Source organism: Nitrospirota bacterium (genome assembly GCA_040757595.1).
GTDB lineage: Bacteria > Nitrospirota > Nitrospiria > Nitrospirales > Nitrospiraceae > JBFLWP01.
The window spans coordinates 1-53935 of sequence record JBFLWP010000022.1 but is presented as its reverse complement, the minus strand read 5'-3'; the positions used below and the strand labels follow the sequence as shown (position 1 = coordinate 53935).

Genomic DNA, 53935 nt, shown 5'->3' with positions numbered 1-53935 from the left:
CGGGTGATTCGCGTGCTGGAACAGGTCGTGGCCTGGCGCGGCCAGCCGCAGGCGATTCGGCTCGATAACGGGCCGGAACTGCTGGCCGAGCGGTTTGTGTCCTGGTGCACCGAGCGGGGCATCGCCCGTCGGTACATCCCGCCGGGCCAGCCGGGTCAGAATGCCTTCATCGAACGGTTCAATCGCACCTACCGGACCGACGTGCTCGATGCCTATGTGGTTGAGTCGCTCGACCAGGTCCGGGAGATCAGTGCGGAATGGTTGGACAGCTATAACGAGGAACGGCCCCATGAGACCTTGGCGGGGCTTCCGCCGACCTTGTATCGGGCCAAACTCACAGCCGGAACTTCTCCTTTGGGAGTGTCTCCTTGGCGGGGGAGCTTACAGGAGCACTCCAGTCAGGTCTGGATTGCTGCCCGGATTCGTCGCCGTGCTGATTGGAACGCCCTTCTTCATCGAATTGATCCAGGTGCATCGGGTTGGCGCGGTCAAGCAGCGGCTCTACGTTGACAATCTCCTCCAGTTCCCAATTCCTCATGTGCCAGCAGAGAAGCAACGAGAGGTGGCCAGTGAACGTGCGGACCTGCTGCGAAAACCTGCGGAAGCAACAAAGGCTGCTGAAATCGTGAACGGTGAGGTTGAAGCCATGATCCTTGGCGTGAGGGACGTGGGATGAAGACGGACAACAAAACAGTCCTGTACCGAAGCGGCCCCCCCGAAGCGATTCGGGCCGCTGGTGGGGTCTGAACGCCGTAGGAATCGCCGGCCTTCAGGCCGGGGAGGATGTCAAGGGTTGGCATGATCCAGCCCGTAACGGCTGTTTATTGCGGTTTGCTGTTGGACAGTCCCAAGGCTGCCGACAGCGGGATTGCCCAGATCCGGTCCGCGAGCGGCTCGCAACGCTGGCCTGTGTGCAGGAGCACGGCATGGGGCGCGGTTGTCCCGTATTCATCGAGGAAGAATCGAAGATGGTGAATGTCGGGAGTGCGGGGCCGACCGCCGGCTTTGACTTCGAGAGGCACCACCTTCCCGGCTCGCTCGATCACAAAATCGACCTCCGCCCCTGAGACCGTTCTCCAGTAGAGAATCTCCGGCCTGGGCGTCAGTGTCTCGCGCCACGCGAGCAGATCGCTGAAGACCAGGGTCTCCAAGAGAGCGCCTGTCAGTCCCGCCTTTTCGAGATCGGCCGTGGTCGCGATTCCAGCCAGATAGGCGGCCAGCCCGGTGTCACAGAAAAAGAGGCGCGGAGCCTTGATGACGCGCTTGGTCCGATTGACCGCATAGGCCGACAGGCGATGGAGGAGGGAGGAGACCTCCAGCAAGTTCAGATACCGGTGCGCCGTCGGCTGGGGAAGCCCGGCGTCACGGGCGATCTGACTCTGGTTGATGAGCGAGCCTGATCGGAGGGCCGCGACCCGCATGAGCCGTCGGAAATCCACCAGGTTCTCAATGGACGAGAGGGTCTGGAGGTCCCGTTCCAGATAGGTCCTGACATAGCCGTCCAGCCAGGTTCTCTGAAGCGCATGAGTCTTCATCAGTGCGGCAGGAGGAAATCCGCTCTGAAGGAGCCCTCCCTCTGCTCGTCCAAAGGCGGGATGAGCCCCTTCGAATTGCGACGGATCATGAAAGACTTTTTCCCACTGGCCGACAGTGCCTAGCCCGATTCGTTCGGCCGCGGTGAACGGGTACAGCGTCAGATAGACCGCGCGGCCGGCCAAGGTCTCCGACACCTTGCCGAACAGGGCGAGGTTGGCGGAGCCGGAGAGCAGGAACCGCCCCGGCTTTCGGTCTCGATCGACGGCCCGCTTGATGGCTAACAGCAGGTCCGGGCTCCGCTGGATTTCGTCAATGGTCACTGGTCCCTTGGAGCTGACGAGGGCTTCCGGCTCTCGCTGAGCCCGCTCCAGTACATCAAGATCATCCAGGGTGCGGTAATCCCGGCCTGATGCGGGGAGCAGCTCGCGGATCAGCGTGCTTTTCCCGGTCTGCCTGGCCCCGGTCAGGACGACAACCGGAAACTCGGCCAGCGCGTGGACGACTTCCTTGGTGAGAGAGCGCGGAAGGGGTGTCGGTAGACTATTCACGACGTGAATGATAATCATTCACGCCATGAATTGCAAGTGTATTCGAGCTCCCCATGGCCTAAGAGCCATCGAGACGGGGCCTCATCCCCGGCTCTTCGGACGTAATACCCCTCCGGGTCTCCTATTCCATTCGAGCTCGCGTGTCCGGATTTGGATACCTATCTGCAATGCCAGACCTGCCGGGAAGCGTTTCTGCTCCCGAGTACGTCCCGAGACCTGCTCTGGGCGGCCGGTCTGTACTGGCATCGGCCCTGTACGGCCCAACCGTTGGACCCGTCTCGTCCAGCCAACCAACCTGGGGTCATGCTGGTCATGCGAAAAAAATTTGAAGAGGCCGCAGGGAGTGGCTTCGTCAGGACGTAATACCTAAACGGAGCCCGATGAGGAATTGGGGCAAAAAGCCACAACCCGAGCAAAAAGGAAGAGATGACCGGGAAAGCATTGGTGGGGTTGGCGATGGTGTTGGGGGTCGGGCTGGGGGCCGTGGCCGCGTTCGCAGGGAATCACGAGCAGGACCTGAACTCGGTCATGGCTCACGAAGACGGCCACAAGGACCAAGACAAGGGGAAATCCAAGGACAAGAAGCCCGGGTTTCCGAAAGCGGACGAGGAGAAGTCAGACGAAAAGAGGGGCGGGAACTAAGAAGGCGTCGGCCATCACGGACTTCGGAGCCGTACGGAAATCGCTGACCGGCCCGGCCCTGAACTCCACCCACCCCTGCATTCGAGAGTTCGGCTGAGATGCGCGCCGAGAGCAAGAACAGGCTGAGAGGCCCACGAGGCATCTTCATGGGGAAACGTCGTGGGCGATCCTGGCGACAGCTGACTCGGTGGGGGGGAGTGGTCCTCGCCCTCGCGCTGCTCGCCTCTTTCGCGAGCTACTGGTTGGCGAAGGAGATCGGCGTCAGCGACCTCAGAGCGCAAGAACGATACGAACCGAAAGATGAGGAACGGCGTCTGTTTTTGATGGAACGGGAACTCCAGCGAGCCAAGGCGCGCTGGTATCGAGAGTCCGAACAGTGGCGGCGGTCGGCGTCGTAGCGGGGCAATCGAACGAAATGGGATATGAAACCTACTGGGGGCTCGCGCACCCTCCATTTGAAGAGGCGCCGGATCCGGACCGGTATGTCCCCGTGCCCGGTCATGAGGCCGCATTTCAGTCGATTCGGGAAGGCATTGACCATCGAAAGGGGCTCGTTGTGCTGACGGGCGAAGCCGGCAGCGGAAAAACACTCCTTGCCCGGCGATTGGTGCGGACGCTGGACCCGGCCCGTCACGAGGTCGGCCTGATCGTCAATCCCTACCTGCTCACACGTGACACGTGGCTCCGGGAAGTCTTGTCGCAGTTTGGCGTGCGGCCTGTCGGCGATCTCCACGACCAGTGGCTTCGTCTCATGGCCTTCCTGGTTGCGCAGGAGTCCCGGCGGAAGCGCGTGGTGCTCCTGGTGGATGAGGCGCAGGCATTGGGACACGTCTTGGATGGGTTCGATGCGCTACGGATGTGCCGGAATGTCCATGCCGGCGCCCAGTGGGGCCTGACGCTCGTCCTGATCGGTCGGCCTGAATTATCTCAACACGTGCAAGAGCTCGGTCTCGCTTGTCGAGTTGGGCAATGGGCGACCCTGTCCGCTTTGTCCCCCGATGACGCCAAGCGCTACGTGGAGGAGCGGCTCGGGATGGCCGGCCAGGGAGCGCGGCCCATAATCGTGCCGGACGCGCTCGACGCCATCGTCGATGCCGCAGCCGGTATCCCTCTGCGCCTCAACATGGTCGCCGATCGAGCGCTCCTACGCGCATACCAGGAGCGGCGACCGTGCGTGGACGCCTCGCTGGTCGCGAGCGGGGTCGCGGAAACGTGGCCGGGGATGTTGACCGAGAGCATCGAGCCGATCTTTCGCGCGCACAAAAAGCGCGGAGTCGGGGGAGTGTAGCCGTTCGGGCTGCGGCTCGTCCGTAATATAGGAGGCGAGGGGCTCGCGCCACGACGTCGATCAGGGACGATTGGCGACCGCGTGAGCGAAGGCGAAACGCCGGGCCGCTCCAAACCGGAGCGCCTGGATGGAAGCGGGTAAGGAGGGGACGATGGTCCGGTCGTGAACGAGGGGCGCGCATGTTGGTGGTGACACGGTCAAGACTCTGAACTCGGAATGGGACCGAGCAGAGGAACATCTCACAATCCGAGACGGCAGCCAGAGAGGGCTGCTGATCCGCAGCAAGGAGGGCATCGTATGATTCTGAAGCATCTCAAGGGGATCACGGGGAAGATGGTGGCGCTGGCCGTAGCCGGCGCGTTGATGACGACTCCGGCCTTCGCCGGGTCCGTCAGCGGGGATCCGGCCGGTGCCGGCATTTCCGCCTCGATCCCGACGTCTGCGACCGTGACGGACTATGCGGAGATCGTCTTCAACCAGTGTGCGTTCTCGGCCATGACTGGTCCGGGCGCCACGGCGACCTGCACGGACAGCGCGCAGGTGAAGAGCAATGCGAACATCAACGTGACGTTCACGCCGACCCGGATGACCCGGAGCGGCGGCACGGAGCACATCAACAGCTCCTACACGTTCGCGCAGGGCGCCAATCCGGCCAGCGCCGCCATCTCGGCGGATCCTGGCTCCACCAACACCAGCTACGTGGTGGCTCAGAACGCTGCGCCGTTGGATACCCCCACGACCTACGCCATCGCGGGGTCGGCCTCCGTCATCAACGGCGAGACGATTGCCGGTTCGTACAACGGCACCATCGTCGTGACGGTGGTCAAGCAGTAACCGGAACGGGAGGGGTGGAGAGGGGGCGAGTCTCAGTATCGTGGTTGGGGCCGCCCCCTTTCTTTTGCGCGCTCGTTGGAACGCTTGCTCCGGATTTGAGCCCGGGGTGATGAGACTCGGCAAGGAGGAGTGTTGATGAAGCCTGCACGTCCGCAAGTCAGTCTGGGATACGGCATCATCATCTTGACGCTGATGGGATGGATTGGGCCGGCCGACCCCGGGTGGGCGGGGTCAAAGCCGGTCGTCGCGGTCAAGTCCACCGGGGTGTCGGGCGGGAGTGGGCGCGGCGGCATGATTGTGGATCCGCTGGAGATCAACGCGCAAATCGGCGCGGGAGACCGGGCGAGTTATCCGATTCGGCTGCTCAATCGGCTGTCGCGCCCGGTGCAGATTACGGTGGCCGCCTACGATGCCGTCCAGCAAGGGAACGGCATCGCGAACTTCTTTGAAGCGGGCGAATATCCGAACTCATGCGGAAAATGGTTGTCCGTGGAGAATGCTCCGAGCGCGCTGGCGGCCGGTGAGGGCGTGACGCTACAGGCCGCCGTCGCCGTCCCCAAGCGGACCCGTGGGGATCGCGTGTGCGCGGTCCTGATCGAAGTCGTCCCTCAAGAAGAGGGAGGAGGGGCCGCCGCCAAGACGGGCATGATGCAGGCCGTGACCAAGATGATTATGCGGTACGCCGTCATGATGCGCGTGAGCATCGACGGAAGCAGCGTGCCGTTCAAAGTGGGCGTCCGGCAGGCTGAATGGTCGGTGCAGCCGTCTCCGATGCTCACGGCGGAGATCGCCAACCTGGCCGAAGCCACCACCCCCGTTCAGGCCGAAGCGGTGGTGTTGACGGAAGACGGCAGCCGGATCCTGGAACGGCTCCAACTGGAAAGTTTCAAGGCCGATCGGACAGTCACCACGCAGTCGGTGTATCCCGGGGGGTTTGTGACCTTCACCGGCGCCGTCAAGCGCTCGATGGGGACTGGCACGTATCAGACGCGGCTGGTGGTGCGCTACGGAAACAATCGCACGCTCGTCTCGACCGTTCCCCTGGTCCTCGACGCGGATGCGTCGGCGAAAGGCGGGAGGACGGGGGGCGCGCCGGTGCGGTTTGAGGGAGATCCGCTGGACGTGACGATGGCGCCGGGCGGACGGCGGACGCTGACGCTGGCCCTCCGAAACGAAACGGGCAGTCCGGTTCGGGTGGCGATTCAGCCGCGACCTCGCGGGGCCCTGTGTGAGGGCTGGACGCTGGACGCGCCGGGCGACGTGGAGGTGCCGTCGCAGATGCGCATGGGAGTCGCCCTGACGATCCTGGCCGGACCAGGCGTCAAGACGCAGTGTCAGGCGGAGATCGCGGGTGAACTCGCCGGGAAAGAGCCCGAACACACCATCATCCCAGGTCTGCCGCTCCGAGTCGCCGTCAGCACCATGAAACCGCAAGCGGAAGTTACACCGGTTGTGCTCCAAAATAAACAGTTGATGGTCACGGTAAAAAATACCGGTCCGATCACGCTGGAACCCACGGTGCAAGCCATCGTGGAGATCCCCGGCGTCTCGGAGCCGGCCCGCGTGTCGCTCCTGGCCGGCGAGCGCACCATCGGGCCGGGCGAAGAGCGGACCTTTGCCGCGGCATGGCCGTCCGATCTCGCCGCCGGACGGTATCGGATCGGCGCAGTGGTGGATAACGACGCCAAGCGCCCGCTGTCCGTAACGGGACCGGCCGCCGAGATCGCCGGCGCGCCGTGAGGGCGGGGAAAGACGACACCATGCAGAAACACTGGGGCAAGAGGAACCGAACCGGGCATGGGTGGCGATCCCGCGCGTGGATGACCGTGGGCCTGTCCGGCCTGCTGCTGGCGGTCGTCGGATGTCACGCCAAGCCGGCCACGGTCGAGCTCGCAGCAGAGGCCAGCCGGTCTGAACAAGCAGGGGCCAACGTCACCTCGGCGGAAATCGGACGATCGGCGCGGATCACGGAGCACCTCACGGAGATCAAGGGGCGGATTTCCGCTGCGGCGAAGCGGTTGATGGAGGCGTCGAAGCTTGAGAAGGAACAGGCGCAGGGTTCCCACCCGCGGATCACGAATACCTGGATGGATACGGATCTTAAGCAGGTCCTCTCGGACATCGCCGCGCAAGCCAAAGTGCCGATCGTCATGGATCCGCAGTTACAGGGCACGGTGACCTTGACGCTGGAGATGACCCCGCTCCCGGTGGCCCTCGAGCGCGTGACGCTGCCCCTCGGTCTGGTCGCAACCCCGTTTGGGGATGGGTGGCTGGTTGGCCCTGCGGACAGCAAATCCGCGGTCTATCCCCTGCTGGTGACGACATCCATCTACCGCCCGCGCCACCTCCGAGCCGATGATCTCCGCATGATGCTGCCGGATTGGGCGTCCTCGTATATCAAGGTGGACGGCAAACGCAACGCCCTCTTGGTGACGGCCCCCGGCATCGTCACCGCCCGCCTCTCCAAGTTGCTGGCGGAGTTGGATCAACGGTCGAAGCAGCTGGTCATTGAGGCCATCGTCGTGGATCTCTCCCGGCAGGCCTTGGATGAGCTCGGGATGTCCTGGTCCGGACGCATGCCTCGTCTGGACGGGCCGGCCATGGCCTCCGATGTCACCAAGGCCGCGCGCGCGACCGCCGATTCGGCTGGGGCAATGCTGACCTGGGCGGGACCGGTCGGCGCGGTGCAGTTGCTGGCAAAGCTGAAGGCCTTGGAGACCAACAGCCAGGCGCGCGTGATCGCGGCGCCGCGGATTCTGGCCCTTGAGGGGGAGCAGGCCTCGATCTTCATCGGCACGGAGCAATATTTCAGCTTTCAATCCGGCCCGCTGAACTTTCCGTTCATCACGGTGGAAAAGGTGCCGGCCGGGATCGAACTGGATATGACGGTCCGTCTGGCGACGGACGAGGCCCTGGTCGTGGACGTGAAGAAAGCTGAAGCGTCAACGGCGGTCCCGACCGCTGACAATCGCCCGTTGGTCAACCGGCGACGGGCCTCGACGCAGGTCAGAATCCCCAACGGGGGGACGATCGCGATTGGGGGATTGCGTCAGCGCAGCGAAGCCAATTCGTACGAGGGCATCCCGTTCCTGGCCCGCATCCCGATCCTCGGGGCGTTGGCGGGGAGCCGGCGGTGGAAAACGGACGAAAGCGAATTGGTGATGTTTCTGTCGGCGTCCACCGCAGCGACCGCAGAAGTCGGAACAGTGGACGCGGGATAGGTCGTTGCATACGACGGAGTACGGCACTCAAGGAGGAGGCGACCATGATGGGGAGACTCGGTCGATGGCGTGGGGCAGTCGATCAAGGGGTGGGATCTTTTCTTCTCATGAGGAGGCGGGAACAACAATGAGCAGGACTGTATACGCATGGATGCGTGTATTGGTGGGAATTCTGATCGTCCTCGGCGTGATGCGCGTCCGAGGAGAGGCGAGCGTCGTCACTGGGAATCCAAGCGGTGGCCTGACGGGTTCCATTCCGACCAGTGCCTCGGTGGTGCCTTTCGCCAATGCCACGTGGACCGATTGCCTGTTCGGACAAATGACTCCCGTCGCGAACGCGACGTGCTCGTCCACGCTCCAAATTTCAACCAACAGTGACATCTCGGTCCGGTTGCAGGCCTCCCCGCTGACCAATGGAAATGGCCGGCGGCTGATCTCGGCCTACGTGGTGCATCCCCCTGCCGGTGGGACCATCAATGTCAACCCGGACACGGGCCAGACGGCTCAGCTGTATCAGACGGCGGCGCCGTTCGCGACGGTCCAGGCCTATGCCATTACGGGAACGGCTCAGAATGACTCGACGAGTACCATCTCGGGCACGTACACCGGACAGATTCTGATGACGGTCGTGGCCGCCAGCACGGATCTCTCGGCCCCGACCGGCTTCACGGCCACGGCGGGCGAGAACCAGATTGCGGCATCGTGGAGCGCCGTCTCGGGCGCGTCAAACTATGAATTAGGCTGGCATCTTGGCGCCACATTCGATCCCAACCAGGCCGTGCTCGTGAGCGTCAGCGGGACCAGCTACACTCTCACCGGGCTGACGAACGGACAAACCTACAGCCTGGCCGTCCGTAGTGTGGTCGGCAGCACGAAGTCGGCCTGGTCGAATGCCGCCCAGGCCACGCCGACCATGCTGGTCGGTCGGGTGTATCGCGATGCGGCCAGTTTCACCCACTACCGACCGGACTGTGGTGTGAGAAACGAATTCTGTTGGTCGAAGGAAACGGATATCGGCACGTATCTGTCCCTGATGAGGACGAACTCGTCAACCGTGATGAATATTACGGTAGACGACGCCGCGAGGACCACGTTGACGCCGCTCCCCAGCAACGCCAGGTTCTACAAGGTCTGGCTGCTGGTCGCCCCGCGTAACACTGGTAATCAGGGAACCTATCGGGTCACCGTCGTGGGCGGGGGCCAGGTGGATGTGACGATGCCGCCGAGCAAGCCGGGTGGGGTGTTTTTCTGGCTCTACGCCGGGAATGTGACGTATCAGCCTTCACAAGAGATTCGGGTCTGGATGCCGCCAAACGTCGGGCTGAACCTCAATGGTCAGTCGTGGTACGACAATCACTGGAAGGGGATCTATTTCACGGAAGGCAATGAGACCCCAACCTGTTCACCGAGCGGAAGCGGTGGGGATCAACTGTCGTGCTGAAGGGACGCGGGCAAATCCGGTGAAGGGCGTTCAAGGACCCCTGGGTCCTTCTGCAAGACGGCAGCGGACAGATCGGTTGAAACGAGTCGTGTCTTGAGCCGGGCGAGACCCGACGAGCTTGGAAGCCTCTGGCATAAGTCTGGGACGAGCTGCGGCTTGTGCGAGAGGAGCGCGGCACGGTTTCTGCCAAGCATTCGTGTGAACGGACCGAGAATCAGTGTTCGTGCCCAGACTCGGGCGTCCTGAGGCGGTGACGAACGGATCGAAACACTTGACACCGCGGGTCGTCGAAGGAGGAAACCAGATCGAACGTAGTCAGGACGGTCTCGAGAAGAGCACTATCCGGCTCAACGACGCGAAGTCGTTGAGAAGCAGAGAGAAACGGTAGCGGATTGATGAGGAGGCGCCACCGCCCCTGTTCCCTGAGTGGGAGGACCGAGGCTGAAGTCAGGCGTGGCTTGGCCTCAGCGAAATGCAAGGGGACGATCTCGGTCGTCAGATCACAGTAGATCGGCCCTGAATCAGAGAGGCGGACGATGGAGGGGAAACCATCGCCACCGATCGACCTCTTCCCACAATTGCCGGCTTATCGGCGGATCCATCATGGTTCTTTAGGAGCAAGATGGGGGTGGCGGATTGTCGGAGCGATGATGGTGGTCCTCGCACTGAGTCCAATGCCGAGCCTGGCGGAACCGTGGAACACGTTCGGGGCGGCTCAGACGATCGTGCCCCACCTTGCCGTGGCACGTCCATGCGAGTTCGGCAGCCTCTCTCCATCGAGCAGCTCAAGCGTGTGCGAAACGACCATCAGCATTCGATCGATGATCCCGGTCTGGCTCGAGGCACGAACTGCGCCGCTCACCGTGGGATCCTGGCATTTGCCGTCTGAATATGAGGTGGTTCTGCCGGACGGCCGGCGTGTTCCCGTGGCCGAGCAGGGGACTCGGGTCTTGGTCGTTTCGAGGCCACCCACGTGGGTGACGGATGTCTATCTTGAGGGACGCGCACGATGGGGGGAATGGCTGGCCGGACTGTATCAAGGAGAGGTGTTGGTGTCCATTCAACCGGCTGTGCGAATTGGTCTGGGAGGGAAGTAGGATGAGCGCGAGCGGTCTGAGCACCCTGCGGTCCGTCACGAGCCTCATGGGCGTGACAGGAATGGTCGTCCTCATGGGATGCGCGAGTGGGCCATCCCCTGACATCTTGACGGAACGGTTATTGTCCGCCCAGGCGAGACTGCAGGACAGACTCGATGCGAGTCAAAAGGCCTATACGGAATCGATCGGCGAAGCCTTGGGGACCGCAAAGTCGGCCCATCAGAAAGCCACGGGAATCGAGGCTTCCGTGGCGGAATTCACCGGCGCGTTGAAAGATGTCAAATCGGCCATGGAAACGACACAGCGAGACCTCAAGACGCTCGGCGCCCAGTTGAAATCCGTGGAAGCGTCGGTCAGGGCCGTCGCCGATAAGACCGATCAGCCCAAATTGGGTGATCCCGATATGGTGACGCTTCAGCTACGGGTCCCCCCGGGCCCGTTGCGTCGGGGGCAGAAGGGAGCGGACATCCTGGCACTCCATCGGGCTTTGCACCTGGCCGGGATGCGCGTCGAAATGACTGAACAGTACACAAAGGAAACGGAGCAGGCGGTCAAAACTTTTCAGCGCATCGCGGAGTTGCCGGGTTCCGGTCTCTACGATCAGGAGACCGCCTCTCGACTCAAGCAGGCGCTGGAAGGCAAGGGACCGGATCTGATTGGAGACGCCAGGCCCGGGCCCGCCGTGGAGAAGATGCCGACGGAGGCGATCGTCCCGGCTCGGCCGATCCCGGTGGTGCCGACCGCCCAAAAAGACCAAGCCCCCCTTGTGAAACCGGTCGTTCGTCAGACGAGCGCCCCGTAAACTAGACCATGAAATCGACATGGCGAATCGTGGTTGGCGGACTCGTGCTTGCGGGGCTGGCGGGGGGATGTTCGAGCGCGCGACCCGGCTCCATCCCCTCCCTGCCGGCTCAGGAATCCCCCTTGGCGAGAGTCCAGCGCATCGCGATCGTGGTGCCGGACTCGGCCGATCTCCGCTGGCGAGTGGCCTACGCCAGGATCGAAGCCACCGCGCACGACGTGCTGGCCCAGCGGCCCGATATTCGGTTCGTTGAACGAACTGCGCTCGGCGCGGTCCTTGAGGAGCATGCGCTGCAGGTGAGCGGGCAAGTGGCGGACGAGTCGGCGATTCGGGTCGGCCGGCTGTCCGGGGCGGACGGGTTATTGCTGGTCAGGATTGACGGCCCCTCGATCCATGATCTGCTGCTCACGCACCACGTTGAAACCTTGCCCCCTGTCGTGCTGACCGCGAAGCTCCTGCTCACGGAGTCCGGTGAGGTGGCCTGGCAGAGAGCCGTCTCCGTATCACTGCAAGACGCTGCAGGCTGGTCCTTGGGCGAATCCCTGAAAATCACCTCACTCCGTCAAGCGGTAGACCAGGCCATCGAACGGTTCAAGGCTGAACTCGACGCGCTGGTGGTCCTGCCAATCCCCAGTTAAGCGCGGTTGCTTCACGGTATCTGCATAGTTATCAATGGGTTGGACTCCTCAGGCGAGAGGGCATCGCCGTCTTGGAGCCTTCTCGCACGACAGAGAAAGGCGGGATCGGATTCCTCGCTCGGCCGTAATATAGGGGTAGTCGTGTCTCTGCCGTAGGCCATGATGTGGCCGAATCTCATGACGACGTGCTGAATGTTGGTTTGACGCGCGTGACCCACTCGACCTGCTCCGTGCTCAGCGCCATCGTTCGATCACATTCTCGATGAGCGGTGGATTCTCTTTCTCGCTCTCCATTCTCGCGATCTGCCTGGGCATAACCCGGGCCTTCATACATTGAGTCATTTGTCGTGAGTTCTCAACCAGTTCTCAAGGAGGTGGCATGTCCATTCTCGACCACATCAAAGCGGCGCGCCGAGTCTCCGTTCCGTTGGTGGCACTGACCACGGCGGATCAGTATGGCGCCATCAATGCCCTGAGCGAGCTCCTGTCCAATGGCAAGGCCCTGCCGGTCATCCGGTGGGACCTGATCCATGGGCTCAGGGGGCTCAATCCACGCGGCGGCGAAGCCATCACCCAGATGATCGGGGACATGGACCCGCAGGCCACGACCGATCCGGTCATGGCGTTGGCTGTCCTCGAAAAGTTACCGCGCGGGGGGGCCTGTCTGGTGTTGAACGCGCACCGGATTCTGGACAACCCGGCGGTCGCCCAGGCGGTCGGCAATCTGCGGGACGTCTTCAAGTCCAATAACCGGATGCTGATCCTGTTGGCTCCATCCATCACGTTGCCGGCCGAGCTCCGGCATGACGTGCTGATCCTGGATGAGCCGTATCCCAACCCGCAAGAGCTTCAGGCCATGCTTGAGGAGCAATATCGGGCGGCCGAGGTGACCATCCCGGAGGATCAGCGGATCTCCCGGGAAGTGGACGCGGTTCGGGGGCTTCCCCTGTTCGCCGCGGAGCAAGCGATCGCGCTCTCCATGCGTCGGGATGGGATTTCGCTGGACCAGCTCTGGCAACGCAAAGTGAGCATGATCGAGCAGGTCCCGGGGCTCACCGTCTGGAAAGGGCAGGAATCCTTCGCCCAGATCGGCGGGTTGAGCGCCCTCAAGTCCTATCTGCTCAAGATCCTCACGGGCAAGATCCGGTACCGGGCCATTGTCTTCATGGACGAGATCGAGAAGATGTTGGCCGGCGCCATGGGTGCGGTCCAGGATTCCAGCGGGACCAGCCAGGCGATCCACGGCAAGCTGCTCTCCTACATGCAGGACAAGAAGGCCACCGGCCTCCTGCTGGTCGGCCATCCCGGAACCTGCAAGTCGCAGATCGCCAAAGCGGCCGGCCACGAAGTCGGCATCCCGGTCCTGGCCTGGGACACCGGTTCCACCAAGTCGTCCTTGGTCGGGGAATCCGAACGCAACACCGACATGGTGCTCAAGGTGATTAGCGCGGTTTCGGACGATGCCGCGTTGTTTATCGCGACGAGCAACAAGTGTCAGCAGTTGCCCCCGGAACTGCGGCGTCGGTTCAAGCTCGGGACGGTGATGTTCGATTTTCCGGATGACGCCGAAAAAGCGGCCATCTGGAAGATCTACCGGAAGCAGTACGAGATCCCGAGGGACTGCCCGCAGCCGGACGATACCAACTGGACGGGTGCGGAGATCGAACAGTGCTGTCAGCGGGCCTGGCAGCTCGAGATGCCCTTGACGGAAGCGGCCCGGTACCTCGTGCCGACCTGCAAGGCGGCCCCGGATGCGGTGGAGGAGTTGAGACGGCAGGCAGCCGGCCGGTATTTATCCGCCAGCTACCCAGGCGTGTACCAGCTTCCGACCGCCAAGGCCGAGATCCCTGCCAAACCCAAACGGGCCATGGCCCTGTGAGTCACTCGATCGGGAGGTTTCCACATGGAAGACGCTGAAGAGGACGTGACACGCCAGGAAGCAAGCGAGATCTTCTGCGAAAACGAATACTGTGAATCTCCTGCGACCATGAAGGTCCCCGTGTCAGAGGATCGCGCGAGCGATGGGTTCCGTCATTTCTGCGCGGCCTGCGAGAATGCTTACGCCATCGGCGTGCAGCACGGAACGTTCGTGACGAGGGAGGAATTACCCCGGTCCGCGCCGAAGTCAACCGCACGGAGAACGCGGAAGCCGCCAGGTGGACCTCCAGCGACGCCCGCGGCGCATGAGTGAATTACGCCACGGGAGGACACGATGCGCCGGGCCGCTTCCGGTGGTGATTGAGGAGGCCGAGTGCGAGTACGGGCGCCTGACGGATGACGAGCTTGCGGCGATCAAGTTCACCCACGGGCGTCAGGTGCTGAGCGAATGCGAGCTTTACAGACTTGGAGGACAATCGTATAATGCCGACAATGCGATGTGCATGCCACCTATCGAACGCTCCGTGACGAGGGCCGCTTCGACGAGCCGGTTGCGGAGGCGTTGGTGAAAGCCATGAGCGGTATGCTCGCCGCAAGCCTTGATGATCTCGCCACTCAGTCGCAGATTGGTCGGGTAGAGGCCGATCTGCGGGCGGAAATCCATGCGGTCAAGGCGGACCTCGAACAGCTGCGCCTGGCGACCAAGGCGGGCCTCGAGCAGCTGCGCCTGGCGACCAAGGCGGACCTGGCTGAAGTCAAGGCCGACCTCCGGTTGGACATCCAAGCCGTGAGAACGGAGCTGCGTGCCGAACGAGGCTGGTTGCTCGCATCGGTCATCACGATTATCAGCGCCATGGCCGTGATGCTTCAGTTTATGCGCTGAGCGCGCCTGGCGCTAGTTTCCCGTTCCCTTCCGCACTCACACCCCCCTAGCATGAGGCGGGAGCCGCGGCGCGTCATCCGCGCTGAGGCCGCCGCCTATCCATGGAGACCACATGGCCAACTATGTGCCATTGATGCGCTCGAACTACTTCGCGGTCAAAAGCCGGGCGGCGTTCGAGCGGTTCTGCAAAGAGTACGAGCTGCACGCGATCGCGATGGAGGAACGCGGCGCAGGCGCCGAGGAACTGGTCGGATTTCTGGGATCCGACGAACGCGGCATCCCGCGGAGCAAGTACGACGCCGCGAAAGAGGACTGGGTCGATGCGGATTTCTTTGGCGATCTCGCCAAACAGCTCAAGCCCGGCTGGGTGGCCGTCGTGCAAGAGATCGGCTACGAGAAGCTGCGCTATCTCGTCGGCGTCGCCGTCGCAGTGAACGCTGCGGGCGCCGTCGTCGCGGTGTCGCTCAACGACATCTACAAGAAAGCCAAGCGGCTGGGAAAACAGCCGATGACGCCCTGTGAGTATTGAGGAGCCCGCGTGATCCCGAGCGGTTTGCGCTGGTCTTTATCGCCCTGCACAACTGAGAGCGATACGCGCCAACTGGAGACGCGCTCCATGACAGGGCGTGATCAAGCACGCTCGTCATCTCCGACGAGGAGGGAATATGCAAGCCACAGCAACGCGCATCATCGCGGTGCCCTGGTATGCCGGCGGGGTCGGTGAGGTTGGACTCATCGACTGGCTCGAACAGCTGGCAGGCCAGGTGCTGGATCGGGTCGGAACGACCGAGTGCGGAACTCGCGAAGTGTGTTCCGATGTGGTGACGGTGATGACACTGGTCGATCGGGATTCGGCCACGCTGGCTCAGGAAGCCGAACTGGAGTCTGGGTCGGATGGTCGAATCTGTCAGGTCAGCTACAACGCCACAATCAGGACCGACTGGCAGAATTTTGCCATCCGGGAAGGCTGCTGGAGCGAAGAGACCGTGACGGTCGTCGCCAAACCTTCCCCGGACGGTCTGACACAAATCACGATTGAGGAGAGCTGATGCCGTACGTGTGGGAAGATAATGAGGTCTTCCTCCGCTTCAAGGGGGTCACGATCTACCGTGTCTACAAGGACGATATGGGGGATATCCAGCGAGAATACTGGTTTCACGTCTCGCCGGCGGGATCCGAGCACGACGAGGAATGCTTCGACGTCCGTGACATTCCCGTGCCGGAGTCGGTCAACCGGTCCGACCACAAGGCGGTGCTTCGGTACGCCATCAGGCAAGGGTGGCTGACCGCTGCGGGGTTGGAGATTCCCGGCGACATCACGGCACGCCGGCTCAAGGAGCAACGGGCATGAGCGAGATCAGTATGCGGTTCGAACCCTTGAGGTGTCCCGCATGCGGAAGATTCGCACGAGGGAACATCGATCGCATCCCGGCGTTGGCCGTGTTCACTGAGCCGGATGCCTCGGGCGGCGTGGTGTACGCAGGGGAATCCGATGTCTGGTGGGATGAAGCGGAGACCGTCAGAGATCGGCGGAATCGCGTCCGTCTCGTCTGTCCCCTGGACCACGAATGGTGGGCCACGTACCTCAACGAAAAGACGCTCGAGCAGGCCGTCAAAAAGGGGCGCTCGAAATGAAGGGAACTCGCGTTGTCCTGTCTCGGGCGTTGGCCGCGTTGCAAGCGGCGCGGCCGGACTTGGTTGCCTACTCGAACTGTGCAATGGCTTCGGCAAGGCCTTCCAGATGGAACGCGGACGGGTACTTGAAGTCGCTCCGCAAGGTCGATCGGGCGATCGCCACCCTGCGGAAGGCTTTACAGGTGAGGAGGGCGGACGTATAATGCCAACCATGGATACGCTCCATGCCTACGAAACGCTGCGATCGCAAGGCGGCTTCGAGGATAAAGCGGCCAAGGCCGTCGTCGAGGCCGTGACCAGCCTGCTCACCCCGTCGTTCGCCGATCTGGCGACCAAGACGGACCTGGAACAGCTGCGCATCACGACCAAGGCGGACCTCGAACAGCTGCGCCTGGCGACCAAGGCGGACCTCGAACAGCTAAGACAGGCGACCAAGGCGGACCTCGAACAGCTGCGCCTGGCGACCAAGGCGGACATCGAACAGCTAAGACAGGCGACCAAGGCGGACATCGAACAGCTAGGACAGGCGACCAAGGCGGACCTGGCTGAAGTCAAGGCCGACCTGCTATACCGTATGCAGGTGATGGCGCTCACGATGATCGGCGCGAACCTCACCGCGCTGGCCGTGGCCACCGGCATTCTGCTCAAGGTGCTGGGCACGTAAGCCAGTTCTCCGGGTTTTCCTTTCTTCCACTCCATCACACACCGCGCAGACCGGCTGGTCGTCGGTCGTCCGACCGGCGCAGGACCCATGCGTCCACAGGTTCGGCGCGGTAATCCGTTAATGGAGACACTTGTATGAGCCACGTCGCTATTATCGACATCGAGATCAAGGACCTGGAGGCCCTCAAGATGGCCTGCCGGGACCTGGGACTCGAATTCGTCGCCGACCAGCGGACCTATCGCTGGTACGGCCGGTCTGTGGGAGACTACCCCCCTCCGGAAGGCTTTACCGTTCAGGACCTCGGGAAGTGTGAGCACGCGATCCGGGTCCCGGGCAATGCCCAGGCCTACGAAATCGGCGTCGCCAAGCGTCGCGACGGCCGGCCGGGCTGGACCCTCCTGTGGGACTTCTGGAATGGAGGCTACGGTCTCCAAGAGAAGGTGGGCGAGAAGGCCGTCCGGCTCACGCAGGCCTATTCCGGACATGCCGCGATCCGAGCGGCCCAACGTCTTGGTTTTCACTGCTTGGGCCGGACCACTGCTGCTGACGGAACCGTCGAGATCCGCTTGCGGGCGGGAGGAGGCTTCGGATGGCAGAAGTGATTGTCAGGATCGCGCCCGACGGGTCGGTTTCCGTCGAAGTGAAAGGCGTCAAAGGCCAAGGCTGCCAGGCGCTTTCGAAGGTCTTGGAGGACGCCCTCGGGACCACCACCTCGGATCGCAAGACAGCTGACTTCTACCGACAAGCCGAGGGACGGCATGTCCAGCGGCAGTAGCCGGGTGCTTTCGTCTACAAGGCCACCCGGGTGTTCCGCAGCGGGACCATCTGCGAACCTGGGAGCTGATCGAGCAACACGCGGCCGAGCATCCGCCACGTGGGGAGGACCAATGGATGTTTTACTGAGAGTGTCGCCTCAGGGGACGGTTTCGGTCATCTACGATGACGAGCTGGCTCCTCTGATCGGGGAATTGGGGCGCGCGTCCATCCAGCGGGCGTCGTATGTCGAACCGACGTCCGATGGGTGGTGGCTGGTCGATCTGACGCCCTCCAACGGCCCGGTGCTGGGGCCGTTTCCCTTGCGGAACGAGGCCTTGGCGGCCGAACGCGCCTGGCTGGAACGTCGGACGACGCCTCCGCTCGCGGAGGTCGCGTGAGAATGGCGCGGGCGGGCGAGAAGATCTGCCGCGGAGAATCCCGCGGCTACCGGCGGTGGCTCAAACGCCGGGCTCGTCGCGCGATGCGGCGAAACGGCAAAGCGCTCCATGAGGAAACCCCGAAAAAACATTATGACCGGGGTTGGTCCGCGTGAGCGTGAGTTACCGGCGTGGCCGGAAATACGACAACGGTCGCGAGATCCTGCCGCTCCGCCGCGTGACGGTGGAATCCTCGGATGGGTACACCGTCTATACGGTGACCATCTGGGAAGACGGGGGGATCTCGTGCAACTGCCCGGGCTGGGCGTTTCGGAAGCGCTGCCGCCATCAGCAGCAGGCGCTGTCTCAGGCTGCCCTGGCGTCCACGTCCCCGGTTCTTCCATCTCCGCGCGCCGCATCCATTTCCAAGAAGCCGGCGCCCATCATGGCCGCTCCGCGGTCACGACGCGGTTATCAGTTGGAGGAGTAGCACCATCATGTCAACGACACGTAAAACCGGCGAGGCGGTCCTGCAGGTGTACGGGCAGTATGCCCACCACGATGACGTGTACGTGGTCGGGACGCATGCCGCCCTCGCCAGACTCCGGAGCGCGATCGACCAAGCGTTGCTGGCCGGCATCGGCCGGACGGAGGCCATGGTGTCGGACGGCGAAGGGTACGGCATCGTCGTCGTGCGCCACCAGGGCGAGGCGCACGCCTCAGCCTGGCAGCAGCTTCGACTGCCGTATACGGCCGACTGGATCGCGGTCGGGGAAACCGAGCGGGGCAAGCAGGATCCCCGAACGCTCCTGTCCCGTCAAGGACCCGCCGCGTCATGACCAGAAAGAGGTCCCGGACGAGGCGGGGCGTCGCGACACGAGCGCAGCAACAGAATGGGCTCCTCCGAGAACTTCGTGGCGGGCACATTCATCACGTCTTGGGAAGAATGCTCGTGGATGTCCCGATCGCGGATTGTCTCGCGCATCGGTTGACGATCACGGCGATCGTTGGTGGGTATGCGGGCGAGTGCTCCTGCGGACGATGGCGGACGATCTGTCTGCTTGGCGATGCGATCGCCAAGTCCCGCATCGCGCGTGAGTACGCCCGCCACGCGCAGGGCCGGCCCAGGAAGAACAGGAGGCGGCGGTGAACTACCGCGTACAGATCCTGGCCGTTGTCCGCGTCCCGGTAGACGTGGACGCCGAGACTCCGGTCCAGGCTGCCGATCTGGCGGATACGTTCGCACGGGATCGACGACTGCTGGAGCATCTGTTCAACGGGGTGAAAACCGGCCAGACGCCCATCCGACCGAGCGATCTCGTCTGTCAATATCGGGGTGAGATCATCGATTACTACGTCGAGGGTCCAGAGGGGGGCGGCGCCGGTCGGCGGACCTTCGTGACACCGGAGGAGCTTCGGGCGTGCCGCGCGCACGCCTACACGCTCTCAGCTCATCGTCAATGAGGAGGCTGGTGAACAGTCGCCCCCGGGCCCGGGACCGATGGGTGCCGTGCTACCGGGTCATGCTGAAGCGAGCGGGGCGCGTCCCGGCGCCGCCCGGAAAGTACGTCAACTCGCCGGCCAAAGCGGCGGCGGTGCTGACGCCGCTGTTTCGAGGGGCTGATCGGGAATACGGCATCGCGCTGGGGCTGGATCGCCAATGCCGGCCGCTTGGCGTGCATGTGATCAGTATGGGGCAACTCGCCAGCCACAGCATTCATCCGCGTGAGGTCTTCAAGGCCCTGATCTTGATGAATGCGCACGCCTGGGTGTTCGCCCATAACCATCCCTCCGGGGGAGATCTCCGGCATAGCAAGGAGGATCACGCCGTCACCCGCGAGCTCGTGGCGGCCTCGGCCTTGATGGCAATCCCTCTCGTGGATCATCTGATCTTCACGTCGGATGGCCGATACCGCAGTCTCGGCGACGCCGGACTGCTGGATCCGCCTCAACGCACGCGAGGTCGTAAAGGAGGACAATCCCAACCATGACCACGGAAACCTTGGAAACGGAAACAACGGCCGCCGCGGCGATGCGGGGAACGGTCAGCTATGCGGACCTCTGGAAGCATGCCGTGGCCCTCGTGATCGAGTACCGCCGGATGGGCGTGACCCGTGTGGTTGCCGGACACGCCCCGGAAGGGTCTGATCCCGACCTTTTCCGGGCCTACAAAGTCATCCTGGACGGCCAAGAATATCGGCGGATCGCCAAACTGGATCGCCGGATCAGAGCGAGACTGCTCAAGCTGGGCCTGCCGATCACGTCCTACATGAAGGGGGCGACGGTCATCCCGACCGAGTTGATCGAGCATGCGGAAGATCTCCTCGATCAGTACCTGGCGGAACGGAAGGGGGCGGTCCAGGCGTTCATTCAGGCGTACCCCGCCCTCATCCAACGGGCGCAGGCCAGACTGGGCCCCCTGTACGATCCGACGAATTACCCGTCGGTCGAAACGCTGCCGGAGCTGTTCAGCGTGTCGATCCGGTATCTCACCTTTGACATGCCCGGGGTGCTGCAACACTGTTCGGAGCGGGCCCGAAAGCGGGCCCTTGAAGAAGGGCAGGTGCAGCTCACCGAGGCGGTCGAGGAAATGCAGGGGTATCTCCGGGAGACGATGGCTGGGCTGATCGGGCATCTCAGGGAGAAGCTCACCCCGGATCCGGTGACCGGGGAAGCCAAGGTCTTCAAAGCCGCCAGCATGAACAATCTGCTGGAGTTTTTGGACACGTTCTCGGCCAAGAATCTGGTCGCGCAGGATCAGACGCTGACGACCCTTGTCCAGCAGGCCAGACAGTTGCTGAATGGGGTCGAATTGCCGATCCTGCGCAAGGACGAGGCGATGCGGAACGTCATCCGGGCCGGGCTCGATGACTTGGCGGCCCAGATGGACACGCTCCTCGTCAAAAGGCCCCCCCGGCAGTATGTCTGGGGCGATGAGGAGGGATAAGTGGCGGATCGGAAACGCGAGAGCGTGTCGGATGAGATGATCCGACAGGCCCGCAGCCGCAACCTGATCGACTACCTCATCAGCCTCGGCCATGCTCCAGCGACGCAGGTCAAGGGGTCGAAGGCCATGTTCCGTTCGCCGTTGCGAGTGGACAGGAATCCGTCGTTCTCCGTCTGCGAGCGACATGGCGCCTGGGTCTGGTACGACTTCGGGACCAAGGAGCATGGGGACGTCATTGCATTTGCCATGCAGTATCACGGGTGGACGTTTGCGGAAGCCGTCGCGCATTTGGCTGGGGCCTGCCCAGTCCGATCCCGCCGGCCTCCGTCGCCGCCTCAGCCGGTCGAACCCGATCAATCGGTCACAGGGAAGATCGAAGAAGTGCGCGCGCTCTACCGGCAGACGAAACTCGCGCAGACGGCCGAAGATCAGGCGGCGATCGTCGCCTACTTCACGGAGCGCTACCGTCTGCCGGTTTATCCCGAGCTCAATGCCGTGGTCTTGAGATGGAAGGAGACGCGCTACTTGGCGATCCCCATTCCCAATCTCAAGCATCTCCGGGGGCTCGAGTGTCGGGCCTTACAGCCGGACCAGACCCCGGAGACCTGGAGACGGATCACCCTGGGGCGGAAAACGCTGTGGGTGCTCCAGCGTGGCTCGCCCGCCGTCCTGGTCACGGAATCGGTGGTGGACACCCTGGCCGGCGATCGGCTCTACCCGGACTGGCGGTTCACCCTCGTCGCCCTCAATGGCATCGCCAATTGGGACAAGCTCGAGGGGCTGATGGAGCAGATCAAGCCCAAGGCGGTCTGGCTGGCCCTCGACAATGACGCCGACGTCTCGAAGGGGCCGGCCACGGAACGGCTCATTGCCGACCGCCTGACTTCCAAGGGCATCGACGTGCGGTACGTCCGTCAGCACTACGCCTACGGGGTCAAGGATCTTGGGGCGCTCTGGCGCCGCCTCGCGGAGGCGAAAGAGCCATGCGCCCGAGCCGCGTCGTGACGTAGACTGCAGAGCGGAAAAACGGAACGGGGAGAGGCGCCGCCGCGCTTCTCCCCGTTTTTTTTTCGCCGGAACTGCGCCCGTGCGGCGCCGGGGCGGATTAGTCGTCGCCCTGCTTGACGTCCGGATAGTCGGCGATCGTGAGTTTCACTCCGCGACGCTTCAGTTCGCGAAGATGTTGCGTGATCAGCGTCAGCACGTACTCGGCCATGTACATCCCATGCAACGCCGCCGCCACCCGCAACTCCGCGTAGATCGTATTGTCGATGTGACGGATGAGCAGGTCGGTCGAGGTTTTCTTCGCGCGTTTCGCGGGCTTCGTCGTCGCCATCGTCCACCCCCTGTCAGATGCGTGAGTGCGCAACAATATATCTATCATGGTTTGCACCACTTGACAAGATAGGTATCGATGATATGTTAGGAAACATGATGACGACGCCCGCGAGCCACGCTCCAACACCCCCCGCCATGGAATCGGCCGAGTTGCTGCGGACCATGGCTGATCAAATCCGGACCAATCCGATCCCATCCCTGCAACAGACGGCAACCCGTCTCAACGGTCTCATGGCCGGCGGGGCGTATGAGATCCGGGATCTCAGCCGAGCCGTGTTGCAGGATCAGGGATTCACGGCTCTCGTCCTCCACACCGCCAATTCGACCCATTATCGCCGATCGCATGAGCAAATCACGACGGTCACGAGGGCGGTGCTCCTCTTGGGGGAGGAGAAATTGCGAACGTTGGCCGTCAAAGCCGCCTGCGCGGATCTGGTTTCTATGCCCGATCAGGTCCGTCGAGTCGCCTGGCGGGCGCTCCTGGCTGCCTCCCAGGCCGAAGCGTTGTGCGGGGCCTTGAGGATAGCGGACGGCGAGCGCGTCGTCATACGTGCGTTGCTGGACAACTTCGGGGAACTGGCGATGGCCTGGTATTTCCCCGAGCAGTTCGCGGCCATCGAGGAACGCATTCACGCGAAGGCGTGTGCTCGGCACGAGGCCTACCCGGAAGTGCTCGGCGTGCCGATCGACCTGATCTCCCAAACGGTCGGCGAAGCGTGCGGGTTGCCGGAAGGCGCGGTCACCGGCCACCTCGATGACGAGCTGACCGCGGTGAAGCAACTGGCTGTCGCGTTAGCCGAACGGATCGAACACGCTCCCGAAAGTGTCCTTTCGGACGGCGACGTGCAACGCATGCTGGAATCGGCCGGCCGACGATGGCCGATTTCGGCGTCCGCGATCAAGGACGCGATGATCTGCGGCCTGGATGCGGCCTCCGTATGCGCCAAGGCCCTTGGCCTTGATCGTCAGCCGGCGGCGACGAGTTCCGGCACGCAGGACGAGGCGGAGGGAGCCGTCATCCGGCCTCCATCCACGGACACGCTCCTGGGCTGCATTCAGGATTTGGCCGCGTACCTGACTGAACCCGAAAAGGACTTCAATACCCTGGTCAGCTACGTGCTCGAGGGGCTTTATCGTGGAGCCGGATTCGATCATGTGGCGGTCGCCTTCCGTGTGGCCGGGACCAATCAATTCATGGGCCGTGCCTCGTTCGGCAAACCGGAACTCCACCGCGTGTTGAGCGTGTCCCTGGACGAGCCGGATCTCATCACGGAGTGCCTCAAGAACGGTCGTCCTGCCCGGTTCACCGATTTGAGCCTGTTCCGGACGCGATTGCCCAAAGGGATGTGGCAAGCCGTCAAACCTGCCTGGATAGCGATCGGGCCCTTGATTGTGCACCGGCGCACGATCGGCGTGGTGGTCGCCAGCTGTCGCCGGGTCAATGCCGAACAGGACGAGTTGCGGTGGAACGGATTCTCCTGCCTCCTGGCCCAAGCCCAGGCCGCCTTCGGAATGTATACCGGCGCGAATAGTCAATGAGACCGTCCATGCACTCCAAGGAGAACATGGCGCATTCACTCTGGACGAGACGCGCGAAGCCACGGTGGGCCTCACGCATGCAATCCCTGACGAAGCCGATGGCGATGATGCGACACTGGTGGCTGCCGATCATCATCCTCGCGACGACGGCCGTCATCGTCACGCCGATGGCCATGGCGATCAACGTGATGAAGACCCGGCTGACAACCGGTGTGGGAGAAAGCCTGGCGCTGGCGGCCGCCGACATCGCCGGCAAACTCGATTTACTCCTCGCCGAGCGGTATGGGGACATCCAGGTGATGGCGAAGACCCCCGTCTTCCGCGGTCAGGATCGGGCCGCCATGCGCGAAACGCTGGCCATGATCCAGGAAGCCTACCCGGTCTATCTCTGGCTGGGCGTGACCGATGCCCAAGGCCGACTCATAGCCGCCACGGATCACATGAGCCCACGCCGGAACATGAGCGAACGGCCATGGTTCAAGGCTGTGAAGGACCGAGGCACGATTGCCGTCCTGGATGCGGCGGAGACGGAGGAATCCGGCGGGATGTTGGCCGTCTCCATCGCCGCCCCGGTGCAAGGTCCTCACGGAAAGCTCCAAGGGGTCGTGGCCGCACTCGTGGGCGTCCCCGTCCTCGAAGATGTGATCGTCCGGACTGTGGTTGCGTTGCAAGCCCAACATGGAACGGAAGCCCGGATCGAATATCAGTTTATGCGGAAAGACGGAACGCTGATCGCTGACTCGCTGTTGCGTGAGGAGGGGCGGGTCAATCTCAAAGCCATGGGTTTGCGATCCGCCCATTTGATTGATGCGGCTCCCGCCGGCTTCATCGAGGAAACCCATGCACGACGGCGCGAGCCGGTCATTACGGGATACGCGAGAACCCAGCGATCCGGATACGACTTTGGCCTGGAGTGGGGCATCCTGCTTCGGATGGACGCGCGTGAGGTCCTTGCGCCGGTCACCTTCTTGCTCTGGAAGCTGGCTGCCGCCGGCGGCATCCTTTGCCTCCCGTTGCTCGGCTATCTGGTCTGGAGCACGGTCCGCCTGAATCGAGAATGGACCAGGAGCGAATCCTTAATCGGGGATCTGCGCATGGCGGAAGCCAAACTCAGCGATCTGGCCTACTACGACCAGCTCACCGGCCTGCCCAATCGCCGATTGTTTATGGAGCTCCTGCCTCGAGCCATCGCTCGTGTCAGTCGAACCGACCGACTCGGTGCGTTGCTGTTCCTGGACATGGATCGCTTCAAGCTGATCAACGACACCTTCGGGCATGTCTGCGCCGATCTGCTCTTGTCCGCCTTCGCAAGCCGGCTGAAGGGGTGTATCAGGGGAGCCGATACGGTCGCCCGTCTCGGCGGCGATGAATTCACCGTCCTTCTCGAAGGGTTGTCCTGGCCGGAAGAGGCCGCCGGCATCGCCCAGCGCATCCTGAACGCCACCGCGAAACCGTTCGAGATACAAGGACGCGAGATCTTCGTCTCAACGAGTATCGGCATCGCCACGTTTGCCTCGGAGCACATGTCCCCCGACACGCTCATCGCCAACGCCGACATGGCGATGTACGAAGCCAAGACACGACGGGGGGTCTATCGCTTCTTTTCGCCGAGCATGAAGTCCATCACGGCCGAGCGGGTCGATCTCGAAGCGAGCCTACGTCAGGCGGTTGAACGCAATGAGCTGGTCCTGCACTACCAGCCTCAGATCGATCTCCGACGCGGCGCAGTCGTCGGCGTCGAGGCCCTGGTTCGGTGGCAACACGCCACTCATGGGTTGCTCCACCCCGGCGCGTTTATCGGACTGGCTGAGGAAACCGGACTGATCGTCCAGGTTGGGGAGTGGGTCTTGCGGACCGCATGCCGGCAGGTCAAGGCCTGGCACGAACAAGGGGCCACCCATCTGCGGCTGGCCGTCAATCTCTCCCGGGCTCAGATGCAGTGTCCCAACCTCGTGGACCTGGTCAGACAGGTCCTCGAGGAGACGGGGTTGGCCCCGGCGTGTCTCGAACTGGAGATCACGGAAACTCTGCTCATTCGGAATGGGGATGTGGCCCTTGAGACGCTGCATGCCTTGCACGGTTTGGGGGTCAGGCTGTCCGTCGATGATTTCGGCACGGGCTATTCGTCGTTGAATTACATCAAAAATTTGCCCGTCCATGCGCTCAAGATCGACCAATCGTTTGTCAGAGATATGGTGGCCAGCGCGAAGGATGCCATGATCGTCAAGACCATTGTCAGCCTGGCCCGGGCGCTCGACCTGGACATCATGGCGGAAGGGGTGGAAACGGCAGAGCAGCGGGATCTCTTGCTGGCTGAACAGTGCTTCGCCATGCAGGGCTACTACTTCGGCCGGCCCGCGCCGGCCGAGGACATGAGCGTCACGATCTTCGACTGTACAGCAGGCGAGCTGGTGGGATGACTCATGCCGTCGCAAGGAATACTCGCTTCCGGGCCGAGGACCGAAGGGCGACGACTCGTGGGGAGGGTGAGCCGAGACGCGCGCATAGTCCTGTGCCTGGTCGGCGTCCTCGTCCTCGCCTGGCTGACATGGCGGTAGAGACAACGACCGGAGCACGCACGGGACCTTTCGCAGTGAGGACCAAAATCCACTCCAGGAGTTTGGCCTCGACCGTGCCCACTGTCGCGCCGCCATTTCGAAGGAAGGGCTTCCAGTCCCCGTAAAGTCCTGTTGTTTCTTCTGCCCAGCCCACAAGCCCGCAGAGGTCATCGAACTGAAGCACTCCCATCCCGATCTCTTCGAACGGGCCATCCGGATCGAGGACAATGCGCGGATGGGCAAGCACATCTTGCGGACAACGAAAGGGTTGGGCCGGCGCTTTGCTTGGCGTGAGCTGCTTGGGGGGACTGAAGGGACGTGCACGGTTCCGCAATGCGCATAATCTCTTCGTCTGAGGCTGGTCATCGACCCCCCCCACTCCCGGCGCACGGATAACCGGGCCATCATAAGGAGGAGAGATGAGCAAGAGGTATCAGATCGTCGCGAAATTCAATCAAGCCTTAGTCAAGCATCGCGTCCAAACGGTCTCCGTCGAGGCCTCAAACATTCCCACGGCCCTGGCGCGCGGGCTTCGTGAGATCATGCGCCGACCTGGGATCAAGAAAGTCCGCCATCGCGCCCTCACGATCAGCGTGGTCCTCAGCCATGCCGCGGACGCCTCAACCGATCCACTCGGCTCAGACGCCTAAGCGGCTCGAAAACGCGCGAACGATGGCGCCGAAGTCACGGTAAACGCGGAAGAATCAACTCGTGTCCTTCGTACGATCAGCAGGCTGATCGTGGCCCCTCATCGTATCCTCAGACGGGAGAACAAGCCACGGGTGGCGGTAATACAAGGCTCGAGGAGGGGTGACGATGATGAGAGGGAATGGACGGCCTGGGCATGGAGGATCGGACCCGCTCGCCACTCTTAAAGAGCTCGGCGCCCAGCTGCCATTGACCCTTGGCAAAACGGATCGGACAGCGCTGGGCTTTGGCGTCAATCTCGACGATCCGGACCAAGAGGGGTTTATCTCGATTCGGGACGCAGAACGGAGCGGCCATTTCGGGTGCTTTGGAACCACTCGCGTCGGGAAGACCCGGCTCGTGGAAAACATCATCGAACAGGACATCGCCAAAGGGTACTCCGTGATCGTCTTCGATCCGAAAGGCGACGCGGAGTTGTTCAGCCGCATGGTCCAGGTCGCGGCGCAAACCGGCCGTCTCGACGATCTGATGATGCTGACCCCTGTGTTTCCGGACTATTCGGTGCAAATCAATCCCCTGGCGTCCTATTACATGCAGGACGAGCTCGTCAATCACATCGTCAGCGGGATCAAGGCCAAGGAAGACTACTTTATCGCGATCGCAACGGAGGTGTCGCAGGTCGTCGTGGCCGGCCTGATCCTGATCGCCCGGAAAAATGGGAGACCGCCCAACCTCTCGTTCGAATCGATCAAGGAACGGATCAGCTATGAAGACTTGAAGAAGCTCCGGGACGAATTAGCGATGTACCGTCCGGAGTCCGACCGGATCTGCGCCTCCATCGACGCCATTACCGGGACGATCAGCACGGCGGACTTCTTCGGCAAGGTCTCCTCATCGCTCCGCACCATGCTCTCGGCCTTGACGTTTGGGGCGACCGGGCAAGTCATCGGCTATGCCCAGGAGAACGAACTGATTGCCCGGCTGGAATCCGGCCGGCCGGCCATCGTCTTCGTGAACACCGGCTCCATGCTCACCCGCCGGACCTCCCATATTATCGGCAAGGTCCTCCTCTCGATGATCCAGAGCTTGGTCGGCCGAGTGTTCGCCTCTGGCCGCAAACTCACCCCGCCGCTCTGCTTGCATCTGGACGAGGGACACAATCTACTCTATCAGGACATTCAAGAACTGTTCTCTAAGGGCGGTGGGGCGAACTGCTGGGTACATTTCTATTCTCAGTCGATGGCGCAGATCGAGGAGGCGATCGGGCCGGCCGCGGCCCAATCCGTGATGGACAACATCAATACCTGGGTGTACATGCTCGTCAACCATCCCGATACGGCAAAATACGTCGAACAATCATCCCCTCAGGTCAAGAGACGGAAAGGGGTGGTGGCGTTGGGGGGTGGGGTGACCAGTCAATCCACAGAGGTTCCCCAGATCCAGGCGTTTCAGGTCCTGCAGCTGCCGAAACGCTGGTTCTATCTTCGGTCCTATGGGCGTCTCTTCAAGGGGAGGACGCTCGATACCAATCCGCTTTGGGTGCGGGTGCGGTTTCCGAGGTTGGACGCCCAGGAACGAGCGGAGCCGACCGAGGACCAGGCCGGCACCGAACAAGGTGATGGGCGAGGATAGAACGGAAAGTCCGCGATCAACGGCTTTCCGGTACAGTGGCACCCCTTGTATTTATGCCATAATTGGCATATCCTTGGTAATAGATGAAGTCGGTTCACTTTGTGGGCGCCTCCCAACAGGACCTTCGAGAGTTCCCGGACGAGGAGCGAGAGGATGCCGGCTATCAACTCTACAAAGTCCAGCAAGGGAAAGAACCGGATGATCGGAAGCCGATGCCCGCTGTGGGGCCAGGCGCGCAAGAAATCCGGGTCCACGGTGAAAGGGGGCCTATCGGGTCATCTATGTGGCGAAGTTCGAGGAAGCGGTCTATGTGCTGCATGCGTTTGAAAAGAGAACACAGAAGACGGCCAGGCCGGACTTGCAACGGGCCAAAGCACGTTACAGTGAGATGCTGAAGTGGAGAAAGGAGCAAAGTCCATGACACGTGCCTCCGTCACGAAAGGCAGCGGCAATGTATTCCGTGACCTGGGCTTTTCGGAAGAGAAGTCGGCTGAATTGATCTTGAAAAGCAGCTTGCTCCAGGCCCTACAAGACGCGATCAGAGGATGCGGAGGGACGCAGGCGGAGATCGCAACGAGGCTCGGCGTTGACCAGGCAAAGGTGTCTAAATTGCTGGCGGGGCAGATGTCCGGCTTCTCGGTTGAACGGTTCGTTCATTTTCTCTCATTGCTGGGCCAGGATGTCGAGATTGCGATCCGCCAGGCTCCGCGTGGGCGGCGGTACGGCACGGTCCGGGCTCGAACCAGCAAGCGGCGCGGCAAGTCCCCGGTTACCGTAGGTCATTGAGGAAGTCAGGGCAGCGGTTAAAACGTGGCCCCGACGATTCGCCCTGGTATATGGAACTGGCCTGATTATTCAATGGGGTCAAGACTAGTTTAGCGGGTCTTGTCTGAGCATCTCCAGGAGTTTGTTATACAGGTTGCCATGGCGATAATTGAACCGGAATTCACACTCCTTCAGATGCAGGTAAAAGAGGTGGGGCCGGATACCCCGTCGTTTGGCCAACCGCGTCTTTGCGGTTCCCCAAAAACTCTCAATGCCGTTAATGTGAATGCCGGACCCGAGCGCGAACACATTGTCGGCGTGATGAACACGATGGTGTTTGCGGTACCCGACATCCACCAGCCCATCATAGCCCCGCCAGCCGTCCGAATGGATGATGCTACGGCGTGCGACCTTGCCGCGCAGAATGGCTTGCAGGGTGCGCTTTTTCGCATCGGGGACGATCTCCGTGTAGACCTTGCCGTTGCGTTTGAAGATGCCGAACACGATCGTTTTGCAGCCCGCCCCCCGGCCCCGGTTCCCCTTCACGCGGCGTGGCCCGAAGTACGATTCATCGACCTCCACGGTCCCGCGCAACGGAGCTTCCTGTTCACAGGCTCGGGCGATCCGCTGCCGGAGGGCCATGAAGTACCGATTGACCGTGTTCCGGTTGAGGCCGGTCAGCACCGCCACTTTCGTAGCCTCCAGATCCAGGGCGAAGAGGCGGACGAGGGCCCGAAATTGGCGCGCAGAAACATGGGCACGATGCACGTATCGATTTTGCCGCGTCATGACTGCGTAGTTTAACGTTTTTCATGCGCTAAACTAGTCATGACCCTTCAATGAATTCGCGGAGACCCTGGTCCGTTCCCCAGTCAGAACTTCCTGGCTGGAGAGGGGTGGAAATCGGAGGAAACCAGCGGGTGCGGTTAGGTGATAAGGACGGTTAGAGGATTCTGAGCGCGTGCTCGGTCGGTCCCGATGAAGATTCCTTGCCTTCTGCCGGTAGCGGCAAGGAATGAGTACTTTTAGCCACGTAGCGACAGCAGACTCAGGTCCTCGCCCACCTCGAAGTGCCGATTATTGGTACATGGGGTCAGTTGATTCTGAAGAGCGGTACAAGCAATAAACAGATCGCAATCTCCGACCGTTCGTCCTAGCTTCCTCAGGCGGCCCCGCTCCTTTCCGAATAGTTTGATAGTTTGCAGACTTCTTCATCGAGGGGCAACACCGCGACGCCCGAAGTGAATTACCCCGCCCAAAGGGCGGGGCATCTTGAAACCAAAACTGAAACGGGCCTCCGCTTCGCTACGGGCTGTCATTCCTCCCCGCGAAAAGCACGGGGTTTCCTGGCAGGACTAGTGAACCCGAAAATCTCTGGCGGCAAACCCAATCCCGATGAAGTTCCTGTCCGTTGCCTTCGTCCGTTCTCGCTCGCTGCACCGACTTCAGGGTCTTTGGATCTGTGAGTGTGGAATGTAGAACGGCCCGCTCTCTGTGACCCTCCCGAGTATGGTGGTTTAGTAACCGCATAGGTGGGTCTTCACAAACAGGGAATTGGAGGCCTTGTCCTTTGGGCGGGGTTCTTTACTCACCTCCGGTTGCTCCAGAGAATTGACTCGAATGCGCAACGAACTTGAGGATGCTCGGTGGAGAGGTCGGAGGATTCAGATCCATGCGGGTTTCGTTTCCCCCTTCCTATACAGAGGGGTGTTTGGACGGCGATGGGGTTGTCAGTACCCTGCTTTTCGCCCGAAAGGTGGCTAATGCATCGCAGTTGAGACAATGCGTGCGAAAGAATTGCAGATAGCTGAGGAAGAGCAGATCGAAATCGGCTGGCTGGGCGGGCGGGGGAGGTTCCACTCTCGCCGCGACAATTCCTTCCGGCTCACCTGAGAGGAATGCTCCCAGCGGCATGTCGAAAGCCTTCGCGATCTTCTCCAGGTTGACCAGGGAAAGATTGCGCTCGCCGCGTTCAATCCCGCCGATATAGGTAGGATGCATCCCCGCTTTCTCCCCGAGGCCCTCCTGTGTCCAGCCACGACGACGCCGTAATTCAGCGACCCGCATCCCGACCCTCACACAAATCTCCCGATGCGGGGAGTTGGCTTGGGGCTTGGAAACCAGGCGTCTTCGCGATTTGTGACCCATAGGTCTGGCCTCATGCCACGGGCTGCCTGTGCTGGCGAACCGGTATGCCTCGTTTCATCTCTTCACACCCGGTGAGGAGGCAGGGAGTAAAGATCCACAGAGGCAAGATTTAGGCCGTTTGTACGAGCTGTTTTTCTTCCCAAAAGAGGTGGTAAACATGGCAAGACTTCTTGGCTTTTTCAATAGACTAAAGATATTGCTTCATGATACTTATGAGGAGTTATTCAACACCAATGAGTATTGTATCTGTTGCATCCTGCTACAGCCCAGATGGACATAAACCCTGGCCTTCCCCGGATCGAACTGTAAGTCGTTGACAGTGCGTGAACTTTCATGAAGCCGCGACGGATTCGTGTGCGGGTATTTGTCTTGCTAGTTAACGTTCCATCGCGATGCCCCCGACTTCGAACGTCCATGTGGCACTATGCCTGAATTGCCTCTACTCGAATGGGCTGGGGAAGGGATCATTGGCTTTGACGGCCACGGGTCCTTTACATTCCTCAATCAAGCGGCAATGGAGCTGCTGGGATATCGGCTGGAGGAAGTTCTCGGAGCTGACCATCATTCCCTTATCCACTGTCACTTGCCCGATGGGACGGAGTATCCGCTCGATGCCTGTCCGTTGCTCCGGATCCTCCGGGACGGCACGCCCTGCTCTGTCGATGACGAAGTCTTCTGGCGGCGTGACGGATCTGCGTTTCCCGTTGAATACAGCGGGCATCCTGTTCGCGACCACGAGGGGCGAGTCACCGGCGCCGTGGTCATCTTCCGGGACATTACCGCTCGCAAGAACGCAGAGGCCGAGCTCATTCGCTTCTTGCGGCGGTACGAAACCCTTCTGTCCTCTCTGGACGCCATCGTCTGGGAGGCTGACCCCACATCCTTCGCGATGACCTACGCGAGTGCGGCATATGAACGGCTTCTTGGATATCCGAGGGAGCCGTGGCTGCATCACCGGTTGTCGTGGGAGGACCTGATCCATCCGGACGATCTTGGCGACACGTTGCGAATACGGAGACAGGTGGTGACGACGAGGCGAAGCCGCGTTGCGGAGTATCGCATGCGGGCGGCCAACGGTCGGGTGCTCCGGGTCCGCGACTACATCAGCGCCGTCAAAGAGGGCGGCCGTACAGTGAAGATGACGGGCGTCATCGTGGAGGTGACTGAACCGACGCGATGGCGACGAGGGATCAAGGTCCGAGGGTAGGCACACGATGGCTCATGCAAGCCGACACGGCGGCCGACGCCGCTGGATCGTGGAACATTCCAGCGGCTGGCTGCGGCACGCGGCACGGGAAGAATTCCCCCCCCCCCCCTAATTATTCGCGCAGTTACGCCGGCGCTCCTCCGACCGTGTCTCGCGGACGGAGATGCTCCCATACAGTTGATGGCATTCTCGCCACGGAACCCCGGTTGAGTACGGCGCTGTTCCTGTGGGCCGGAGAAAGAGGGTGGGTCCCTACTCCAAGGTGTTAGAGGGGAGAGCTCCCCCTTACTCAAGACATCCTCACCCTCATCTTCAAGCGTTGGTGACGTTGATGGGTGCAGAGGAGGACTCGATGGATGCCATCCGGGTGGAGCGAATGATGAAGGAGGTTCTTGCCCGACTCCCTGGGATGCAGTTCTGTCTTGACTGTCTCCTCAGCCAAGCGGGCCTCTGCACGGTGGATGACCAGGCTACCGGGCGACATCTCTTGTGTTGCACCGCGGCGTGGGATAGGCGGAGGACGCTCGGCCGATGTGACCGCTGTGGAGCAATCAGAGACCTCTGGAAATAGGAGCGGCCGGTCATGCACGAGTCGTCATGGCCCAACGGTGAAGCGGGGGGCCGCAGGCCTCCAAGGGATGTGGCATCGGTGTGGCGCAGGGACCGTGTCCGTCACCGTGGCGCCCCGCATGGTGACCGGTCAGTGGAACACGAGCCTGGCGATGGCGAACGAGCGTATTCTGATCACGGACGATGATCCGGAGATTCGAGACATGCTGGCCGAATATCTCCGGGCGGAAGGCTATGGCCCCGTCACGGCGGGGTGTGCCAAGGAGGCGCTGGCCCACCTCGCAAACCATCCCCCTGACGTCGTGCTCCTGGACGTCCGGCTCCCCGATGCAAACGGGATGGAGCTGCTCAAGGAGTCCTTCATTCCGGAACTCGGCTACCACCGAGTGATCATGCTCTCGGCCTACGGCACCCGACAGGAAGTCGAGGACGCCATCGTGGCCGGGGCCTACGACTACTTGAGCAAACCCCTGTCCTTGCCGCGGGTCAAGATGGCCGTCCGGAACTGTGTGCATCTCCAGGAGCTGGAACAGAAGCTGGACGAGGCCAGCGGCGGAGTTCCGCCGGTCCCCGTCCGCAAGTTGGTGGGCACGAGCCCGGCTCTCCTGGCTGTGCTGGAGCAGATCCGGCAGGTGGCGCCCTTCGACGTGCCCGTGATGCTCTTGGGAGAAAACGGCACGGGCAAGGAGTTGGCCGCCCGTGCAATCCACGCCCTCAGTCCCCGCGGACGCGGCCCCTTCATCCTGATGGACTGTGGGGCCTTGCCCGAGACCCTGGTGGAAGCGGAGATCTTCGGCCACGAGCGCGGGGCCTTTTCAGGTGCCGTGCAGGCCAGGCCGGGCCGATTCGAGCGCGCCGACAAGGGCACCCTGTTCCTCGACGAGATCGGCAACGTCCCGCTTGCCGTCCAGCCCAAATTGCTCCGCGTCCTGGAGTCCGACGAAGTGGAACGGCTGGGAGGGGCGCAGTCGGTCCGCACGGACGTGCGGGTCATCTCCGCGACCAATGCGGATGTGGACCGGATGGTGGCGGAGGAGTCCTTTCGGCGCGACCTCTACCATTGTCTCAACACCGTCACGATCCGGATGCCGACCCTGCGAGAGCGAAAGGAGGACATCCCGCTCCTGGTGCACTATGCGCTGATGACGGCCAGCCGCACCTATAAGAAGGACGTGCGCACCGTGAGCCCCGCCGCCATGAGTCTGTTGGAGACCTACCCGTGGCCGGGCAATGTGCGGGAACTGCAGAATTGCGTGCGGGCGGCGGTCATCATGGCGGACCGGGTCGTCGAGCCGGAGCATCTGCCGCCGCCCGTCAGGAACCCAGCCGCGCAACCGGGCCGCGGACCGGTGCTCGGACTCCGGCTAGGCGAGACGCTGGCCGAAATCGGGCGGCAGGCGGCGGAGACGGCGCAACGGGCGGCCATCCTCCAGACCCTGGAGGAGACCAGATGGAACAAGACGGAAACCGCGAAGCGTCTGCGCGTGGACTATAAGACCCTGTATGTGAAAATGCGCCTCTATGGCCTACAGAAGAGGGGTCCACGGCTCGTGGAGAAGCCTGTTCGGTAGGACAGAACGCCCGGCGAGGCTGACGCGCTCGCCCTGGCGAATGGGCCATTCCGCCAGAGTCTCGCCCGGGCTGGCTCCGGAACACCGCCCGCACGTGCGATGTGGTTCAGGCCTGAACATTCCAGAGTTTCGCCGTCTTTCGCTCATTCCCGACTCGGGAACGGCCCGGGCGCTCCCCGGGCACGGAGCTTGTTCATGGAATCGGGCATGACCCTGATCGCTTCGCCTCCGCATGCGATTCTGGCCTGGTCCGAGCCGACCACCGTGGCCAGCGATCAGGACCTCCTCGGCACGAGTCCGCCGATGCGGACGCTCCGGCGCCTCCTCCGCCAAGTGGCTCCCTACGATGTGCCCGTGCTCCTGGAGGGGGAGGAGGGGACGGGGAAGCGCCTGGTGGCTGAAGTGATCCACGGGCGCAGTTCCTACCGGGGCGGCCCATTCGTCCTGCTGGATTGCACGGCGGTCGCGACGATGAGGCTCCCCTTTGAACTCTTCGGCTGTGCGGCCGGAATCTGTGGCTGCCTGCCGCAGGGCTGTCCGGGCCTCTTGGAGTTGGCGCAGGGCGGGACCCTGTTCCTGCGGCATGTCGAAGCCTTGCCGTCCTGGGCGCAGGCCCGGCTGCTGCAGGTGCTGGAGACCGGCACGGTGGAGCGGCTTGGCGCGACCGACGGGGTTACCGCCCACGTCCGGATCATTGCGGCCATCACGACGGGTGTCGGCACGCAAGACAAGCCGGCCGCCGCAGAGCGCTTACGGGCCGACCTGGGCGAGCGCTTGAGTGGGGGAGTCGTCTTGAACGTACCGCCGTTGCGGGAGCGCGGGCGGGATGTGCTCCTGCTGAGCCAACATTTTCTGAGGCAGGCCAATCGGGAGACGGATCGAGACGTCCGGGGTTTCAGCAAGGAGGCGAGGATCGTGCTGGCGCGGTACTCCTGGCCAGGCAATCTCCGCGAGTTGCAACGATGCGTCCAGTGGGCCGTCACGAAGGCAGGCCGACAGGTGACCGCCGATCATCTCCCGCGCCGTGTCTGTGCTGGCGGGTGGCCGGCGCGTGCGCGTCCGCCTTTCGGAACGGCTCGGCACGATGGGTTCCTGGCTCAGAGGGGACACTGACGATGCGGAGAGAAAGGCGGCACCATTCCTATCGGTGGCTCCCGGGTGCGCTCCTCCTAGTGATAGGGAGCATCTTGTCCGTTGGGATGGTTATGCTCCGCCAGATAGAGGCGCATCTGATATCAGAGACGGGTAACGGACTGGCGCTGCTGGCTGCCGACGTGGCGGACAAGCTCGATCAGATCCTCTTTGAACGATACGGGGATATCCAACTCATCTCCAGATCAATCAGGGTCAAGGACTCCAATCATGCAGCCATAACCCAGTATGTGAACGAGGTGAAGGAAACCTATCTCTACTATCGGTGGATCGGGGTGACGGACGCGCAGGGGCGGATCGTGGCGGCCACGGATCCCGGCGACGTGGGGCAAGACCAAAGTGGGACCGAGTGGTTCCGGGCGGCGCGCGAGGGCCGGAGCGTCCACCTGCGGGATGTCTCGGTCTCCCAAGAGGCGAACGGAAACAGGACCGTGGGGTTCGCCGCGCCGATCCTGGGGGCGCGGGGCGAGGTGCTCGGGGTGGTGGCGACACAAGTCGGGCTCGCCGAGTTGGAAGATGTGGTCGCGCGGACCGTCGCGAATTTTCGGACTCAGCAGCGCGAGGACTCTCGCGTGGAGTGGCAGATCATGGACCACACGGGCGAGCTGCTGGCGGATTCGCTCTTGCGCGAGGAAGGCGCGGTCAACCTTCTGCGCCTCGGCCTCGTGTCAGCGCAGCGGAGCCGTTCGGACGAGCCGGGATTCGTGGAGGAACTCCATGACCGCCGCGGCGTCCTTGTTCTGACGGGCTATGCGCGCCTCCAAGGGTATGCCGAGTTCCCGGGCTTTCCGTGGAGCATCCTTGTGCGGGTGGATCGGGACGACACGTTGGCCCCAGTCACGAGGGTGCAGCGCTCCTTCGGCCTGGCGGGGAGCGTGGTGCTGGTGCCGCTGGTCGGGCTCCTGGTGTGGTCCATCGCCCGCCTGCGGACCCGGTGGGAGCGCACCCAGGAGAGACACCGGAGCCTGTTGCACTCGCTGGACGCGATCGTGTGGGAGAGCGAGCCTTGTCCCCCGTTTCGAGTCACCTACGTAAATCCGCAGGTGCAGCACCTGCTGGGCTACGCCCCGGAGCAGTGGGTGAGCCAGCAGGTGACCTGGCGAGACATCATTCACCCGGAGGATTTCGACCGCGTGGTCGCCTCCTACCAAGCGAGTGTGCAGACAGGCGTCTCGTGCGACCTCATATGCCGGATGCGTCGAGCTGACGGTCAGGTCATCTGGGTCAAGGCTCTGACAACTGTGGTGCAAGGCTACAGACAGCCGGTCCAGTTCCACGGGGTGATCGTGGACGTGACCGAGCAGAAGCTGAGCGAACTGAGAGAGGCGGCAAACCGGGCCCAACTGGCCGCGATCATCGGCTCGGCGATGGACGCGATCGTCGCCGTGGACGCGGATCGGCGGATCGTGCTCTTCAATGCTGCCGCGGAGACGATCTTCCGCTGTGCGGCGGCCGACGCCATCGGGCAGTCGTTGGATCGCTTCATCCCGGAGCGCTTCCGCGCCCTCCATCACGCACAGTTCGCCGCGCTGGTCCGCGCCGGCTCGGCCATACCGTTCCAGCGCGTGGGCCGGCTGGTCACGGGCCTTCGGGCGGACGGGGAGGAGTTTTCCGCGGACATCGCGTTGTCGGCCGTTGAGACCCCGGAGGGGCGGCGCTACACCGCGGTGGTGCGCGACGTGACGGAGCAGGTGCGCGCGGATCGTCGGCAGCGCATGCAATTTGCCGTGACGCAAATCCTGGCCGAGGCCGCGAGCGTGGAGGATGCGATGCCATCCATCCTGAAGGCCATCGGCGATGGTTGTGGGTGGGCTGCCGGCGCGTATTGGCGCGTGGAGGCCGGAACCCGGATGCTGTCGTGCATGACGTGCTGGCACCGGCCAGGGTCTCCCACGGGAGACTTCGAGTCGATGACCAGGCAGTGCACCTGGGCGCCGGGGATCGGGCTGCCCGGCCGGGTCTGGGCCACGGGTGCGCCGGTCTGGGTGCCTGACGTCGGCCAGGATGACAACCTGCCTCGCGCCACGGTGGCCGAGACGGCCAATTTGCGTGCCTGCGTGGGAATCCCGATTCTCCAGAAAGGAGCGGTGGTCGGGGTCCTGGAGTTCTTCAGCGAGCAGATCGCGGCGTCCGACGATCTGTTGCTGGGCGCGCTGGCCGCGATCGGCACCCAAATCGGACTTTTCATCGAGCGCAAGCAGGCTGACGCCAAGGCTTGGGTGCTCTTGCAAGCAATCGAGGCGGCGGACGACGCCGTCATCCTCACCGATGCGCAGGGTCTCATCACTTACCTCAACCTTGCCGCCGTGCGCATGTTCGGCTATTCGCCGCAAGAGCTGATCGGGCAACCGGCGAGCCTCCTTTATCCGGAGGCCGCACGCACCGAACCGTATGCGGCGATCCTGACCGCGGCCCAGGACACCGGCTGGTCCGGCGAAGTGACGGGGTTGCGCAAGGACGAGTCTCGCTTTCCCCGGTGGCTATCGGTTTCCCCGATTCGCGACTGCGAGGGACGCACGACGGGCCTGGTGTCCGTGTCGCGGGATCTCACGTCCGCCAAGTTGATGGAAGCCCAGGCGTGGCGCCTGGAGCGGCTGGCGACGCTGGGCCAACTGTTAGGCGGGATCGCCCATGAGCTGAAGAATCCCCTATTCGTCCTGACCGGCCGGCTCCAGTTGCTCGAGGAAAAAATGACCCTGCACGACGAGGACGGCGCACGGGAGGACCTGAAGAAGATCGAGGCGGCGGCGCACCGGATGACGGCCGTGGCAGAACGGTTTCTGTCGCTGGCCAAGCCCATTCCGCCGCATCAGGAGTGGTGTTCGGTGGAGATCATCCTGGGAGAGGTGTTGGAGTTCCTGGCCAACGAGTTCATGAAGAACCAAATCCGGGTGGAGCGAGTGTGGGCGGAGGACTTACCCCGGATCCTGTCGGACCCAAGCCAGCTCCACGAAGTGTTTTTGAACCTGATGCTTAATGCCGTCCATGCGATGGTGGGGGCGCACGGGCGGGGCACGTTGACGGTCACGACGGCGCGGGTGACCGACACGGAGGGCGCCGCGTCGGGGGAAGAACGACACGGCGAGGGGGACCGATGGATTGAGGTGCGCATCGCCGACGACGGACCGGGTGTCCTGCCGGAACATCGGGCCAAGCTTTTCGAGCCGTTCTTCAGCACGAAACCGCCGGGCAAGGGGACCGGCCTCGGACTCTGGGCCGTGAGGTCCATCATGCTGACGCTCAAGGGGACGGTCTCGTATGACACGGAGGTTGGCCGTGGCACGACGTTTGTCGTCCGGCTGCCGGTCACATCAGACGAATCACCGCAGGACGCGGGCACCTGATCCGTGCCTGATATGGGGGAACAGGCGAACATGGCAGGCATTGCAGTTGCGGTTGCACCAGAGAAGTTTCGAGAGACGCTCTGCGGGGCGCTGCGAGCCTATGGGCATGAGGTGGTGACAGCCGACACCGCGGACCAGGCCGTCCGGCTTCTCGACGGACCGGCGCCGGCCCTCCTGTTGGTTGATCTGAGTCTGCCGGGCAGGCCGGGTCTGGAGACGCTGGCGACCCTCCGGGCTCGGGCTCCGCAGGTCCCCCTGCTCGTGGTCGCGGAGCGTCTGGCGCCCGACATGGACAGTCGTATCCGCCGGCTCGGCATCACCGAGGTGCTCCGCAAGGGGCTCAAGCTGGACGACCTGATGCACCTGATCACTCGGGCCTTGCAGCAGGTCGGCAAACAGGCTGGGAGGCCTAGCTTGGGCTCGCGTCACCTCGGTCCGGAAGGGGGATCGGCCCCCAAGGCCGCAACGATCCTGATCGTGGACGACGAGCCGGAGATTGCCGCCTTGATGGGGGAATTCCTGGCCAGCCGGGGCTACCGAATCCGGACGGCCTCCAATGGACCCGACGCCCTGGCTCTGATTCGCCGAGACCCGCCGGACCTGGTTCTGCTGGATCTCTACATGCCGGGGATGAACGGCGTGGAGGTGCTGCGGCGGCTCAAGGCCCCGACGGCGCCGGCCGATTCGCTGAACGCCATCGTGGTGACCGCCAGCCAGGACGAACCGCTCCTGCAGGAGGCGTTGGACCTGGGGGCCTTCGATGTCCTGCATAAACCGGTGGATCTGCATCAGGTGGAGCTTGCGGTCATGGTCAAGCTGCTCCTGGGCGCCGAGCCCTGACAAGAGCGGAACGTCCCCCGCGTCCTCGTGCCAGGCGCGTGACTGGCCGGGGAACGGGCGCCACCAGGGAGAGAGGACGGAGCCATGAAGGAATGGATCGAGCAGCAGGTCGCCCTCCGACACGTCGTCGAAGCATTTCCGGACGCCACGGTCGTGGCCCATCGTGACGGCCGCATTGTGCTCGCCAACGCCCGGGCGGAGCAGATCTTCGGCTATCCCAGCGGAACGCTGGTCGGGCAGTCGGTTGAGACTTTGCTCCCGCTCCAATTCCGGGAGCGGCACCACGACCATCGCCGCACCTACTTCTCCGCGCCCACTCCGGGGTGGATCGGAGCGGGACGACGCCTCTGCGGCCTGCGAGCCGATGGCACGGAGTTTCCCGTCACCGTCTGGCTGTCCCCCATCGAGGCGGATAGAGGGCTCTTGGTGGCCGCGACGGTGCGGCCGATTCATGAAGACCCGCCGCCCGGCGCGGGGCCATCACGGGCCGACCCGCGCCCCGGCTTCGAGGGGGAGCGGCAACTCGATCGAGTGATCGGAGGCCTGGCGCATCACTTGAACAATCTCCTGACCGTCATCCTCGGGTACAGCGAGCTGGCCCTCGGCAAAGTGCCGCCCCGGGACGCGGTGAGCGCCAGCCTCGGCGAGGTCCGTCAAGCCGCGCAGCGGGCCGCGGCGCTGGTCCAACAGGTGCTGGCCTGGAGCCGGCAACAGGTCCTGTACCCGACGGTGCTGGATCTGAACAGACTCGTTGCCGATCCTGCACGGTTCAAGCGGCTGACGGGGGACAAGCTCGAAGTGGTCTACCGCCTCGCGCCGGATCTCGACCCGGTCAAGGCCGATCCCGGTCAGCTCGATCAGGTCGTCCAAGCGCTCGTTCGCAATGCGGGCGAAGCCATGCCGGAGGGCGGACGGCTGACCGTCGAGACGGCCAATGTCGAGCTCGCTGACGCGCGTCCAAGCCAACCGGCCGACGTCCCGGCAGGCCGATACGCCGCGCTCGCCATCACGGACACGGGCCACGGGATCGCCCCAGAAAACCTGCCCAGGATCTTTGAACCCTTCTTCACGACGAAGCCCATCGGGCACGGAGTCGGACTCGCGCTCTCGGCGGCCCACGGCATCGTCGCCCAGAGCGGGGGATACCTGACTGTGGAAAGCGAGCCGGGCAAAGGCTCAACCTTCACGATCTATCTTCCGGGCCTCGACGAGACCCTTCGCACGGTCGGACCTGACCAGGCTCGCCCGCTGCAAGAGACTGAGACCACGACGATCCTGCTGGTGGAGGACGAACACGAAGTCCGCGGGATGTTTCGCATGATGCTGGAGAGCCTCGGCTATGGGGTGCTTGAGGCCGCAAGCGGTCTGGAGGCCCTCCGCCTCAGTCGGGCACATCCTGGGCCGATTCCCCTGCTGCTCACCGACGTCACGATGCCCGGCATGACCGGCCCGGCGGTGGCCGAGATCTTATTACGTGAGCGGTCGGACCTGAAGGTGCTCTTCATGTCCGGCTACGGTGGTGGGGAGGCCATTGGGGAGGCGGGGCGGAGCCCCCGCACCGCTTTTCTTCAGAAACCGTTCTCCAGAGAGGCCCTGCTGCGGATGGTCCAGAAGCTGCTGGATGGGCCGACGGCTCCGTGAGCCCCGGGTGCGACAGGGAGAGCATGACCGATCTTTCCGCCGTCGTCGAGGCGAGCCTCCACGAGGTCTATGCGGTGGACGCGGAGACGCTCGGGTACCGGTACGTCAGCGCCGGGGCGGTGCGCAATCTTGGCTATTCGCGCGCGGCAATGCTGACGATGACGCCGCTTCAGGTGCTGTCTGGCTTCGACCCGGGGTCTTTCCGATCCCTGGTAGCGCCGGTGCTGGGAGGCAAGCGGGACAGGCTGACGTTTCGCGGCACGCACCGCCGTGCCGATGGCAGCTTGTACCCCGTTGACGTCTCCGTTCAGCTGGTTGTCTCCGATGAAGCCCGGAGCTTCCTCCTGCTCCGCGCGGTCCTGGTGGAGGTGGCCGAGCGCACGCGCACGGCGCAGCTCCTGCTCCGCCTCACCTCCTACGACTCCCTCACGGACCTGCCGAACCGCGTCCTGTTCCGAGACCGGCTGGAGCAAGCGCTCGCGCAGGCGAAGCGCCATCGGCAGTTCGTCGGCCTGTTGATCCTCGACCTGGATCGCTTCCGGCTGATGAACGACACGCTGGGCCATCGAGCGGGGGATGTGCTGCTGCGGGAGGTGGCCAAGCGGCTGCTCCGTTGCGCGCGGGACGGGGACACCGTCGCGCGATTCGACGGCGATGAGTTCGCCATCATTCTGACCGGGCTCCATTCTCCACAAGAGGCCTCCTCGGTCGCCCAGCACCTGCTGGAGACGGTCTCGGAGCCGGCACCAATTGAAGGGTCTGACGTGTACGTCACGGCCAGCATCGGCATCGCTCTGTACCCGTCCGATACGACGGACCCGGATGGCCTGATCCAACTGGCCGACACGGCCATGTGCCAGGCTAAAGCGTTGGGCGGCCACGTCGCGCGGTTCTACACGGCCGACATGAATGCCAAGGCGCTAGAGCGACTCAACCTGGAAACAGGTCTCCGCAAGGCGCTGGATCGCCATGAGTTCCTCGTGCATTATCAACCGCAGATCGATCTCACATCCGGTCGGGTAATCGGCCTTGAAGCCCTCGCGCGCTGGCGACATCCGGTCTTGGGTCTGATCCCTCCCACCCAATTCATCCCCATCGCCGAGGAGACCGGCCTCATTGTCCCGATTGGCCATTGGGTGCTGTGGACGGCCTGCCTGCAAACCCAGGCCTGGCGTGCGATGGGAGTGCCCCCGCTGCGCATCGCGGTCAACCTCTCGGCCCGACAGTTCCAACACCAGGATGTCGCGGCGCTGGTCAGCCAGGTGCTCCAGGAAACCGGTCTGGACCCACACTGCCTGGAACTGGAACTGACCGAAAGCATGGTCATGCAGAACGTGGAGGAATCCATCGCCACGCTGCGTGCCCTTAAGGCGCTGGGGGTCCACCTCTCGATAGACGATTTTGGAACCGGCTATTCGTCCCTGAACTATCTGGCCCAGCTCCCCGTGGATACCCTGAAGATTGACCAATCCTTCGTGCGGGACCTGCCTGCTGATCCCCAGGCCGCCATGATTGCCAGCACCATCATTGCCCTGGCTCACAGCCTCAACCTGAAGGTGATTGCCGAGGGCGTGGAAACCGAACAACAGGAAGCGGCGCTCCGCGCCGGGCAGTGCTTCGTCATGCAGGGATACCGATTCGGCCGTCCGGTACCCGCTTGCGATATGGGCTCGCGGTTGGTCGAGATCGGACGCGACGCGCGTGTGCCGTGAGCCGTGTCCGGCGACGCCCTCACGGTCGCAGCTCCGTGTGGTCGCGTCGAACGCTGGACTCCCCCCGAGGGTCGGGAGGATCCAGGCAGGTTCGTTCTGACTCCACTCTGGATTTCCGGATCGGGCTCTTGATCCTGTTCAGCGTGTTTGTAGTTCCGATCATCCTGAGGTGCTGTCGCTCCCACCCGCCTGGTAACCAGGCGGAGGGGTGTCACCGTCCCGAACACGGCAAGACAAAACTGGACCGTCAATGACGCGGTGCCTCCTCCTCACGGAAGGGTGAAGGCTGTGCCCACATGGCCAACATAGCCGCCGAGCGGCACATGGTCTCGGCTGAGCGGTGCTCCGAGCGAGAGAGGCATAAAGCAGAGACGGCTGCTTCGCCGAGGTGCCGCTGTGAGCAGACAGGGGCAGGAGCCCTCCGATCATGGGAGGAACCGTGACCATGGACTCGAAGGGAGGGCGAGGGACGCGCGTGGGCGACGAGAACCCGTCGGAGTGGGAGCCTTCGCCGTACCGGTGCGTCTACTGATTGTGGACGATCATGCGGTCCTCCGAGCCGGGCTCCGGCTGCTGATCGGCGTCCAACCGGATATGACGGTCGTCGCGGAGGCGGCCGACGGCGAGGAGGCCGTCCAGATGTCGGACAAGGCCCAGCCGGACCTGGTCTTGCTCGATCTCTCGATGCCAAAGGTCGGGGGACTCCACCTGATCCCATTGATCCGGCAGCGCTGTCCTCGGATGCGGATTCTGGTGCTCTCGACGCACCAAGACCCGGCCTGTGTGCGCGCCGCCTTCGACGTCGGTGCGACCGGCTACGTGGTCAAGATGGCTGATCATACCGAGTTGTTGACGGCAATCAGGGCCGTGGCCAGCGGCAAGCGGCATCTCTGTTCGATCTGCCGGGAGGCCTTGGCCCACGCGGTCCTTGGTGACGCTCCGCCCGTCGACGATTCCACCGGCCACCGTCGCGCCAGTGTGTTGAGCAAGCGGAGCGAGAAGTCCTGCCCATGGTCGCGCAGGGGCATACGAACCGTCAGGTGGCCGAACGTCTCGCGATCAGCATCAAGTCAGTCGAGAGCTATCGGGCCCGTCTACAGGACAAGTTAGGGCTCCAGACCCGTGTCGAGCTGCACCGCGATGCCCTGGCCTGTGGCCTTCTCCGACCAGACGGCCTCAACGAGCCAGAATCCCCGGTTTGCGGCTAGCCCCGCTTCTCTCCGGTTTCTTGCCGTAGAAACGTCAATCTCCACTGGATCAACCTTACCTTACTCCGGCGAACTCGTGAGCACTGCCTTTTCTCCTGCCGGCTCCGTCCGTTTACGCCTACCTCGACTGGTACCATCAGCCGGTCAAGTTTGCGAGTTTCATTTCGCCTGGCCGCTATTCCGTCGCCCACCCCCGCGAGATCAAGCTGCACTACCTGGTCGAGTTCACCGGCGCCCTGCTCCGCAAGGTCCGCACGCCAGCCAACTCCGACCCATTGTTGAAGTGGAGCTGACCTTTCGGAGCAGTAAAGAACCCCGCCCTTCCGGGCGGGGCTTTCTAGCAGGCTGCGGAAAAACGTTTTTTAGCCTCTTCTGAAGCGTGAACTTCAGTGCCTGGAACGACCTCTGACTTGCTCGAAAACCGCGTTTGTTTCGATCAGGACAGGCGAACAGCCCGCGCCAAGGCATTTCACTTATCGAGATGAAAATCGTGCTTCCTGCGGGTTTCACCCAATGAACGAGCGAGTTTTTCTGCAGCCTGCTAGAAGAGGTCTAATTGTTCAGCGCCAATCTTCTTCGCCTCATGAAACCGAATGTATTTCTTGATCACATCGGCCGTCACCTTGTCTCCCACCGTCCGCACAAAATACCCTTCTTCCCAAAACTCCCCGCCCCACAGCTGCTTGCGTACTCCGGGAAATTCCTCCCGAATCTCTCGTGCACTGACCGCCTTGAACAGCCCCACTCCCTGCCCGATCGAGTATTTCGGAGGAAAGCTCAGAAACCCATGCACATGGCCTTTACGACTTCCAACTCTTCCATCTCAAACCCCTGATGCCAGGCAATCTCCAGAAACAGCTCCCGCACCCGTTCTCGCACCTCTCCCTGAAGAACCCACTTGCGGTACTTGGGCGCCCAGACCAGGTGGTAGCGCGTGTCATAGACGCAGTGGCTGGCTCGCCGGGTCGCCATGCCACCACTTTCCATGATCCGTGCTGCCTCCGGCAGCCGCCTTTTTCCTCCCCGCCCTGCCGGGCGGGGCATCCAAAGGCGATTTTTCGTGAAAAGTCTCCGTGGGGCCAAGACCGACCTCATCGCACAGGCCATCATGGCGTTTCCCGGCGAATTTACGCTTGCCGATGTCGAGCGTGCCTGTCCGGGCGTGAGCCGGGACATGGTGCGCAAGGTCCTCCGTGATCTGCGCAAGGCAGGCGTGTGAAATGCCTGGGCCGTGGTCCCGGAGCGGCTTGGAAGAAGAAAGGGTAATACCCTGAAGAGAGGGCAACAGAGAGGGTAACAACTGCTGATCGATGATTTCATCATGACAAGAACCAGCCCGAGCCCCACGCGCTCACCTCGCATCGGTTTCGCCCGGTCGTCCAGGCGACGAGGCTGATCGCGCGCCACACGCCCCGACGCAGCCCGGAGTCGAATGGCATCGCCGAAGCGTTCTTCGGGAGCTTCAAGCGGGATTACGTGCTACCCTCTTGATTCGGTCGGCCGATGTTACGATAATCCGCCTATCAGGTTAGCTTCTCGCCGAACGCGCACCAAGCTTCGGGCCTCAAGGTCATGCATGGGGTCGGCTCCTATCGAGGAACGACGCCGGGACGATCGCAGACAAGCTGATCGCCGGGGAGGCGACCGGCGGTCCCATGATCGGCGGTCGAGGGAATCTTCCGCCACAAGCTGGGCAGGCCTTGAGCGCCGCATCTGCGAGCGGCGCAGAGGGGACCATCGGCTCGGGGATCGTCGGACGAGAGAGCGCCGTTGTCTTGCCCGCACGCTTGTAGCTTCGGGATCACACCGCTCAGAAGCCAAAACGATTCTGGTTCTCGACCCTGAGCCACAGGTGCAGAAAGTCATCGAAGCGATCCTCCAGCGCTCCGGCTATACCGTCTTGACCGCCGGGGACGCGACCCAGGCGCTGGCGCTCGCGCTGAGTCATGCAGACCCGATCCACCTCCTCCTGACGGTGCCAGAGCCTGAGGGATTCCTGGCCTCCGACCTGGCTGCAGAGCTTGCCCGGATTCACGGAGACATAAGAATACTCTATTGGTCAGGCTATCCCCGCGAGCTGCTGATCGCCTTAGATCGTCTGCCCCCAGACGCGCCCTTCGTTCAGAAGGGCGTAAGTTTTCACAAGCTGCTTCAGATCATCCGGGAGACGCTGGCACGCGGTGGAGGATAGTCGTCAGGACCTTCTCCGTCGCTTGATGGGTGGGAGGAGATCCTTGATCGTCACCAGCCTCCGTTTGAGCGCTGCCCGTAGCAACTGAGCCACATTCCGAGTTCGGAGCTTTCTCATAATATTGAACCGGTGCACCTCAGCAGTCCGTACGCTTATTCCCAACCGCTCCCCCACTTCCCGATTGCTCAGGCCCCGGGCCACTCTTTGGAGTACTTGGCGCTCACGCGGCGTGAGCGGCTTTATTTTGGGCATATCCTGCCTCCTGGTATCAAGCCGGCCATGATACACAACCGCACGATCTGGGTCACGCGGATCGATTTTCGTGGCAACTGAAGCGCGTGGCCCCTCGTACCCTCCATCCTTAAGCATCCGATGGCGTTCGAGCAGATTGCGCTCCACCATCGTATTGGGATATATTCCCCTACATTTCCTCACCTACATACCTGCGCATGAAGGACAGGCGCATGGCTTTCCGCAAGACAGGCCGGTCTTGTCGCCAGGAGCCGGAACGAGCGGTGACCCCGTGACCTCCTCACCGCGTCGGACGCATCCGGCCTCCTTCCTCCTCAGCAGACTCTCCCGCATCAATCTCTGGCACTTCCTCTGGATTGCCGTCGCCCTGTCCGTGCTCATGAGCCTTCCCATGAGCTACCTCATCCATGGGCGGCTCGCCTGGGACTACCCCTTGACCGCCGCTTGCATCTCCGCGGTGGTGGCGTCGCTGGTTCTCTTCCTCATCAAGCAGATTCGTTCGGAGCAGCAGCGGACGGAAGAGGCGCTCCGGGAGAGTGAGGCACGGCTCCGCGCAATCATCGGAAGCGAACCCGAATGCGTGAAGGTGGTCGCACCGGACGGTACGCTCCTGGAGATGAACCCGGCGGGCCTTTCCATGGTGGAAGCCGACTCCCCCGAGGCGGTGATCGGACGCCCGGTCATCCGCCTGGTGCATCCTGAAGACCGCCCGGCGTTCCAAGCCCTGCATGACTCCGTGATGCAGGGCCGGCCGGGAACTCTCCAATTTCGGATCATTGGGCTCCGCGGAACCCTGCGATCGCTGGAGACCCAGGCGGCCCCCCTTAGAGATGGCGCTGGCCGGATTGCGTCGGTCCTGAGCATCACGCGCGACGTGACCGAGCGCAAGCGCGCAGAGGATGCGCTCAAGGAAAGCGAGCGGAAGTTGGGCGAAGCCCAGCGCATCGCGCACCTGGGCTACTGGGAGCGCGACCTCGCGAGCGATCTTCTCACCTGGTCGGACGAAACCTACCGCATCTTCGGACTCCGGCCGCACGAACGCCTCCTCCATTTCGCCCAGTTCCAGGAATTCATCCATCCCGAAGATCGGGGCATCATTATCCGCGCTGTGACGGAAGCGCTTCGGGGCGGGCCGGGTCCCGACGTGGAATACCGCGTGGTGCGGCCCGACGGCGAGATTCGGGTTGTCCATAGCCGGGGACATGTCATGCGGGATGAGTCCGGCCAGCCCCGCCGCATCTTCGGCACCATCCAAGACATCACGGAGCGCAAGCGCGCCGAAGCCTCGCTCCACGCCAAAACCAGCCAGTTGCAGCTCATCAGCGAGACCATGACCGCGTTTTATGAGAACGGTGATTGGCGGGAGGCGAGCACGAGACTCCTCCGTGGCGCGTTGCGTCTGACGGAGAGCGAGTACGGATTCATCGGCGTGGTTATGGAGGGGCCGGTGCTGCGGGTTCTCGCGCACGAGGGCATCGTCTGGAACGCTGCTGTCAACCGCGAGTTCTATGAACGCGCGATGCGCACGTACGAGGAGAAAGGGTACCTGGAGTTCACCAACCTGGAGAATCTCTTTGGACGCATCATCACGACTGGTACGGTGGTCATTGCCAATGAGCCAGGGACCGATCCCCGCTCAGGGGGACTCCCCCCAGGCCACCCGCCGCTGCGTCACTTCCTGGGGGTCCCCATCCTCCGAGGGTCAGAGGTTGTGGGCATGATCGGAGTCGCGAATCGGCCGGGCGGATACACCGGGGCGGAACAGGCCGCAATTGAGATCCTCACCCAGGCCATCGGCGTGCTCTATGACAGCTACCTTCGCCGTGAGCGGCAAGCTGAACTGGAGGAGGAGCTGCGCCAGTCGCAGAAAATGGAGGCGATCGGGAGGCTCGCCGGAGGCCTGGCTCACGACTTCAACAACCTCCTGATGGTGATCCAGGGGTATGGCGAGCTCTTGCGGGAGCAATTCGGACAGGACCGCACGGTGGCGACAAACCTCGGGCAGATCAGACAGGCGGCGGAGAGCGCGGGTCTCCTCGTGCGCCAGCTTCTGGCCTTCAGCCGCAAGCAGGTCCTTGACCCAAGGGTCCTTGATCTGAATGCCGTCATCGGCGGCATCGGCGGGATGATCCGCCGGCTCCTGGGCGAGGACATTGATTTAGCGGTTTCCCTGGCCCCGAATCTTGGTGCAGTCAAGGCCGACCAGGGGCAGGTAGAGCAGGTTCTCATGAACCTGGCTGCCAATGCGCGCGATGCCATGCCGCAGGGCGGACGAGTCACGATTGAGACTACAAATATCGAGATGACCGAACCGCAGCGGCGGGGGCAAGTCGTTGTTCCAGGGCCGTATGTGATGCTGGCCGTGAGCGATACCGGGGTGGGAATGGATGCCGCGACCCAAGCGCGCATCTTTGAGCCCTTCTTCACGACCAAAACCCAGGGCAAGGGTACGGGCCTGGGGCTCTCATCGGTCTATGGGATCGTGAAGCAGAGCGGTGGGTATATCTTTGTGTACAGCGAGCCAGGACGGGGCACGACATTCAAAATCTATCTCCCGCGGGTCAATGAGGAGGTCTCCCCGATCCACGAGAAGCCTTCCGTCCGAGTCATACCCCGCGGCACGGAGACGATCCTTCTCGTAGAAGACGAGCCGGCTATCCGCGAGCTCGTCTCAACGGAGCTGGCCGCGCTCGGCTACACGGTGCTTGCGGCCCGGCACGGATTTGAAGCCCTCCTCGTGAGCAACTCCCATGAAGGGCCGATCCACCTTTTGCTGGCCGACGTGGTCATGCCTCAGATGAGCGGCCCCGAGCTTGCCGAGCGCCTCACGTCCAGCCGCCCCGATCTCCGCGTCCTCTACATGTCCGGGTACGGGAGCGAATCCATCGTGCACCACGGCATCATTGATCCGGGCACGGCGTTTCTCCAGAAGCCCTTTACCCAGGAGACGCTCGCCTCCAAGGTCCGCGCCGTCCTTGACCAGCCGGGATCCTGAGAAGCCTTGCTTCCCGATCCGTTCATCATTCCGACAGAGGAGGGTGGAGCAGGGAAGGGCGGTTCATACCACGTCTTCTTCAGGCACCGTCCAGAGAAGTGCTCGCACGGTCTCAAGCAGAGTTTCAGTGGAAACGGGTTTCTGGAGGAATCGTATGGTGCGATCTGTCTCTGGACGAAAAACGGCTGACCGATCCACGACCCCGGAGATGTAGAGGATCTTGATTTCGGGGTGCCGCATCCGCATGCCGACGGCCAGTTCCACCCCGGAGATATCGGGCATGAAGATGTCAGTCAGTAGAAGATCAATGGGACCTTGGTACTCCTGCGCAATGTGAACGGCTTGGGTTGCATGATACGCAGAAAGCACCCGATACCCTGCGTTGGTCAGCACGATCCGCAGGAACCGCTGGAGGCCCGGCTGGTCCTCGGCCAGCAGGATGGTTTTCTTGCCACGGTCCGACCCCGCACACTGATACGGTGCCGCCCCCAGGGACGATGGAGGAGACATCGGCGCGGCAGGAACAGAAGGTTGCAGCGCCGGCTCGGACTCAAAGAGAGCCGGGACTCCAGGAACCCGACTGGCACCCTGTCCATTGACCAGTACTGCGACCATGCGAAGCCTCCTTCCCCATCTTCCTGCCTTAAAGCGGTATCGGCTGGAAGGCCTTCCGACCAAAGCCGATTGAAGAACAGACGGGGTGCCATGAGAGGTTCTCCGGGATCGCGGTATGTCTCCGGTGGCTTGCCAGGGCCGTAATGTGTCAAGCTTTAAAAGAAGAGGCCATGTCTGTTGCTCTCCATTCCTTTCTGTTCGGCATGGCATGCAACTTGATAGTCTGAAGCGAGCTGCAGCCCTCTTATGGCCAAAGGAGACCTCACCATCTCCCGCTCCCTGGGAGCGCCTCAGGCGGGCGTTCCGACCTATTGGGTCGCCTTTGTGGGCCAGGATGCTGGCGAGCACCTCAAGGGCGCTCAGCCATGCAGGGGAGAAGTGGAGCTCGGGAACTTCTTGCGGGAACTTGGCATGATGGACGAAGAGATCACCCGTATCCTTGAAGAGGTCCGGGTGTTTGCGCGAGCGACAACCGGCGAAATCGAGATTTCAGAGAAGATGCTCGGTCGGTACTGGCCAAAGGCCTAGGTTGCACGATAGACGAGTCTCGACGGAGCGGCGCGAAGCCGCGGTTGCGGTCCATTTCCCGGTAACGCGTTCGAGCGACAGGGACTTCCCGATCGTTATCGGGGCAGTGCCGGCCACACTCAACGATGGCCCTTTCCAGACTCCCATTGAAGGAGCTGCAATCCTGCACCAGGGCGCGGTGCCGCTACTGATTCGCGGTGACCGGCCGCACGACCTTCAGCCCGTACTCCTTGGCCAGCCGCTCTGTCTCCTTCCTGGATAGGGGAACGATCGGGCGGCCCCGGCGTTCCGCTTGGCGTTCACGCCGCACCCGATGAATCCATTCCAAGGAAGGCGTCTCCCACGGTTCTGCTTCCGCCTCACGCTTCTTCATCGCTGACCTCCCAGGGTGACACAATATCAATGAGCGGGAACCCTTCGCGCAGATTGACGCTGTTGATCCGCCGCTTCCGTTCGACATTGACCATGTGACGAAAATTCCACGAGACGATCACGCTGATGTCATTGAGCGTCGCAATGGCGATATGTCTGGCATCGTCTTCATAATCAGACGGGATCGCGGTTGCTTCAATGTAGGCCTGGGCAAGCGCCACGCTTTCTTCCGATTCCTCCAGCACCGTCAAAGGGCTCTTCTCCAGCTCTGCCGCAATCTTCCGTCGTAAAGACACATGGGCTCTCGATACCTCTTCGAGGACGAGCGCTGAAATATATCCCTCCCAGGAGCCCGCCTTGAGTCCGTCCAGGATGCGGCGAGTAGCCGTCAGCCGTTCTTCCGGGCCAGGATCACAGATGGCCCCAAGGACCGATGTATCAAGATACAACTTGAGCCGCACAGTGACTACTTCCGATAGACAGCCAACAGCGTTGCCTCCAGCAGGCCCTTCCCCCCGTTGCCCTTAGGATAGAAGGCTGGGAGGGCGTTGGCAACTCGAAAAGAAGGCATGCTCGAGTCTGCCGACGCACCGCCAAGACAGAGCGTAAGGGCGGAGCTAGTCCTTGATGGACCGGACAAGCCTGAGAATGATCTGCAGCTCCCTCTCATCACATTCGCGAAGCACCTGGGCGATGCGTCTCTGCAACAACCTCTTCCCCGTGACCTCGTGCTCACAGTCAAGAATTTGATGCATCTTCACGGAAAGGGTATTGGCAAGCTTCTCAAGAGTCCCAATCGTCGGATTTTCCCGCCCGCGCTCGATGCTTCCAAGATACTTCACATCCACACTGGCGGCTTCGGCTAATCGCTCCTGAGTGAGCCCTCGCTTCTTCCTCAGGTCCCTGATCCGCCTGCCGAGCTGCTCCCTGGTACCCATAGACCCTCCAGACATGCCGGAGAGTATGGCAACAACCAGCAGGCGGAAAAACCGTATATATGCCTTTATTTAGTTTGTATAGTAGTATATATTGCCTTTCGTATCCAACCTCCTGCGAACCAGTCGCCTCCCAGACCGGGACGCACGGGAGGAGGAATCCGATGCCAGAGTCCACTCCCTCAGAGGCTGAGACTATCCTCGTCATCGATGATGAGCCCCTCGTCCGGCGGTTGCTCTCAAGCATCCTCACAAAGGCTGGGTACACGGTGCTGGAAGGAAACGACGCCGGCCGTGCCCTGGACCTGTGCCAGCAACACCTAGGCCCCATCCACCTCCTCCTCACGGACATCCACATGCCCGACATGAACGGCCGAGAGCTTGCCACTCGTGTGCGCGCCCTCCGTCCACAGATTCAGGTCCTTTACCTCTCCAGCGATGAGGCTGGCCTCCCGGCAACGGGCCCCAACTCGAAGGAGGACAGCGCCTTTCTTCCCAAGCCCTGTTCGCCGGATGCCTTACGTTCCAAAGTCCGTGAGGTTTTGGGATCGTCAAGTCAACGGGGATGAGAGGGGGCAGGTCTTTTACAGTTGATCGAGCTCGCGGTAGTCGCGGTCGCGGTGGAGAATCCGGGCGATCTTGACGATCTTGGCCTTCTCGTCGATCGCGTAGATGATCCGGTATTCGCCTTGGGTGGCACGGAAGCCGGCCAGGCCCCGGTAGGTGAAGTGGCTCAGTTGTTCGGAATCGGGAGGACGTGGTGAACGGCGGAGACTCAGGATCTTCAGGAAGACCTGTCGGAGCCGTTTGGCATCGCTGGCACCCAGGTCTTCCAGCCTGGCATAGACCACTTCAGAGAGCTCCAGTCCGTAGCTCACAAGCCCAGACGCTTGGTGACCTCATCGAGGGTGAGGAAACGCTCCTCCTTGAGGCTCTTGGTGAGCAACGCCGACTCGAAGCGATCCTCAAGGTCGGCGAGGCGCTGAA

55 protein-coding genes and 2 pseudogenes are annotated in these 53935 nt (G+C 62.6%); 46 read left to right on the top strand and 11 right to left on the bottom strand.

What is annotated here, in order from left to right; all coding sequences use genetic code 11:
* A partial coding sequence (locus AB1411_15830) for an integrase core domain-containing protein (GenBank protein MEW6545065.1) occupies nucleotides 1-510 on the top strand: 510 nt, incomplete at its 5' end.
* A gap of 311 nt (nucleotides 511-821) precedes the next feature.
* Here the strand turns inward: AB1411_15830 and AB1411_15825 are convergent.
* On the bottom strand, nucleotides 822-2084 hold the full coding sequence (locus AB1411_15825) for an ATP-binding protein (protein MEW6545064.1): 1263 nt from the start codon (nucleotides 2082-2084) through the stop codon (nucleotides 822-824).
* 426 nt (nucleotides 2085-2510) lie between these two features.
* On the opposite strand from AB1411_15825, the gene AB1411_15820 reads away from it, so the two are divergent.
* The 25 genes from AB1411_15820 to AB1411_15700 all read left to right on the top strand — a co-directional run bounded on the left by AB1411_15820 (nucleotide 2511) and on the right by AB1411_15700 (nucleotide 22192).
* Nucleotides 2511-2726: a hypothetical protein gene (locus AB1411_15820; protein ID MEW6545063.1), complete on the top strand. Its 216-nt coding sequence runs from the start codon at nucleotides 2511-2513 to the stop codon at nucleotides 2724-2726.
* A gap of 415 nt (nucleotides 2727-3141) precedes the next feature.
* Complete coding sequence (locus AB1411_15815; protein MEW6545062.1) at nucleotides 3142-4014, top strand: AAA family ATPase; 873 nt, start codon at nucleotides 3142-3144, stop codon at nucleotides 4012-4014.
* A gap of 297 nt (nucleotides 4015-4311) precedes the next feature.
* Nucleotides 4312-4848: a hypothetical protein gene (locus AB1411_15810; GenBank protein MEW6545061.1), complete on the top strand. Its 537-nt coding sequence runs from the start codon at nucleotides 4312-4314 to the stop codon at nucleotides 4846-4848.
* A 135-nt stretch (nucleotides 4849-4983) separates the two neighbouring features.
* On the top strand, nucleotides 4984-6588 hold the full coding sequence (locus tag AB1411_15805; protein MEW6545060.1) for a hypothetical protein: 1605 nt from the start codon (nucleotides 4984-4986) through the stop codon (nucleotides 6586-6588).
* A 20-nt stretch (nucleotides 6589-6608) separates the two neighbouring features.
* Nucleotides 6609-8069: a hypothetical protein gene (locus AB1411_15800; protein MEW6545059.1), complete on the top strand. Its 1461-nt coding sequence runs from the start codon at nucleotides 6609-6611 to the stop codon at nucleotides 8067-8069.
* Between the two features lie 163 nt (nucleotides 8070-8232).
* On the top strand, nucleotides 8233-9510 hold the full coding sequence (locus AB1411_15795) for a fibronectin type III domain-containing protein (protein MEW6545058.1): 1278 nt from the start codon (nucleotides 8233-8235) through the stop codon (nucleotides 9508-9510).
* Between the two features lie 1098 nt (nucleotides 9511-10608).
* Nucleotides 10609-11409: a peptidoglycan-binding domain-containing protein gene (locus AB1411_15790; GenBank protein MEW6545057.1), complete on the top strand. Its 801-nt coding sequence runs from the start codon at nucleotides 10609-10611 to the stop codon at nucleotides 11407-11409.
* 122 nt (nucleotides 11410-11531) lie between these two features.
* Nucleotides 11532-12047: a hypothetical protein gene (locus AB1411_15785; GenBank protein ID MEW6545056.1), complete on the top strand. Its 516-nt coding sequence runs from the start codon at nucleotides 11532-11534 to the stop codon at nucleotides 12045-12047.
* A gap of 379 nt (nucleotides 12048-12426) precedes the next feature.
* The gene (locus AB1411_15780; protein ID MEW6545055.1) at nucleotides 12427-13926 is read left to right on the top strand and encodes an AAA family ATPase; all 1500 of its coding nucleotides are present in this window, start codon (nucleotides 12427-12429) and stop codon (nucleotides 13924-13926) included.
* A 498-nt stretch (nucleotides 13927-14424) separates the two neighbouring features.
* Nucleotides 14425-14808 carry a coiled-coil domain-containing protein gene (locus AB1411_15775; GenBank protein MEW6545054.1) on the top strand — a complete coding sequence of 128 codons (384 nt, stop codon included), beginning with the start codon at nucleotides 14425-14427 and terminating at the stop codon, nucleotides 14806-14808.
* A 112-nt stretch (nucleotides 14809-14920) separates the two neighbouring features.
* Nucleotides 14921-15337 carry a hypothetical protein gene (locus tag AB1411_15770; GenBank protein ID MEW6545053.1) on the top strand — a complete coding sequence of 139 codons (417 nt, stop codon included), beginning with the start codon at nucleotides 14921-14923 and terminating at the stop codon, nucleotides 15335-15337.
* 136 nt (nucleotides 15338-15473) lie between these two features.
* Complete coding sequence (locus AB1411_15765) at nucleotides 15474-15857, top strand: hypothetical protein (GenBank protein MEW6545052.1); 384 nt, start codon at nucleotides 15474-15476, stop codon at nucleotides 15855-15857.
* An 8-nt stretch (nucleotides 15858-15865) separates the two neighbouring features.
* A complete protein-coding gene (locus AB1411_15760; protein ID MEW6545051.1) occupies nucleotides 15866-16159 on the top strand; it encodes a hypothetical protein in 294 nt (97 codons plus the stop codon).
* Nucleotides 16156-16443: a hypothetical protein gene (locus tag AB1411_15755; protein MEW6545050.1), complete on the top strand. Its 288-nt coding sequence runs from the start codon at nucleotides 16156-16158 to the stop codon at nucleotides 16441-16443. Before AB1411_15760 ends, AB1411_15755 begins: the two co-directional genes overlap by 4 nt.
* A gap of 202 nt (nucleotides 16444-16645) precedes the next feature.
* Nucleotides 16646-17107 carry a coiled-coil domain-containing protein gene (locus AB1411_15750; protein MEW6545049.1) on the top strand — a complete coding sequence of 154 codons (462 nt, stop codon included), beginning with the start codon at nucleotides 16646-16648 and terminating at the stop codon, nucleotides 17105-17107.
* 134 nt (nucleotides 17108-17241) lie between these two features.
* Nucleotides 17242-17709, top strand: coding sequence for a DUF1257 domain-containing protein (locus AB1411_15745; GenBank protein ID MEW6545048.1), 468 nt, complete (start codon nucleotides 17242-17244; stop codon nucleotides 17707-17709).
* Nucleotides 17697-17882, top strand: coding sequence for a DUF2997 domain-containing protein (locus AB1411_15740; GenBank protein ID MEW6545047.1), 186 nt, complete (start codon nucleotides 17697-17699; stop codon nucleotides 17880-17882). Before AB1411_15745 ends, AB1411_15740 begins: the two co-directional genes overlap by 13 nt.
* A 112-nt stretch (nucleotides 17883-17994) precedes the next feature.
* On the top strand, nucleotides 17995-18261 hold the full coding sequence (locus AB1411_15735; GenBank protein MEW6545046.1) for a hypothetical protein: 267 nt from the start codon (nucleotides 17995-17997) through the stop codon (nucleotides 18259-18261).
* Between the two features lie 157 nt (nucleotides 18262-18418).
* The gene (locus AB1411_15730; protein ID MEW6545045.1) at nucleotides 18419-18730 is read left to right on the top strand and encodes an SWIM zinc finger family protein; all 312 of its coding nucleotides are present in this window, start codon (nucleotides 18419-18421) and stop codon (nucleotides 18728-18730) included.
* A 7-nt stretch (nucleotides 18731-18737) separates the two neighbouring features.
* Nucleotides 18738-19079: a hypothetical protein gene (locus AB1411_15725; GenBank protein MEW6545044.1), complete on the top strand. Its 342-nt coding sequence runs from the start codon at nucleotides 18738-18740 to the stop codon at nucleotides 19077-19079.
* Nucleotides 19080-19177: 98 nt separating this feature from the next.
* Nucleotides 19178-19390, top strand: a complete 213-nt coding sequence (locus tag AB1411_15720; protein ID MEW6545043.1) for a hypothetical protein — start codon at nucleotides 19178-19180, stop codon at nucleotides 19388-19390.
* Nucleotides 19387-19704, top strand: coding sequence for a hypothetical protein (locus tag AB1411_15715; GenBank protein ID MEW6545042.1), 318 nt, complete (start codon nucleotides 19387-19389; stop codon nucleotides 19702-19704). Before AB1411_15720 ends, AB1411_15715 begins: the two co-directional genes overlap by 4 nt.
* 59 nt (nucleotides 19705-19763) lie before the next feature.
* On the top strand, nucleotides 19764-20231 hold the full coding sequence (locus tag AB1411_15710) for a JAB domain-containing protein (protein MEW6545041.1): 468 nt from the start codon (nucleotides 19764-19766) through the stop codon (nucleotides 20229-20231).
* Nucleotides 20228-21187, top strand: a complete 960-nt coding sequence (locus AB1411_15705; GenBank protein MEW6545040.1) for a hypothetical protein — start codon at nucleotides 20228-20230, stop codon at nucleotides 21185-21187. The genes AB1411_15710 and AB1411_15705 overlap by 4 nt, the downstream gene beginning before the upstream one ends.
* On the top strand, nucleotides 21188-22192 hold the full coding sequence (locus AB1411_15700; protein ID MEW6545039.1) for a CHC2 zinc finger domain-containing protein: 1005 nt from the start codon (nucleotides 21188-21190) through the stop codon (nucleotides 22190-22192). It begins immediately after the preceding gene.
* Nucleotides 22193-22292: 100 nt separating this feature from the next.
* Here AB1411_15700 and AB1411_15695 read toward each other — a convergent pair whose 3' ends face one another.
* Nucleotides 22293-22523: a hypothetical protein gene (locus tag AB1411_15695; protein ID MEW6545038.1), complete on the bottom strand. Its 231-nt coding sequence runs from the start codon at nucleotides 22521-22523 to the stop codon at nucleotides 22293-22295.
* A 137-nt stretch (nucleotides 22524-22660) separates the two neighbouring features.
* Here AB1411_15695 and AB1411_15690 point away from each other — a divergent pair, with 137 nt between their 5' ends.
* The 6 genes and pseudogenes from AB1411_15690 to AB1411_15665 all read left to right on the top strand — a co-directional run bounded on the left by AB1411_15690 (nucleotide 22661) and on the right by AB1411_15665 (nucleotide 29688).
* Nucleotides 22661-24064 carry an HDOD domain-containing protein gene (locus tag AB1411_15690; GenBank protein ID MEW6545037.1) on the top strand — a complete coding sequence of 468 codons (1404 nt, stop codon included), beginning with the start codon at nucleotides 22661-22663 and terminating at the stop codon, nucleotides 24062-24064.
* 77 nt (nucleotides 24065-24141) lie between these two features.
* The gene (locus AB1411_15685) at nucleotides 24142-26484 is read left to right on the top strand and encodes an EAL domain-containing protein (protein ID MEW6545036.1); all 2343 of its coding nucleotides are present in this window, start codon (nucleotides 24142-24144) and stop codon (nucleotides 26482-26484) included.
* Between the two features lie 557 nt (nucleotides 26485-27041).
* Nucleotides 27042-27272, top strand: coding sequence for a hypothetical protein (locus AB1411_15680; GenBank protein ID MEW6545035.1), 231 nt, complete (start codon nucleotides 27042-27044; stop codon nucleotides 27270-27272).
* A 166-nt stretch (nucleotides 27273-27438) separates the two neighbouring features.
* The gene (locus AB1411_15675; protein MEW6545034.1) at nucleotides 27439-28902 is read left to right on the top strand and encodes a TraM recognition domain-containing protein; all 1464 of its coding nucleotides are present in this window, start codon (nucleotides 27439-27441) and stop codon (nucleotides 28900-28902) included.
* 83 nt (nucleotides 28903-28985) lie between these two features.
* Nucleotides 28986-29323: pseudogene (locus AB1411_15670) on the top strand (type II toxin-antitoxin system RelE/ParE family toxin).
* Entirely contained in the window at nucleotides 29320-29688 is a 369-nt protein-coding gene (locus AB1411_15665; GenBank protein MEW6545033.1) for a helix-turn-helix transcriptional regulator, read from the top strand. The pseudogene AB1411_15670 and the gene AB1411_15665 overlap by 4 nt, the downstream one beginning before the upstream one ends.
* 84 nt (nucleotides 29689-29772) lie before the next feature.
* Here AB1411_15665 and AB1411_15660 read toward each other — a convergent pair whose 3' ends face one another.
* Nucleotides 29773-30456, bottom strand: a complete 684-nt coding sequence (locus AB1411_15660; protein MEW6545032.1) for an IS1595 family transposase — start codon at nucleotides 30454-30456, stop codon at nucleotides 29773-29775.
* A 906-nt stretch (nucleotides 30457-31362) separates the two neighbouring features.
* Complete coding sequence (locus AB1411_15655; GenBank protein ID MEW6545031.1) at nucleotides 31363-31734, bottom strand: helix-turn-helix transcriptional regulator; 372 nt, start codon at nucleotides 31732-31734, stop codon at nucleotides 31363-31365.
* A 505-nt stretch (nucleotides 31735-32239) separates the two neighbouring features.
* Here AB1411_15655 and AB1411_15650 point away from each other — a divergent pair.
* From AB1411_15650 to AB1411_15610, 9 genes are all read left to right on the top strand, one after another.
* Nucleotides 32240-33022, top strand: coding sequence for a PAS domain S-box protein (locus tag AB1411_15650; GenBank protein ID MEW6545030.1), 783 nt, complete (start codon nucleotides 32240-32242; stop codon nucleotides 33020-33022).
* 665 nt (nucleotides 33023-33687) lie between these two features.
* Nucleotides 33688-35163, top strand: coding sequence for a sigma-54 dependent transcriptional regulator (locus tag AB1411_15645; GenBank protein ID MEW6545029.1), 1476 nt, complete (start codon nucleotides 33688-33690; stop codon nucleotides 35161-35163).
* A 195-nt stretch (nucleotides 35164-35358) separates the two neighbouring features.
* Nucleotides 35359-36276, top strand: coding sequence for a sigma 54-interacting transcriptional regulator (locus AB1411_15640; protein ID MEW6545028.1), 918 nt, complete (start codon nucleotides 35359-35361; stop codon nucleotides 36274-36276).
* 92 nt (nucleotides 36277-36368) lie between these two features.
* Complete coding sequence (locus AB1411_15635; GenBank protein ID MEW6545027.1) at nucleotides 36369-39659, top strand: PAS domain S-box protein; 3291 nt, start codon at nucleotides 36369-36371, stop codon at nucleotides 39657-39659.
* Nucleotides 39660-39689: 30 nt separating this feature from the next.
* Nucleotides 39690-40499 (top strand): response regulator, encoded by an 810-nt coding sequence (locus AB1411_15630; protein MEW6545026.1) that lies wholly within the window; start codon nucleotides 39690-39692, stop codon nucleotides 40497-40499.
* An 84-nt stretch (nucleotides 40500-40583) separates the two neighbouring features.
* Nucleotides 40584-42140, top strand: coding sequence for an ATP-binding protein (locus AB1411_15625; GenBank protein ID MEW6545025.1), 1557 nt, complete (start codon nucleotides 40584-40586; stop codon nucleotides 42138-42140).
* Nucleotides 42141-42163: 23 nt separating this feature from the next.
* A complete protein-coding gene (locus tag AB1411_15620; protein MEW6545024.1) occupies nucleotides 42164-43852 on the top strand; it encodes an EAL domain-containing protein in 1689 nt (562 codons plus the stop codon).
* Between the two features lie 519 nt (nucleotides 43853-44371).
* Nucleotides 44372-44962: a response regulator transcription factor gene (locus AB1411_15615; protein MEW6545023.1), complete on the top strand. Its 591-nt coding sequence runs from the start codon at nucleotides 44372-44374 to the stop codon at nucleotides 44960-44962.
* On the top strand, nucleotides 44893-45060 hold the full coding sequence (locus AB1411_15610) for a LuxR C-terminal-related transcriptional regulator (protein MEW6545022.1): 168 nt from the start codon (nucleotides 44893-44895) through the stop codon (nucleotides 45058-45060). Before AB1411_15615 ends, AB1411_15610 begins: the two co-directional genes overlap by 70 nt.
* 541 nt (nucleotides 45061-45601) lie before the next feature.
* On the opposite strand, the pseudogene tnpA reads toward AB1411_15610, so the two are convergent.
* Nucleotides 45602-46032: pseudogene (gene tnpA / locus AB1411_15605) on the bottom strand (IS200/IS605 family transposase).
* 88 nt (nucleotides 46033-46120) lie between these two features.
* Here tnpA and AB1411_15600 point away from each other — a divergent pair.
* Both AB1411_15600 and AB1411_15595 read left to right on the top strand, forming a co-directional pair.
* Nucleotides 46121-46279 (top strand): hypothetical protein, encoded by a 159-nt coding sequence (locus tag AB1411_15600; GenBank protein MEW6545021.1) that lies wholly within the window; start codon nucleotides 46121-46123, stop codon nucleotides 46277-46279.
* A gap of 633 nt (nucleotides 46280-46912) precedes the next feature.
* Nucleotides 46913-47251, top strand: coding sequence for a hypothetical protein (locus tag AB1411_15595; GenBank protein MEW6545020.1), 339 nt, complete (start codon nucleotides 46913-46915; stop codon nucleotides 47249-47251).
* Nucleotides 47252-47254: 3 nt separating this feature from the next.
* Here the strand turns inward: AB1411_15595 and AB1411_15590 are convergent, their stop codons facing one another.
* Nucleotides 47255-47503, bottom strand: coding sequence for a LuxR C-terminal-related transcriptional regulator (locus AB1411_15590; GenBank protein MEW6545019.1), 249 nt, complete (start codon nucleotides 47501-47503; stop codon nucleotides 47255-47257).
* 271 nt (nucleotides 47504-47774) lie between these two features.
* Between AB1411_15590 and AB1411_15585 the strand changes: the two genes are divergently transcribed.
* Entirely contained in the window at nucleotides 47775-50498 is a 2724-nt protein-coding gene (locus AB1411_15585) for a PAS domain-containing protein (protein MEW6545018.1), read from the top strand.
* Between the two features lie 63 nt (nucleotides 50499-50561).
* On the opposite strand, the gene AB1411_15580 is transcribed toward AB1411_15585, so the two are convergent.
* Nucleotides 50562-51113, bottom strand: a complete 552-nt coding sequence (locus AB1411_15580) for a response regulator (GenBank protein MEW6545017.1) — start codon at nucleotides 51111-51113, stop codon at nucleotides 50562-50564.
* Nucleotides 51114-51359: 246 nt separating this feature from the next.
* Here AB1411_15580 and AB1411_15575 point away from each other — a divergent pair, with 246 nt between their 5' ends.
* Nucleotides 51360-51641 carry a hypothetical protein gene (locus AB1411_15575; GenBank protein ID MEW6545016.1) on the top strand — a complete coding sequence of 94 codons (282 nt, stop codon included), beginning with the start codon at nucleotides 51360-51362 and terminating at the stop codon, nucleotides 51639-51641.
* Nucleotides 51642-51825: 184 nt separating this feature from the next.
* On the opposite strand, the gene AB1411_15570 is transcribed toward AB1411_15575, so the two are convergent.
* From AB1411_15570 to AB1411_15560, 3 genes are all read right to left on the bottom strand, one after another.
* Complete coding sequence (locus AB1411_15570) at nucleotides 51826-52014, bottom strand: hypothetical protein (protein ID MEW6545015.1); 189 nt, start codon at nucleotides 52012-52014, stop codon at nucleotides 51826-51828.
* Nucleotides 52001-52474, bottom strand: coding sequence for a PIN domain-containing protein (locus tag AB1411_15565; protein MEW6545014.1), 474 nt, complete (start codon nucleotides 52472-52474; stop codon nucleotides 52001-52003). The genes AB1411_15570 and AB1411_15565 overlap by 14 nt, the downstream gene beginning before the upstream one ends.
* Before the next feature lie 156 nt (nucleotides 52475-52630).
* Nucleotides 52631-52951: a helix-turn-helix transcriptional regulator gene (locus tag AB1411_15560; protein MEW6545013.1), complete on the bottom strand. Its 321-nt coding sequence runs from the start codon at nucleotides 52949-52951 to the stop codon at nucleotides 52631-52633.
* A gap of 161 nt (nucleotides 52952-53112) precedes the next feature.
* Between AB1411_15560 and AB1411_15555 the strand changes: the two genes are divergently transcribed.
* Complete coding sequence (locus tag AB1411_15555; protein MEW6545012.1) at nucleotides 53113-53517, top strand: response regulator; 405 nt, start codon at nucleotides 53113-53115, stop codon at nucleotides 53515-53517.
* 15 nt (nucleotides 53518-53532) lie between these two features.
* Here the strand turns inward: AB1411_15555 and AB1411_15550 are convergent, their stop codons facing one another.
* On the bottom strand, nucleotides 53533-53826 hold the full coding sequence (locus tag AB1411_15550) for a type II toxin-antitoxin system RelE/ParE family toxin (protein MEW6545011.1): 294 nt from the start codon (nucleotides 53824-53826) through the stop codon (nucleotides 53533-53535).
* Nucleotides 53827-53935 lie beyond the last annotated feature (109 nt).

Bases quoted from the DNA above. Each gene is read 5' to 3' on its own strand.
- AB1411_15820 (MEW6545063.1), top strand. From the start codon at position 2,511: ATGACCGGGAAAGCATTGGTGGGGTTGGCGATGGTGTTGGGGGTCGGG.
- AB1411_15815 (MEW6545062.1), top strand. From the start codon at position 3,142: ATGGGATATGAAACCTACTGGGGGCTCGCGCACCCTCCATTTGAAGAG.
- AB1411_15810 (MEW6545061.1), top strand. From the start codon at position 4,312: ATGATTCTGAAGCATCTCAAGGGGATCACGGGGAAGATGGTGGCGCTG.
- AB1411_15805 (MEW6545060.1), top strand. From the start codon at position 4,984: ATGAAGCCTGCACGTCCGCAAGTCAGTCTGGGATACGGCATCATCATC.
- AB1411_15800 (MEW6545059.1), top strand. From the start codon at position 6,609: ATGCAGAAACACTGGGGCAAGAGGAACCGAACCGGGCATGGGTGGCGA.
- AB1411_15790 (MEW6545057.1), top strand. From the start codon at position 10,609: ATGAGCGCGAGCGGTCTGAGCACCCTGCGGTCCGTCACGAGCCTCATG.
- AB1411_15780 (MEW6545055.1), top strand. From the start codon at position 12,427: ATGTCCATTCTCGACCACATCAAAGCGGCGCGCCGAGTCTCCGTTCCG.
- AB1411_15770 (MEW6545053.1), top strand. From the start codon at position 14,921: ATGGCCAACTATGTGCCATTGATGCGCTCGAACTACTTCGCGGTCAAA.
- AB1411_15765 (MEW6545052.1), top strand. From the start codon at position 15,474: ATGCAAGCCACAGCAACGCGCATCATCGCGGTGCCCTGGTATGCCGGC.
- AB1411_15755 (MEW6545050.1), top strand. From the start codon at position 16,156: ATGAGCGAGATCAGTATGCGGTTCGAACCCTTGAGGTGTCCCGCATGC.
- AB1411_15750 (MEW6545049.1), top strand. From the start codon at position 16,646: ATGCCAACCATGGATACGCTCCATGCCTACGAAACGCTGCGATCGCAA.
- AB1411_15745 (MEW6545048.1), top strand. From the start codon at position 17,242: ATGAGCCACGTCGCTATTATCGACATCGAGATCAAGGACCTGGAGGCC.
- AB1411_15740 (MEW6545047.1), top strand. From the start codon at position 17,697: ATGGCAGAAGTGATTGTCAGGATCGCGCCCGACGGGTCGGTTTCCGTC.
- AB1411_15735 (MEW6545046.1), top strand. From the start codon at position 17,995: ATGGATGTTTTACTGAGAGTGTCGCCTCAGGGGACGGTTTCGGTCATC.
- AB1411_15725 (MEW6545044.1), top strand. From the start codon at position 18,738: ATGTCAACGACACGTAAAACCGGCGAGGCGGTCCTGCAGGTGTACGGG.
- AB1411_15710 (MEW6545041.1), top strand. From the start codon at position 19,764: ATGCTGAAGCGAGCGGGGCGCGTCCCGGCGCCGCCCGGAAAGTACGTC.
- AB1411_15705 (MEW6545040.1), top strand. From the start codon at position 20,228: ATGACCACGGAAACCTTGGAAACGGAAACAACGGCCGCCGCGGCGATG.
- AB1411_15695 (MEW6545038.1), bottom strand. From the start codon at position 22,523: ATGGCGACGACGAAGCCCGCGAAACGCGCGAAGAAAACCTCGACCGAC.
- AB1411_15690 (MEW6545037.1), top strand. From the start codon at position 22,661: ATGGAATCGGCCGAGTTGCTGCGGACCATGGCTGATCAAATCCGGACC.
- AB1411_15685 (MEW6545036.1), top strand. From the start codon at position 24,142: ATGCAATCCCTGACGAAGCCGATGGCGATGATGCGACACTGGTGGCTG.
- AB1411_15680 (MEW6545035.1), top strand. From the start codon at position 27,042: ATGAGCAAGAGGTATCAGATCGTCGCGAAATTCAATCAAGCCTTAGTC.
- AB1411_15675 (MEW6545034.1), top strand. From the start codon at position 27,439: ATGATGAGAGGGAATGGACGGCCTGGGCATGGAGGATCGGACCCGCTC.
- AB1411_15665 (MEW6545033.1), top strand. From the start codon at position 29,320: ATGACACGTGCCTCCGTCACGAAAGGCAGCGGCAATGTATTCCGTGAC.
- AB1411_15660 (MEW6545032.1), bottom strand. From the start codon at position 30,456: ATGACGCGGCAAAATCGATACGTGCATCGTGCCCATGTTTCTGCGCGC.
- AB1411_15655 (MEW6545031.1), bottom strand. From the start codon at position 31,734: ATGCGGGTCGCTGAATTACGGCGTCGTCGTGGCTGGACACAGGAGGGC.
- AB1411_15650 (MEW6545030.1), top strand. From the start codon at position 32,240: ATGCCTGAATTGCCTCTACTCGAATGGGCTGGGGAAGGGATCATTGGC.
- AB1411_15640 (MEW6545028.1), top strand. From the start codon at position 35,359: ATGGAATCGGGCATGACCCTGATCGCTTCGCCTCCGCATGCGATTCTG.
- AB1411_15635 (MEW6545027.1), top strand. From the start codon at position 36,369: ATGCTCCGCCAGATAGAGGCGCATCTGATATCAGAGACGGGTAACGGA.
- AB1411_15630 (MEW6545026.1), top strand. From the start codon at position 39,690: ATGGCAGGCATTGCAGTTGCGGTTGCACCAGAGAAGTTTCGAGAGACG.
- AB1411_15625 (MEW6545025.1), top strand. From the start codon at position 40,584: ATGAAGGAATGGATCGAGCAGCAGGTCGCCCTCCGACACGTCGTCGAA.
- AB1411_15620 (MEW6545024.1), top strand. From the start codon at position 42,164: ATGACCGATCTTTCCGCCGTCGTCGAGGCGAGCCTCCACGAGGTCTAT.
- AB1411_15590 (MEW6545019.1), bottom strand. From the start codon at position 47,503: ATGCCCAAAATAAAGCCGCTCACGCCGCGTGAGCGCCAAGTACTCCAA.
- AB1411_15580 (MEW6545017.1), bottom strand. From the start codon at position 51,113: ATGGTCGCAGTACTGGTCAATGGACAGGGTGCCAGTCGGGTTCCTGGA.
- AB1411_15575 (MEW6545016.1), top strand. From the start codon at position 51,360: ATGGCCAAAGGAGACCTCACCATCTCCCGCTCCCTGGGAGCGCCTCAG.
- AB1411_15570 (MEW6545015.1), bottom strand. From the start codon at position 52,014: ATGAAGAAGCGTGAGGCGGAAGCAGAACCGTGGGAGACGCCTTCCTTG.
- AB1411_15560 (MEW6545013.1), bottom strand. From the start codon at position 52,951: ATGGGTACCAGGGAGCAGCTCGGCAGGCGGATCAGGGACCTGAGGAAG.
- AB1411_15555 (MEW6545012.1), top strand. From the start codon at position 53,113: ATGCCAGAGTCCACTCCCTCAGAGGCTGAGACTATCCTCGTCATCGAT.